Source organism: Micromonospora sp. NPDC005161, assembly GCF_053599855.1.
In genome coordinates this window covers 1-55,762 of the sequence record NZ_JBSFYQ010000036.1, presented here as the reverse complement: position 1 = coordinate 55,762, position 55,762 = coordinate 1, and the positions used below count along the sequence as shown (strand labels likewise).

Here is a 55,762-nt window from a genome sequence, read left to right as displayed (position 1 = left end):
GCGCCGCGTACCCGGACCTGGTGGCCGGGGTGGTCCTGGCCACCGGCATCACCCCCACGGCGGATGTGGCACAGCGGACCGCCGCGTACACCGCCGTCGCCCGTGAACGGTTCGCCGGCGGCGCCGAGAGCAGATTCCCGGAGATCCAGGCGTGGCGGCGGGCGTACGCCGCGATGGGGCTGCGCCCCACCCGGTACCGGTGCGCGGCGGAGGCGCTGCTGCGCCGGTTGCGGCTGGACGGCGACCTGCCCCGGCTGCACCCCCTGGTCGACCTCTGCAACGCCGTCTCGACCGCGTACGCGATCCCGGTCGCGGTGCTCGACCTGGACCGGGTCGACGGCGATCTGGTGGTCCGCCCCGCCCACGGCGACGAGGAGTACCTGAGCTTCGCCGGCGAGACCGAGCACCCCGACCCGGGCGAGGTGACCTTCGTGGACGCCGCCGGTCGGGCGCACGCCCGGCGCTGGACGAACCGGCAGAGCGGCTGGTCGGCCGTGCGGGAGGGCACCTCGTCGGTGCTGATCGTCGCCGAGGCGTTGCACCCCGACGCCGAGGCGGACGTGACCCGGTTGGTCGCCGCACTGGTGGCGGAACTGACCGAGGGGTGGTCGGCACCGACGGGTGCCTCCGTGCTCACCGGCGCCGCACCCCGGTTCGACACGACGGCCGCCGGTAAAGCGGCAGGTCAGGCGGTGTCGCCGGGGACGAGGTGGCGGTAGCCGGGGATCGTCTCGGCGAACCAGCCGGCGACGCTGGCCAGGCCGCGCTCGTTGAGCTGCGCGTCGTGGATCGGGTACGCCCGTTCGGCGCCCACCTCCCGGGCGAACCGGATCGCCTCGTCGAGGCGCAGCCAGGACCCCTGCGCCGGAACCAGCAGCGTGCGGACCGGCTCGTCCGGCACGTGCACCGAGTCGCCCGGGTGGTAGAGCCCGTCGCCGATCAGGTAGCCGAGGTTGGGACAGTCCGGTTGACCGTCGTGGATGGCGGCGTGCCGGCCGCCGTGGGCGGTGACCGGAATGCCGGCCGCGGTGAAGCGTTGCCCGGCGTGGACCCGGGTGACCGGCAGCGGGGCGAGGTCGGGCAGTTGTGCGCCCTCCGGGGCGTAGACCGGGACGCCCAGGCCGGCCAGCCGCAGCACGTCCACGTGGTCGGTGTGCTCGTGGGTGACCAGGACGGCGTCCGCGCCGACCAGGGCGCGCGGTTCGCTCCACGTGCCGGGGTCGACGACCAACACGCCGCCGTCGTGCTCGATCCGGACGCAGGAGTGGGTGAACCGGGTGATCCGCATCCGAGGACGGTACGCCGCCGGCCGGTAGGTCACGGTCCCATGGGACCGGGGCGGATCTGGGGCGGACGTGTCGACGGGCCGGCATGATCGGAGGCATGCAGCGCTCGACGCAGCGGGGGCACCGGAGCGTCCCGCACACCGCCGACGTACGGATCGAGGCGTGGGCGCCGGACCGGGAGGGGTGCCTGGCCGAGGCGGTCGCCGCGCTGGTCGAGACGTTCGCGGACATCAGCGGCGCCCGGGCGGAGGCGGACACCGAGTTCGAGCTGCCGCCCGGTGACGATGAGGACCTGCTGGTCGGCCTGCTGGACGAGGTGATCTTCCGGCTGGACACCGAGGGCACCCTGCCGCTGGACTGCGACGTGCGGTCGACCGGGGCCGGTGGCCTGCTGGCCCGCTGGCGGTCGACCAGCACCGACGCGGTGGAGCTGGTCGGCGCGGTGCCGAAGGCGGTGTCGCTGCACGCGCTGCGCGTCGGCCCGGACGACGCCGGCTGGTCGTGCGCGGTGACCCTGGACGTGTGAGCGTCGGCGGGCGCGCAGCCGCGGGTCAGCCCGGCCCGGTCAGCCCTTGACCACGCCGAGCGGCGTGAGCCGGGCGACAAGCCGGCACAGGCCCGCGCCCCGGGCCGCTTCCACCACCGCCGACACGTCCTTGTACGCCTCCGGCATCTCCTCGGCCAGCCCCTTCCAGGACGCGCCGCGTACGGCCACGCCCCGCGCCGCCAGGTCGCGCCGCACGTCCTGGCCCCGGGCGGCGCGGGTGGCCTCGCCACGGCTGCGGGTACGGCCGGCGCCGTGACAGGTGGACGCGAAGGCCGGGTTGCCGGCGACGCCGGTGAGCACGTACGACGAGGTGCCCATCGAGCCGGGAATCAGCACCGGCTGTCCCGCGTCGCGCAGGTCGGCAGGGAGGTCCGGGTGGCCGGGCGGCAGCGCGCGGGTGGCGCCCTTGCGGTGCACGCAGAGCTGCCGGGTGCCGCCGTCCCGCTCGTGATCCTCGATCTTGGCGAGGTTGTGCGACACGTCGTAGACCAGGTCCAGGTCGGTCCCGGCGACCCGGCTGAAGACCCGGCGGGCCGCCTCGGTGAGCAGTTGCCGGTTGGCCCGCGCGTAGTTCGCCGCGGCGGCCATCGCGCCCAGGTAGGCCCGTCCCTCCGGCGAATCGACCGGCGCGCAGGCCAGCTGCCGGTCCGGCACCTCGATGCCGTGCCGGGGCATCACCCCCTCCATGATCCGTACGTAGTCGGTGCAGATCTGGTGGCCCAGCCCGCGCGAGCCACAGTGGATCATCACGCAGACCTGCCCCTGGCGCAGCCCGAACGCCGCGGCGACCGGCTCGTCGTACACCTCCTCGACGGCCTGCACCTCAAGGAAGTGGTTGCCGGAGCCGAGGCTGCCGACCTGGCCCTGCCCGCGCTGCACGGCCCGCTCGCCGACCTGCGCCGGATCGGCGTCGGTCACCGCGCCGCCGTCCTCACAGCGGGCCAGGTCCCGGGGCACCCCGTGCCCCTGCTCGACGGCGTACCGGGAGCCACCGCGCAGGACCGCGTCCAGCTCGGCGCGGTCCGCGAGCTGCCAGACCGAGCCCCGGCCCATGCCACGCGGGATGGCCGGGTCCAGACCGTTCATCAGCGCGTCGATGATCCGGGGTAGCTCCGCCCGGTCCAGCTCGGCGGTGAGCAGCCGGACCCCGCAGGAGATGTCGAAACCCACCCCGCCGGGCGAGACCACACCGCCCGCGGCGACGTCGGTGGCCGCGACGCCACCGATCGGGAAGCCGTAACCCCAGTGCACGTCCGGCATGGCGTACGACGCGTCGACAATGCCAGGCAGGGTGGCCACGTTCGCCACCTGGTCCAGCGACCGGTCGGCACCGACGTCGGGCAGCAGCTCCGGCATGGCGAACACGACCCCGGGCACCCGCATCGGCGCCTCGCGGTCGATCCGGAACCGGTACGGCGACTCCTGGACCAGCTCCATGCCCGGACGGCTACCCGCCACGCGCACTCGTACACCCGGTTGGCGCCCGTCCGGTCCGGGTAGTGCGGGAGCATGCCCCAGCGGTACGAGAACTACCCGAGAATCGCGGTCGTCACCGGCGCGGACTCCGGCGTCGGCAAGGCCTGCGCGGTCGCCCTGGCCGAGGCCGGCTTCGAGATCGGTATCACCTGGTACGGCGACCCCGACGGCGCCGAGCGGACCGCCACCGAGGTCCGGGCCATCGGGCGGCGCTGCGAGGTCGCCGAGGTCGACCTGACCCGGCTGCCGGAGGCGGCGGCGGTCGTGGACGAGCTGGCCGACCGGCTGGGCGGCATCGGGGTTCTGGTCAACAACGCGGGCACCGGCGCCTCGACCCCGTTCGTCGACACCTCCTGGGAACAGTGGCGGGAGGTGCTGTCGGTCGACCTGGAGGCGCCCTTCCTGTGCGGGCAGCGCGCCGCCCGGCGGATGCGGGCCGCCGGGAACGGCGGGCGGATCATCAACATCACCAGCGTGCACGAGCACGCGCCCCGGGTCGGCTCTGCCGCGTACTGTGCCGCGAAGGGTGGGCTGGGGCTGTTGACCGGGGTGATGGCACAGGAGTTGGCCGCCGATGGAATCACCGTCAACGCGGTCGCCCCGGGTGAGATCGCCACGCCGATGACCGGTCAGGAGGACGTCGACCCGTTCACCCAGGAGCGGCCCGGCGTACCGGTGGGGCGGCCGGGCGACGCCCGGGAGGTCGCCGCAGTGGTCGCACTGCTCGCTTCCCCCGCCGCCAGCTACGTCACCGGGGCGTCCTGGCCGGTCGACGGGGGCATGCTGCTGATGGGCCCGCAGGCCAACAGCCTGACGTCGAACGACTGGCGCTCGGTCTGACCCCCAGCGGAAAACACCGCCGGTCGCGAACGGGACAGCGAGCGGCAAACCGGGCACGTATCCTTCCCCCTTCCGGTGATCAGCGGCGGCGGTGAAGCCGGTCGACGACGGAGGGGGACCGGATGCCCGAGTGGGCTGGTCGGGGCGGCCGGCAACGACGCGCCTTCGTCGTCGGTGGGGCGCTGCTCGGGATCGCCGCCCTGATGCTGCTGGCCGCCTGGCGCAGCACCGGCTTCCTCAGCGACCTCCTGCTCAACCTGGGCGCCAGCGTGGTGCTCGCGGCCATCTCGTATGTCATCTTCGATCCGCTGTTCGAGGAGGCCCGCAAGGCGCGGGTACAGGAGCACCTGAGCTTCGACCAGCAGGCTTTCGTGGCGCGGCTGCACCGCGCCGGCCGCCGGGTACGGATCCTCGACACCTGGACCATCCTGCTGGAGCAGCGGCACCGGGAGGAGACCTTGGCGGCGGTACGCGCGGCGCTGGCCAACGGCTCCCAGGTGCAGCTGCTCCTGCTCGACCCGGACTGCACCGCCGCCCAGCAGCGCTCCGAGGAACTGGAGCGGCAGCGGGTAAACGTGCCGCGGCAGATCCGCACCAACCTGCGCCACCTGGCCGCCTTCTCGGACGCCCTCGAGCCCCGGCTGCGGCACCGGTTACAGGTCCGGCTCTACGACGCCTCCCCGTCGATCCAGCTCTACCAGTGGGACGGTCGCGCGCTGATCTCGTTCTTCCCGATCGGGAAGCTGTCGTTCAACGTGCCCCAGCTCGAGGTGGACATGGACAGCCCGTGGGGCGGCTTCGTGCACGCCCGGTTCGAGGAGCTGTGGGAGCACGAGCAGGCGACCTTGGATTTGGAGCGGTACTGGTCGGTGACGGTCACTCTGCGCCACGACGACTCGGACGTGGTCGAGGTGCAGGTGCCCTACGTGACGGTGGACGGGCAGCACTACGTCGACTGCCACGCGTTCCGGCTGGCCCGGCCGCTGACCGTGCGGGCCGCGCTGCCGCCACGGGCACCCGGGGCGGCGCCGGAGGTGTTCACCCTGGCCGAGCCAGCCGACGGAGACCGTACGCCGGTCGCCACCGTGGTCCGGCAGTTCGACCAGAAGTACGGGCCCGGCAACGGGGAGCGGGCGATCCGCCGGTTGGCGCCGCAGCAGCCGGCCGGTCCGCGCACCCCCGCGCCCCGCTCCGCGGCGACCGGTGACACGCACGGACGGTGACCCCACCCGGCCGGTCGGGACGGCGCGCGGGACAATGGTGGCTGCCGTGCCCGATCGCCAGGAGGACCGTCCGCGTGTCGCCCAGCCCCGCTCCCCCGCCCGGGCCGACGCAGCTGCGCGCCGACTGTGGGCGCTGCTTCGGGCTGTGCTGCGTGGTGCCCGCCTTCGCCGCCTCGGCGGATTTCGCCGTCGACAAGCCGGCCGGTCAACCCTGCGCCAACCTGCGTCCCGACCACCGCTGCGGCATCCACACCGAGCTGCGGGAGCGCGGGTTTCCCGGCTGCACGGTGTTCGACTGCTTCGGCGCCGGCCAGCAGGTCGCCCAGGTGACCTTCGGTGGGCGGGACTGGCGGGACGCGCCGCAGATGCTGCCGGAGATGGCTGCGGCGTTCACCGTGCTGCGTCCGCTGCACGAGCTGCTCTGGTACCTGACCGAGGCGTTGGCGCTGCGCCCGCCGGCCGAGCTGCGCGTCGAGCTGGAGCGCGCCCGCGCCGAGATGTCGGCGCTCATCGGGGGCGAGCCGGCGCAGCTGCGCGCGGTGGATGTGGCCGCGCACCGAGACCGGGTCAACCCGTTGCTCTCGCGGGCCGGGGAAGCGGCCCGATCCCGGGGCGGCGCCCCAGGCCTCGACCGCCGTGGCGCGCAGCTGCTGGGGGCGGATCTGCGCGGAATGGACCTGCGCCGGGCCAACCTGCGCGGGGCGTTGCTGATCGGCGCCGACCTGCGCGGTGTCGACCTGGGCCTGGCCGACGTCACGGGCGCCGACCTGCGCGGCGCCGACCTACGCGGCGCGGACCTGCGGGCCACCCTCTTCCTGCACCAGGCCCAGCTGGACGCCGCTCGCGGTGACGCGCGCACCGGGCTGCCGGCGACGCTCACCCGGCCGGCGCACTGGACGGCGCTGTCGCTGACGCCGGTCCGCCGACCGCACCAGGCCGCGGCGCCCGCCCGCCGCGGCCGGCGCCGATAGGCGACGCCAGCCCGATCGGGTGCGCGTCGCGGTCAGCCTCCGGTCAACTCGCGGAAGCCAGCGTGGACCGGGCACTGCGGGCAGCGGCGCGCTGGCGCTGGCCCTGGTCGTGGCGGTCAGCCGCCGCGGGACGCTGCGGCTGCCGTCCGCCCCGCCGCCGGCCGAGACGATCACACCGGCGGTCAGCGCCAGCGGGCGAGGTTTCGTCGGCGACGACGCCGGGTAGCCACCGCCGACGCGGAACGGCACCGACGGGGGGCACGGCGTGGGTTTCCGAAAGCGCGACGGTGAGCTGCCGAGCGACCCGCAGCACAGCGAGGACGAGGCCGGCCAGGCCCGGTTGGTGCAGGTCGAGGCGGACACCGAGGTCCCGCCGCCGGACGGCACCGACGTACGGCCGGACATCGTGACCGAGGACGACAACTCGGGTGTCGCCGGGGGCTCCTCCGGCAGCAGCGGCGGTGGGTCCAGCATGCCCGGGCACCCGGACGCGACCCGCTGACGCGGGCTCAGCGCGGAGTCAGCGGCTGGCCAGCGCGGCCGCCCGCGCCTCGGTCATGCCCTTGTTGGCCAGCCCGTCGGCCCGCTCGTTCTCCGGGTGACCGTTGTGCCCCTTGACCCACAGCCAGGTGACCTGGTGCCGCTCGCAGGCGGCCTCCAGCCGCTGCCACAGGTCGGCGTTCTTCACCGGCTGCTTCGCGGCGGTCAGCCAGCCGTTGCGCTTCCAGGACGCCAGCCAGCTGGTGATGCCGTTGCGCACGTACGTGCTGTCGGTGTGCAGCTCGACGGTTACCGGCCGGTTCAGGCTCTCCAAAGCCTGGATGGCCGCCATCAGCTCCATCCGGTTGTTGGTGGTCGGACTGGCCTCGCCGCCGCACAGCTCCCGCTCGTGGTCGCCGTAGCGCAGCAGGGCGCCCCAGCCGCCCGGTCCGGGGTTTCCGCTGCACGCCCCGTCGGTCCAGATCTGCACACCTCTGCCGGCCGCCGCGTCCACCATGGCGAGCAACCTACCGGGCTGCGACGCCGCGACCCGCGCTCGGGTGGCCGCCACGCCGGGTGTCGCCGGTCGAAAATCCCGCGCGTCGCCCCGGCCCGGTCTGCCAGAGTCGATCACCATGGGCGGGAACTGGGACGCCGAGCGCTGATCCGCCCGGTCAGCGGGGCGGCGCGCCGGGCTCCGAGCCGGCGCCATCCGGCCCGGCATCGCCGGCTCCGCCGGCGGGCGGGACGCCCACCACGGCCGCCGGGATGGCCGGGGCGGGTCGGGTCGGGCGCAGCCGGTCGCGGACGCGGTTCGCCGCGTCACCGGCGGTGGCCGCGATCATCGGCAGCAGCCGGGTGGAGTTCATCACGGCGACCTCCTCGGCGGGGGTGGTCACGCCGTCGAGGAAGCGCAGCACCCGCTCGGCGGGGTTGCGGTCGAAGAGCCGGTCGAAGAAGTCCGGGCCACCGACCCCGCCCCGGTCCAGCGCGCGCAGGGCGACCGCGTCCATCCAGCGGTGCCGGCGCGGGTACGCCGGCGCGGGCACCGGCGGCCGTCTGGCGGCGAGGGCACGGGCCACCTGGTCGGCCTGGCGGTACATGGCGGAGAACGTGAAGCCGGTGGAGGGGCGGGTCGCGCCGCCGGCCGTGCCGAGGCGGACCACCCGGGGCGAGGGCCGGGCCGGGAACGGCGCGTCGGTCATCGGGATCACCCCGTTCTCCACCTCACGCACCCGCAGCCCGGCCGGATCGAACCCGAGCAGGTCCCGGTAGCCGACCAGCGCCGTGTCGTACCCGGAATCGGTGAGCAGGGCCGGCGAGAACTCGGTGTACTCGACCAGGGCGTAGCGGTCGCTCACCGGGAGCACGTACCCGAACGAGACGCCCCGGGTTGGCTGCGGGGTGCGGAAGTCCATCAGCACCGCCCGCGCCGGGTCGAACACCGGCCGGTCGGCTTCGAGCCACCACCCCCGGAAGTGCTGCAACCAGGTGGTGCGCCCGGGTCGGGCCGGTGGGCGGGGACGGGAGTCGAGCACCCAGCCGGCCCGTACGGTGGGCCCGCCGCCGGTGCGCACCACCACCCGGGTGCCGTCGTCGACGACCGTCCCGGCGGGCGCGACGATCCGGGTGGCGCCGAGGCGGCGCTCGGCCTCGGCAGCCCGGTCGTAGACCGGGCCGGAGCGGAGCATGGCGTACCGCAGCGGGGCCAGGTCGAGCACCCGACGCCGCGCCGGCGTGACCACGTCGACCTGCTGCCAGCTCGCGCTGAGCAGCGGGTCCAGGTCATCGTCCGGGTGGCCCCAGAACGCCCAGGTGCGGTCCTGGCCGCGCCGGCGCACCGGGTCGACGACCGCGATCCGCAGGTCGCGGACGCCGTGCCGGTCCAGCGCGGCGAGCAGCAGCGACGCGGCGCCGCCGCCGCCGAGCAGCGCGAGGTCGACGTCCAGCGGCGCGGATCCGGTCACCCGCCCCACGCTGCCACACCGCTCTGCCCCACCACCCGCCGCCACCGACGCGGCGCGTCCTCAGCCCACCCGGGCGGGATCGGGTACGGCCGGGGGCGGGTCGGCGTAGGCGCGGGCCACCGTCGCGCGGGTGAAGACCCGCCAGGTGGCGGCGGAGACGCCGATCGCCACCGCCAGGCCGACCCAGTAGGGCGCGGTGATGCCGAACCGGGCGGCGAGCAGACCACCGAGCAGGGCGCCCACGCAGTTGCCACCCGCCGCCACGAAGAGCGTGGTGCTGGCCACCCGGCCCTGCAACTCCGGCGGGGTGAGCCGTTGGCGCAGCGAGTTCGCCACGATGTTCCACAGTGCGCTGTGTACGCCGAAGGCGAAGAGCGCGAACCCGACCACGACCGTGCTGCGGGAGGCCGCCAGCGCCAGGTGCAGCCCCGCCTCGATCAGCAGGCCGATCCGGATCGTCCAGGTGGCGCCGGACCAGGCGATGAGCCGATCGCCGAGGAGCGCGCCGAGCACCCCGCCGAAGGCCATGCAGGTGAACAGCAGCCCGTAGCCGACGGACCCGAGCCGCAGTCGCTCGTCGGCGAGCAGCACCAGCACCGCCAGCGCGGCGGTCAGGGTCACGTTGAGCAGGCCGATCAGCACGGCCATCGTCCGGAGCAGCCGCTGATGGGCCAGCCAGCGCAGCCCTTCGACGATCTCCCCCCGCATCGAGCGGGTACGGCGTGCGCTCACGTCGGTGGCGGCGGCCCGGAAATCGCCTCCGATGAGCGCCACCAGCACCGCGCTGAGGGCGTACGTGACGGCGTTGACCAGGAACGGGCTGCTCGCCGCGAGCACGAACAGGAGACCGCCCAGCGGTCCGGCGAGCATGCCGTGCATGAGGGTGGTGCCGCCGCCGAGCCAGCCGTTGGCCCGCTCCAGGCGGTGCCGGGGCACCACGCTCGGCAGCACGGCCTGGCCGGCCGCACGGAACACGATCTCACCGGTGTTGACGACGAACAGCACCACGTACAGCAGCGCCACGCCGGCTGTCCCGGTCATGATCGCCGCGGCCAGCACGGCCAGCGCTACCACTCGCACCAGGTCGATGACGATCATCAGGCGGCGCCGGTCCATCCGGTCCACCAGCACCCCGCCGGGCAGCGCGAAGAGCAACCAGGGCAGCCAGGCCACGGCGGACGCCGCAGCCACCACGAGCGGGTCGGTCGTCCGCGAGGCGACGAAGAGCGGCGCGGCGACGGTGGCCAGGCCGCTGCCCAGGGCGGAGAGGGTGCTGGCCGCCCACAGCCGGGCGAACCGCGTGCCGAGTCCGGCGTCCCTGTCCCTTGCCACGGGCACGGAACCTACCAGCGAGCCGGCCCCGGCGGAGCGGGCCGGCTGAGCCGCCGACCGGGTGGTGCATTACCGCCGTCGCCGGCAATACCTCGCCATCGGCCCACCCGTGACAGCCCGGCCGGACGGACATCGACCGGATCAGCGGTGCCGGTCCGGCCGTGCGGGCCTTTCCGCAGCTCTCCCCGCCTTCGGGTGGACACGTGACGGCAACGAGGATTTCTCATTTTCACCGGATCGAGGTCCCAACGCACCTAGTGTTGGTCACACCGGTGCTAGTCACGGAGTTGGCCACCCGAACGACGTCCCACGCAGTCAGCGGACGAAAAGTGAGGGAAGACGCGTATGAAGGTCTCAACAGCACTCTGTTCGGCAGCGCTCGGCGTGGGCCTCGGCACGCTCCTGCTGCCGGGCGCCGCACTGGCCGACACCACCGTGTCACCAGCCACCACGCCGGTCGGTGGGACCGTCGTGCTCACCGCGACGACCTGCAACCCGAAATCGGGCGACGCCATCTTCCGCGTCACCGGCCCCAACCGCGACCAGAACGTCCGGTCCACCACCGCCGCGGCCGGCGGCGGACTCAGCGCCGAACTCTTCACCGCCGGGTTCACCCTCGGTACGTACACCGTGGCGGCCACCTGCGGCGACGGCAGCTCGGCCGGCAGCGCCACGTTCACCGTGACCCCGATCGGCGGCGCGCCCGCCGGATCCGGCGGCGGCAACCGCGACAACGGTGCCCTCGCCGCCGGCGGCACGCTGCTCGGCACCGCCCTCGCCGGCGCGGTGATCCTGTTCCGCCGGCGCCGTCCGGTGTCCGCCGTCGCCTGATCGGCGACCCGCTCCATCCCTGAGGACGGGTGCCCGCACCGGTGTCACCGGCGCGGGCACCCCGACGATCCCGTACGGAGGTCGGCACGTGTGGAGACGGCGGACCCTACCGGCCGTGGTCGCCCTGCTCGCCGTGAGCGGGCTGGGGCTGATCACCGTCGGCGTCACCGCCGACCCGCCGCGGCCGCCCCGGCCGCCGGCCGACGCGCCGACCCGCACCCACGCCGCACCGGACCTGGCGCCGCTGCCCCGCGCCGCGCCCGTCCGGGTGCAGATCCCGGCCATCGGCGTACGCGCCGAGGTCGTCCCCGTCGGCGCGGACGCCGCCGGGGTGCTGGAGGTGCCGCCACTGGACCGGCCCGCCCTCGCCGGCTGGTACCGGCACGGGGTCAGCCCGGGTGAGACCGGCAACGCCGTCCTGGTGGGACACGTCGACTCCCCGGCCGGGCCGGCGGTCTTCTTCGATCTCGGCCGCCTACGCGCCGGCCAGGAGATCCAGATCACCCGCGCCGACGCGCGCGTCACGACGTACACCGTGGACAGTGTGCGGTCGTACCCCAAGGAGCACTTCCCCACCACGCTGGTCTACGGTCCGGCGGACATCGCCGGGCTGCGCCTGATCACCTGCGGCGGCCGGTTCGACACCGGGACCGGCAACTACGTGGACAACATCGTCGTCTTCGCCACCCGCACGGCCTGAGCCCGGCCGCCCGGCTGTCGGGAGCCGGACCCCGCTCGGCAGAATGCGGTGGCACCGTCCCCTGCGAGCATCGTGGAGCGGTGCGCCGGCGACGGGGAGGCACGCGGTGGATCAGCATTCCGTACGAGACCGGGCCGGCCGAGGCGTACGCGCCCTGACCCATCGGCTCCTCGGTCGGGTCGAGGACCGGTCGCCCGCTCCGCGCCGGTCCAACCCGGACGCCGTGGTCGACTGCGCCGTCTACGCCAACGGCCGGCGCGAGCCCGGCCGCCCGCACTACGCCGACGCCTACGCCCGGCGCGGCCGCGACGCCTTCGTCTGGCTGGGGCTGCACGAGCCCGGGCCGGCGGTGCTCGCCGCGGTGGGCCGGACCTTCGGGCTCGACGAGCTGACCGTCGAGCAGGCGCTCGCCGACGGGCACCGGCCCACCGTGCAGCGCCACGGGCCGGTCACCCTGTTGGTGCTGCGCACCGCCGGGTACGTGGAGCACGACGAGCTGACCGACACCTCCGAGGTGATCGACACCGGGGACGTGATGGTGCTGCTGGGGGACCGGTTCGCCCTCACGGTGCGGCACGGGGCCGCCGGGGCGCTGCGCAGCGTCCGTGCCGACATCGAGCGCCGGCCGGCGCTGCTGGCCGCGGGACCGTGGGCGGTGGCGTACGCGGTCTGCGCTCGGATGGTCGACTCCTACCTGGAGGTGGCCGGGCACGTGGAGCGGGACCTGGAACGCGTCGAGGAGTCGGTGTTCGCCCGTGACCGCTCCGCCAACATCCAGCACATCTACCAGCTCAAGCGGGAGGTGGTGGAGTTCAAGCGGGCGGTGCTGCCGTTGCAGGCACCCCTGCGTTCGCTGCTCGACCCGGGCCCGGACGGGCCGCCGCGCGCCCTGCACCGCTGGTTCGTCGACGTGGACGGCCGGTTGGGCCGGGCGGTGGACCGGGTGGCCGCGTACGACGACCTGCTCACCTCGATCGTCCAGTCCCGGCTGGCGCAGCTCGCCGTGGAGCAGAACAACGACATGCGCAAGATCGCCGCGTGGGCGGCCATCGCGGCCACCCAGACCGGCATCGCCGGCGTGTACGGCATGAACTTCGACCACATGCCGGAGCTGGCCTGGCGCTACGGCTACGCGGGCGCGCTCGCCCTGATGGCGGTGGCCGCCCTCGCCCTGTACCGGCTGTTCCGGCGCTCGGGCTGGCTGTGAACTCCCCGTCCACCGCCGTCGGCTAACCTCGCGCGGTGATGTGGCAGCGGTACGTGGCGATCGGCGACAGCACCACCGAGGGGCTCGACGACCCGGACGGCGCTGGCGGCTACCGGGGCTGGGCCGACCGGTTCGCCCTGGCGGTGGCCCGCGCCCAGGGCGGCCTTGAGTACGCGAACCTGGCGATCCGTGGCCGGACCACCGCGCGGATCCGCGCCGAGCAGCTCCAGCCCGCCCTCGATCTGGCCCCCGACCTGGCCACCGTGGTCGCCGGCATGAACGACGTGCTGCGCCCCTCGTTCGACGCCGACAAGGTCGCTGAGGATGTCGCGGCGATGCAGCGGGCGCTGGTCGGGCAGGGTGCCACCGTGCTGACGTTCACGATGCCGGACCCGGCGCCGGTGATGCCGCTGGCCCGGCCGCTGCGGGGTCGGATGCTGGCCCTCAACGAGGCGCTGCGGGCCGCCACCGCGCGGACCGGCGCCACCCTGCTCGACCTGGGCGCCCACCCGGTCTCCTCCGATCCCCGGCTGTGGAGCGACGACCGGCTGCACGCCAACAGCGCCGGGCATGAACGGATCGCCGCCGCGCTGGCGTACACGGTGGGTCTGCCCGGGTTCGACGACTCCTGGACGCGGCCGTTGCCGCCGCCGCCACGGCGTCGGCGGGGCGAGGTGTTCGGCGCGGAGCTGGCGTGGAGCCGACGGCACCTGCTGCCCTGGCTGGCCCGGCACCTGCGCGGCCGGTCCTCGGGCGACGACCGGGTCGCGAAGCGGCCGGTGCCGCTGCCGGTGTCGCTGGACTGACGACGGGCGGTGCCCGGGGCCGGCAGGTGGTGCGGCAGGATGGCGACGTGGGCAAGGGTGCGGGGCGCCGGCGGGCGGACGCGACGACGGGACGGGCCTGCCCGTGCGGCTCCGGTCAGGCGTACGCCGACTGCTGCGCGCCGCTACACCGGGGTGTGGCGCAGGCGCCGACCGCCGAGGCGTTGATGCGCTCCCGGTTCAGCGCCTTCGCCGTCGGCGACAGCGGCTACCTGCTGCGGAGCTGGCACTCCTCGACCCGCCCGGAGCGGCTGGAGCTGGACCCGGGGCAGCGGTGGACCCGGCTGGAGGTCGTCGAGACCGAGCGGGGCGGCCTGCTCGACACCGCCGGCACGGTGACCTTCCACGCCCACCACCGGGCGGCGGGGCGCCCGGGCACGCTGACCGAACGCAGCCGGTTCGTCCGCGAGGACGGCCGGTGGGTCTACCTCGCCGGCGAACAGTCCTGACGACCGCCCGGACGGCCGGTTCGGTCGTAGGATGATGGTGGCCCTGGTTCTGCGCCGCACCTCACCGTACGAGCAGGTCCGCGCGGTGTACGGGGCCCGGTCAGCGACGTGGCGGCGGCTCCGCTGGAGTCGGACGGAGACCACGGATGACCATGACCTTCATCAATCTGCCGGTGCGTGACCTGACCACCGCCGCCGAGTTCTATCGGTCGCTCGGCTTCACCAGCGAGCAGGCCGAGCTGGATGGGGACAGCCAGGCGTTCACCATCTCCGACGGCACCCGGCTGATGCTGCACCTCCGCTCGGCCTTCGAGGAGTACACGGGGCTCACCGTGACGGACACGGAGAGCAGCCGTGAGGTCATCGTGGGGGTGACGACCGAGAGTCGGGAGCAGGTCGACGAGCTGGTCGACCGGGCGGCGGTGGCAGGCGGGGAGTCGCTCGGGCCGGGGACCACCAATGGCGGGCGGTACATGCGCGGCTTTCGGGACCTCGACGGCCACCAGTGGTCGTTCCTGCACATGCAGGGTTGAACCCGGGTCCGACGGCGATCGGCGCGACCGCCGCCGGGCTCGTGCCGCACGTCGCCCCGGTCACTCCGGGCCGGGTGCGCCGACCGCCGCGACGCCGCCGCGCGCGCCCACGCTGGCCGCGCGACGCCGGCGGTGGGCCACCAGCACCAGCGCCACGATGAGGTACGGCCCGGCCGCCACCGCGAACGCCACCGCGTTGCCCGCCGCCGTGGCGACGAGGCCATAGCCGACGTAGGTCACGATGACCAGCACGTCGGTGGCCATCCCGGCCAGCGAGGTGACGGTGGCGCGGCTGTTCCCGGTGATCCGCGCCTGGAGCCGCGCGTCGGCCAACACGGTGGCCAGTTGCGCGGCCCCGAACGCCACCGCGAGCAGCACGAACCCGGCCGGGTGCGCGATGAGCGCTCCCCCGGCCAGCGCACCGGCGACGACGACCAGCAGTGCGGCGTAGCCGAGCGCGCCCAGCCGCTCCCCCGCCGGAGCGAGCAGTCCGCCGGTGGTCACCCCGGCCCAGAGCAGCAGGAGCAGCAGCGGCACGACCTGCGCCCCGACGCCGGTGTCCAGGGCCAGCAACGGGGTGTACTCGTCGAGGGCGCCCCAGTCGGCGGCCACCACCGCGACCAGCAGCACGGCGGCCCGCACCGGCGGATGCGTACGGACCTGTGTCACCCCCGCCCGCAGCGTGTCCCACCAACTCGGATCGCTGTCGTGCACACCCGACGGCGATTCCGGGTCGGCCTCCCCGGCCACGGCGGGCGCGGTCGGTGGTGTGCGGTGCTCCGGGAAGCGGCCGGCGACGGCGGCGGCGAGCAGACAGGCGAGCACGCTGCCCACACCGACCGCCGGGTAGCCGCCGACGGCGAGCACCGGGCCGGCGAGCACCCCGGAGACCAGCACGCCCAGCACACCCGCCGTCCGGGCACGACCGAGCACCCGGGGATACCGGCCGACCGCGCCGAGCCGGTCCAGTTCGGTCCAGACCAGCGCCTCCAGGGCGCCGGAGACCAGCGCGCCACCGGCGCCCCAGAGCAGGAACCCGACCGCGAACGCCGGGTACGACGGGACCAGGACCCAGAGGGCGTACGCGGCGGCGGTGACCAGCGGAGCGAGGCGCAGCAGCAGCCGGCGGGACACCGTGTCGGCCCAGGCGCCGGAGGGCACCTCGAACAGGATGCCGGCGGCCGACCAGATGACGAAGAGCGAGGAGATCTGCCCCACCGACAGCCCGGTGTCGGCGAAGAGCAGCGCGTACACCGGGTAGAGCAGGACGAGGTCGCTGAGGAACGCGTACCCGTAGAGGGTGGTCGTCAGCCGGCGGACCGGCGGGTCGGGCACGCGTGCGGCGATGCGGGTCATGAGGCCTTCCCGTGGGAGTGGAGACGGACACCGGACGTGCGGTGCCCGTGGTGGCCCACGGGATCGGCCTACAGCGTTGGATCAATGTCGCCAGGTCATGTCGGAGATGCTAGACCCGCCTCGCGGCGCCGGCCAGCGCTTTCGGCACGCCGGACGACGCGAGGCGGGGCGGGACCTCGCGGACCCCGCCCCGCCGTCCGGTACCGCTTCAGCGACGGTTCGGGTCGACCGGCGGAATGACCGTGGTCGCCTCGCTGTCGTCGCTGGCGCGCTGGTCGGGCACCACGCGATCGGCGCCGGCGCTCACCACCTGGGTGGCCTCCGGGTCGGCTGCGGGACGCACCACCTGGGTGGCGTCCGGGTCGACCGGGCGGGCGACCACCTGGGTGGCCTCAGGGTCGGTGCTGGGGGTCGCCTGCCGGGCCAGTTCGGCCTCGGCGTCCCGGCGGCCGGCCCGGTAGGCGCAGGCGTGCGTGGCGATCAGCTGCGACTCCTGCTCCGCGCGGCTCAGCCACGTCTCCCAGCGGCTCTGCATGGGACGGATCAGGCCGCCACCGACCCCGACGACGAGGATGCCGCCGACGGTGGCCAGCACGGCGATCAGCACGGGAGTGGTGACCGCGGTGGCCACGCCGACCTGGTTCAGCGCGGCGATGACACCGAGGCCGAGGATGGACACCGAGGCGATGCCGGCCAGCACCCGACCGTACGACAACCCGCCGAGCGCGCCACTGATGATGTCCTTGACGGCGTTGGCGATGGCGGCGGCGACCACGACGATGACGATCGCGACGAAGGCGCGGGGCAACCAGGACACCACCGCGGCGATCAGGTCGGAGATCGGGTTCGGGCCCCAGATGCCGAAAGCGAGCTGAAGGGTGAGCAGCAGCACCGCGTAGTAGACGAGCTTCGCCACGATGTCGCTGGCGTCGTACCGGGAGCGGCTCAGTGCCCGGCGGACGCCGCCGCGCTCGACGGCGCGGTCGAAGCCCACCCGTTCCAGCACCTTCTCGACGATCTTCAGCACGGCCTTGGCGATCAGCCATCCCGCCACCAGGATCGCCAGGAAGGCGACGGCCTTGGGCAGGAAGAGCATCACCGAGCGGAGGGCGTCGCCCACCGCGTCGCTGACGTTGTCACTCATCGGGTTTTCCTCCACGCGGGGCAGCCGGGACGGTCGGCCCCCGACCTACCCCCGCCGACGCGCGCGGAAACGCCGGCCGCTCAGCGCTGCGGCGTCCCGGGGTGGTCGTCGCCCTCCTCGGCGGCGGCGGCAACCCCCTCCGTCACCGGCCCCAGATCCGGCGTCGCGGGTGTCACCGGCTGGCCCGGCCCCGCTGCGTGTGGTGCCATCTGGTCGAAGAAGCGCAGCAGCTCGACCGGGAACGGCATGACCAGGGTGCTGTTCTTCTCGGCCGCCACGTCCACCACGGTCTGCAACAGGCGTAGCTGGTACGCACCGGGTGTGGCCTCCATCGCCCGGGACGCGTCGGCCAGGCGCCGCGACGCCTGGAACTCGCCGTCCGCGGCGATCACCCGGGCCCGGCGTTCCCGTTCCGCCTCGGCCTGCCGGGACATCGACCGTTTCATCCCTTCGGGCAGCGAGACGTCCTTGACCTCCACCCGCTCGATGAGCAGCCCCCACGGCTTCTCCGTGGGCGCGTCGATGACGGACTTCAGCTCGGCGTTGACCCGCTCCCGGTCGCCCAGCACGGTGTCCAGGTCGGCCCGGCCGATCACCGAACGCAGCGCGGTCTGCGCGACCTGGAGCACCGCCGAGGGATAGTCGTGCACGTTCACCAGCGCCTTCACCGGGTCCACCACCCGGTAGTAGACGACCGCGTCGACGGTGAGCGTGACGTTGTCCCGGGTTATCGCGCCCTGTGCCGGTACGCCGATCACGGTGGTCTGCAGGCTGACCCGCACGATCCGGTCGGCGATCGGGACGATCAGTTGCAGGCCCGGCTGACGGACCCGTTCCAGCACCCGACCGAACCGGAACACGATGCCGCGTTGGTACTGCTGCACCTGACGGAGGCTGAGTGCCAACGCCAGCAGCACGACCACGACGACGATGACCAGGCCAACGACGGCGGCTCCCATGACATCCCGCTCCCTGGAGGCGCCCACCTCCCGGAGCGCCGGGTACCCGTTCCGCTCCCCGCCATGCGGCCCCGATCGCAACACGCGGCGAGCGGGATCGTGGGTGAAGTGCTCGCGAACGCGTGCCGCGCGGAGCGCTGCGTCTCGCCCGCGCGGGGGAGGCGCTCATGCGTGCGAGGGAGGTGCCGGGTGCGGGCAAGATCGCCCGGCGGAGCGATCCCATCGGGGCGGCGAAACGGCAGGCTCGATCGCGTCGAACACACGGCGCAAACACCCCGAGGAGACACCACAATGAAGTTCCCCCGCCCTGCTTTCATCGCCGCGCCGGTCCTGGTCATGGGCTACGGGATCATCCGTCTCGTCGACGGCCTGGACGGCTTTCGTGGTCCCGGCCCGGCCTGGACCATCGGGCACCTCGCATTCATCGGCGCGCTCATCGCGTTCATCTCCGCGTTCTGGCAGATGCGTCGCATGGCTGGTGGCCGGGTCCTGGCGACGGTGAGCGCCACGGCCGGCACCCTCGGCGCGCTGGCGCTGATCACCCAGTTCTCGATCGACATCGCAGCCGGCTTTCTGGCCACCGACAACTACGGCATGAGCATGATCGTCCACCAGGTACGCACTCTGCCGGGTGTCTCGCAGCTGGCCTACGACTTCGGGCCCTACGCCTTCTACCTCGGCCAGCTCGTGCTGGTCGTCCTGCTCGCCGTGCAGCGCCGGGTCAAGCTGTGGACGCCGGGCCTGGTGCTGGCCGACCTCGCTACGCCGTTCATCGACAAGGACCTGATTCCGCTGGGCGCGGTCCTGTTGCTGGTCTCCTTCCTCCCGCTGGCCCGCGGCACCACCGCCGCCACCCCGGCGAACCCGGTGCCCGCTCTCGCCTGAGCGGAGAGTCCGGAGCCGATCCCCCCGGCCGCGGGGGGATCGGTTGCACCTGGGGAGGGGCAGGGGTTATGCATACTGTCGCGATGTCGCTCGCCCGCTTCGTACGCACCACTAATCCGTACGTGGTGGATGCGGCGATCACCGTGTTCGTCCTCGTCGCGGTGTCACTGCCGTTCGTGCTTCCCCGGCCGGGTGGCACACCGGGGCTGCTGGCGTACCTGCTCACCGCGGGTACGGCGATCCCGCTGATCTGGCGCAGACGGGTGCCGTTCACCGTGTTGGTGGTGGTCGCGCTGGCCACGATCGCGGGCAAGGCGGTGGACGCGCCAGGGCAGCCCCTCGCGTACGGCGGGTTGGTCGCGCTCTACACGGTCGCCGCAATCGGCGGTCGCCGGCAGCGCTGGGGCGCACTCGCCGCGACCTTCCCCGGTGTGGCGGCAGGAGTGGCGTTCAACACGAACCGCGTGAGCGAGTACTTCTACACGTTCCTGGTCTTCTTCACCGCGTACGTCCTGGGTCGGCTCAGCCACGCCCGCCAGGAGCGCGCGACCGCCCTGGAGGACCGGGCACTTCGGGCCGAGCGCGAGCGCGAGTTCGAGGCCGATCGGGCCGCCGCGCGCGAGCGGGCCCGAATCGCCCGGGAGATGCACGACGTGCTGTCCCACGCGGTGAGCCTCATGATCGTGCAGGCCGAGGCCGGGCCGGTTGCGGTGCGCACGGCCCCGCACCGGGCCGAGGCCGCGTTCGACGCGATCACCGCCGCCGGCCGCGACGCCATGGTGCAGCTGCGCGGCATGCTCGGCCTGCTGCGCTCGGAGGCCGGACCCCGCGGCCCGCAGCCCACCCTGGCCCAGCTGCCGCCACTGATCGACGGTGTCCCGGTGGCCAGCCTGCGGGTGACCGGCGAGCCGCGCCCGGTGTCGGCCGACGTGGAGCTGGCCGCGTACCGCATCGTGCAGGAGGCCCTGACCAATGCCGTCAAGCACGCGGCGGCCAGCAGGGTCGACGTACACCTCGGCTGGTCGCCCGAAGCCCTCACGATCACCGTGACCGACGACGGTGCCGGAACCGGCGGCCCGGGCGGCGGACACGGCCTCATCGGCATCCGGGAACGCGCGACCGCCTGCGGCGGTACGGCGAGAATCGGGCCGGACGCAGGTGGACGTGGGTTCACCGTCGGGGTTCGGCTACCGTTCCCGGCGTGACGATTCGGGTGGTGATCGCGGACGACCAGGAGCTTGTGCGCAGCGGGTTCGCCATGATCCTTGACGCCCAGCCGGACATTACCGTCGTCGCCGAAGCCGGTGACGGCGAGGCGGCCGTGACCGCCGTTCAGGAGTACCGGCCGGATGTGGCACTCCTGGACATCCGAATGCCGACGATGGACGGTATCGAGGCCGCCCGTCGCATCTGCGCGGACACCGGCAGCCGAGTGATCATGCTGACCACATTCGACCAGGACGATTACATCTACGAAGCGCTCTATGCCGGTGCCAGCGGCTTCCTGCTCAAGGACGTGCGCCGCGACGACCTCGTCCACGCCGTCCGGGTCGTGGCCTCCGGCGATTCGCTGCTGGCCCCCTCGGTGACTCGGCAGATCATCGCCGACATCACCGCCCGCCACCGGCCCGGTGCGACCCGGCTGGCCGACGCGCCCGACGCCTGCCTCAACGTGCTCACCACCCGCGAACGGGAGACCCTGCACCTGCTGGGCCGAGGCCTGTCCAACGCGACGATCGCCCAGACCCTGGTGGTGAGCGAGCACACCGTGAAGACCCACGTCAGCAATGTGCTGACCAAGCTCGGCCTGCGCGACCGTGCCCAGGCGGTGATCTGCGCCTATGAGACCGGCCTGATCACCGCCGGCGAGAACTGAGCCGGACCGGTGTGCGCATCACGAGTGGGTTGGTCCGAGCGATGACGTGGGGTGGTGAACCTCTAGCGCGCGGGCGAGTTTTGGCAATATCCTCCGGAGAACGTGCGGCCATTGGAGCTACTTTTCATTCACCGCCGGCCGCAGGAGGAGACAACATGCACGTCGACCCTTCCGAAGTGGACCGCCGGACGCTGCTGCGGGCCGGTCTCGGCGCGGCCACGGTCGCCGTGGTCGGGAGCGAACTCGCCTTCCCGGGCGCCGCGCAGGCCGCCCCCGGCGCCGACCTGGACTGGATCATCAGCTGCGACGAGTGGGCGGCTCGCCCGCCGAAGGACCCGCTGTCGGTCAGCGCCATCGCCACCAACAAGATCATCGTGCACCACATGGCGTTCCCGAACGTCACCGACTACTCCCAGGAGCAGGCGGTCAAGCTGGCCCACGACTGCCAGGACCTGCACATGGACGGCAACGGCTGGTCCGACACCGGCCAGCACTTCACTGTGAGCCGGGGCGGCTACGTGCTGGAGGGTCGGCGGGGCAGCCTGGAGCGCCTCGAAGCCGGCGACCGGCAGATGATCTCGGCGCACTGCCCGGGCGAGAACGGCCGGGCCATCGGGATCGAGAACGAGGGCACCTACGTCACCGAGACGCCGCCGAAGGCGCTGACCGACTCGCTGGTCAAGCTCTGCGTCGCCGTCTGCCGGCAGTACGGGCTGCACGCGCACGACATCTTCGGCCACTGGGACTTCCGCACCACGCAGTGCCCCGGCGCCGCCTTCTACCGCGAGTTCCCGGAGCTGCGCCGGCGGGTGTTCGCCGCCCTCGGCACCGATCTGGCCGACGTTCCGGCGCGCCGCTGGCCCGACCTGTGGCGCTTCGTCAACTCCCCGTCGGTCCGGGTGGTGCAGTACCTGCTCGCCTTCCGCGGCTACCCGGTGACCGTCAGCGGCACCTTCGATGCCGCGACCGTGACCGCCGTGCAGGACTGGCAGGCCCGCAACGGCATCCCGGTGGACGTGGACGCCACGCTCACCACGCCGACCTGGGAGACCCTCGCGCCCGAACTGGACCAGCACGCCAGCGGCCTGCCGGTGACCGCGGTGCAGGAGATGCTCTTCACCAAGGGGTACGCCGTCACCGTCACCGGCGCGTACGACCACGCGACCCGGGACGCCGTGAAGGACCTGCAGGCGCTGCACGGGCTGCCGCGCAACGGCAAGCTCAGCACGAGCACGTGGTGCACGATCGTCGGCGGAAATGTCCGCCAGTCGTTCCGGCACCGCTGATCCTCTGGGGCACCGGCGGCGGCGCGGGCGCGAACCCGTGCCGCCGCCGGGCCCGGCACCAGCGGAAACGCGGCGCGCCTCGTTGTTCGCCCTCCACCGGTCTGCGACGATGACGGCGACCAGGACCAAGGAGCCGTGAATCTATCGTGCACACCTTCTTAGGCCGCCTGCACGGTCTGCGTCGCTATCAAGAGCAGCTCAAGGCGGCGGACTTGGCCGAGGCGTCGTTGTGAAGGCGACCCGGATCGCCTACTCGCATCGGCTGAATGCGGGGAAGTACTGCGCGCTGGTCGAGCAGGCGCGGCGGTTGGGCCAAGTGCGCTGCGAGGTGTGGCAACGCTACGGGTCGGCGGGCGGGGCTGGGCTGACCGACCGGGAGGTTCGCGACCGATGGTTGTCGGAGGCCATCCACCACCGGTTCGGGGTGTTGGCGAACGCGTGGAAGGAAACCGTTCGCGACGCAATGGCCGACATCGCCGCGACCCGAGAGTCGGCAAAGACGCAGGTGCGCCGAGCCATTCGGCGCCGCACCAGCGATCAGGCAGAGCAGAAGCGGCTGTTCAGCCTACTCAAGGCCGACCGGTGGGTCGACGATCCGTACCTGTCGCGGCAGATCCGCTCACACCGGCGGCGCGGGCACAACCACACCCACAACCAGATCGTGGTGCGCGCCGACCAGCACCACACCCGACCCGACAGCGATAGGCGGCTGTGGCTGGCCGTGCCCGGCCTCGTGCGACGCCAGATGGTCCGCATCCCACTGAACACCACCGTCGCTCCGACGGGCACGCTGCGGCTGATCCTGCGCGGCGACCGCGTGGAGATCCACTACCAAATCGACGCCGCCACCATGAAACCCTCACAGCGTCCGTGTGGCACGGCGACGCTGGGGGTGGACAAGGGTTACACCGAGGCGCTGACCGATTCCGATGGCAACCACCACGGCGATCGCCTCGGTCAGTTGTTGACCGCCGAGTCTGATCGGATCAAGGAACGCAACCGCCGCCGGGCGAAACTGCGTTCGATCGCCAACACCGCCGCCCGGCGCGGCGACCAGGCGAAGGCCGACCGGATCACCACGAACAACCTCGGCACGATCAAGCGAAACCGGCAGGCCGCACGCCACCGCGGGCGGGTACGCACGGAGATCTTCACCGCCGTGCATCAGGTAGTGGACAAGGCCGCCGTCGTGGTCGCCGAAGACCTGACCAAGACGTTCACCGGGCGCAAGCAACTCGGCAGGAACACCAACCGGCGTCTCGCCGCGTGGACCAAGGGGGTCACCGCGCAGGCGCTGAAGAATGTGTCGGAGCGCAGAGGTTCTGCGCTCGTGCACGTCAACGCCGCCTACACCTCACAAGTCTGTCACCGCTGCGGCTGCTTTGGCCGCCGCACCGGGGATCGGCTTCACTGCACCCTGTGCGGGGTGGTGTGGCAGGCCGACGTGAACGCCGCGGTCAACGTCCTGCGACGACATGGTGACCCCGACATCACCCTGCACACCCCGCATCGCGCGGTGAGGCAGATCGTGCAGGCACGGGCCGATCGCCACCGGAGCAGACTGCCGCTCCCGGACTCCAGCCCGGTACACCGGGCGGAGAGCGAACCATCCGACGTGCTCAGCAACGAGCACTAACAAGGAAGCAGGGTGCTGTGCAGACGCGACTCAACCCGTACCTCAATTTCCCCGGCACCGCCCGTGCGGCGATGGAGTTCTACCACCGCGTGTTCGGCGGCGAGATGACGATGAACACCTTCGGCGAGTTCGGCAGCACGGAGCCGGGCCTGTCCGACCAGATCATGCACGCGCGGCTGGAGTCCCCCAACGGGTTCACCCTGATGGCGTCGGACACCGCGCCCGGGATGAACCATGTGCCCGGCACCAACATCGCGATCAGCCTCAGCGGCGACGACGCCGACGAACTGCGCGGCTACTGGGCGCAGCTCTCCTCGAGCGGGTCGGTGACCATCCCGCTGGAGAAGCAGATGTGGGGCGACGAGTACGGCCAGTGCGTCGACCCGTACGGCATCCACTGGATGGTCAACATCACCCAGCCCCAGGCCTGACCAGCGCACCGTCGCCGGTCAGCCGGTTTGGCCGACGGCGCGGGCGGAAAGAGTGCCGGGCATGAGATGGGCCCGTCGAGCCGTACCCGCCGTCGCCGCCGCGCTCGCCGCGCGGGACCTGATCCAGCGCGACCACGCGCTGCTGCGCAACTTCCCGGTGCTCGGGCGCGCCCGATACCTGTTGGAGGCGGTCGGGCCGGAGCTTCGGCAGTACATCGTGGCCGGCAACAACGAGGAGCGGCCGTTCACCCGGGACCAGCGCCGCTGGGTGTACGCGTCGGCGAAGCAGCAGAACAACTACTTCGGCTTCGGCACGGACAACGACATCGAGTACACCCCCGGTTATCCGATCATCAAGCACCGTACCTTCGGCCGGGCCGTGCCGCCGTCGACGCCGGCCGCCGGGCAGGACGTGCGACTGCCCTGCGCCAAGGTGCTCGGCGCGGCCCGGGGGCGGGCCCGCGCGTTCCGACCGGAGTCGGTGGTCAACATCTCCGGGATGAGCTTCGGCTCGCTCTCCGGCAACGCCGTCGCGGCGCTGAACCGGGGTGCCGCGCTCGCCGGCTGCCTCCAGAACACCGGCGAGGGTGGCCTGTCGCCGTACCACCGCCACGGTGGTGAGCTGGTCTTCCAGCTCGGTACGGCGTATTTCGGCTGCCGGGACGAGCACGGCCGGTTCAGCCTGGACCGGTTGAAGGATCTGGTCGCCAGCGCGCCGGTGAAAGCGCTGGAGATCAAGCTGAGCCAGGGCGCAAAGCCCAGCCTCGGCGGGCTGCTGCCCGGCGCGAAGGTGTCCGCCGAGATCGCCGCCACCCGGGGCATTGCGGCCGGTCAGGACTGCGTCAGCCCCTCCCGGCACGCCGAGTTCTCCGACTGCGACAGCCTGCTCGACTGGGTGGAGCTGCTGGCCGCCGAGACGGGCCTGCCGGTCGGCATCAAGTCGGCGGTCGGCGACCTGGGCTTCTGGCAGGAGCTGGCCACCCTGATGCGGGACACCGGCCGGGGCGTCGACTTCGTGACGATCGACGGCGGCGAGGGTGGCACCGGCGCCGCGCCGCTGATCTTCACGGACTCGGTGTCGCTCCCGTTCCAGCAGGGCTTCTCCCGGGTGTACAAGGTCTTCGCCGAGCACGACCTGCACGAGCAGGTGGTCTTCGTCGGCGGCGGCAAGCTCGGCCTGCCGGACAACGCCATCGTGGCGTTCGCGCTCGGCTGCGACCTGGTCAACGTGGGTCGGGAGGCGATGCTGTCGATCGGCTGCATCCAGGCGCAGAAGTGCCACACCGACACCTGTCCCACCGGCGTGGCGACCCAGAACGCCTGGCTGGTCCGGGGGCTGGACCCGACGCTGAAGTCGGTGCGCGCGGCCAACTACCTGCGGACGCTGCGCCGGGACCTGGTGAAGGTTGCCGAGGCGTGCGGCGTGGAGCACCCCGGCCTGATCGGCACCGACACGGTGGAGATCCTGGACGGCCGCACCGGCTCCACTCCCCTGCACGAGGTGTACGGCTACCGGCCGGAGTGGGGCCGGCCCTCGCCGGCCGACCGGGCGGAGATCGTCCGGCTGATGGCACCCGAGGCGCCGCAGGGCGGCAGCGCGACGCCCTCCCCCACCGCCGTCGGCTGACCGGCGCTCGCCGATAACCCCTGGAGGCGGACGCCGGGGGCCCCGTATCGTGGCGCGGTGCTGATCAGACGCGAGACGCCCGCCGATGTCGACGCCATCCGCGCGGTGCACGCCGCCGCCTTCACCGCGCCGGACGGTGGCGTACCGGTCGAGGCGACCCTGGTCGACGCGCTGCGCGCCGACGAGGGCTGGCTGCCCGCGTACTCCCTGGTGGCGACCGACCCGGACGGGCAGGTGGTGGGGCACGTGGTGGCCACCCGCGCCCAGGTGGCCGGTCAGCCGGTCGCCCTCGGCGTGGGGCCGCTCGGCGTGCTTCCCGACCGGCAACGGCGCGGGGTCGGCTCGGCGCTGATGCACGCGGTGCTCGGCGCGGCCGACGCCCGGGACGAGCCGCTGGTGGTGCTGCTCGGCCACCCCGACTACTACCCGCGATTCGGGTTTCGACCGGCCGTCGAGCTGGGCGTCACCCCGCCGCAGCCGTGGGGCCCGCAGTACTTCCAGGCCCGCCCGTTGAGCGCGTGGCGGGGGTCGATCCGGGGCGAGTTCCGGTACGCCGGCCCGTTCGACGAGCTGTGACCGCACCGCAGATCCGGCGGCGGCGCGCCACCGACCTCGACGGATGCGTGGCGGCGCTCGCCCTCGTCCATGGGGCCGACCGGTACCCGCTGAACTGGCCCGCCGACCCGCACCAGTGGCTACGCGAGCCCCGTCCGGCGCGCGCGTGGGTCGCCGTCGACGCCGACTCGGCGATCGTCGGGCACGTGGCGGTGCAACGGCTGCCCGACCCGGCGGACGGGTCGCTCGCCCGGCCGACCGCCGAGGTGACTCGCCTCTTCGTGTCGCCGACCGCCCGCGGGACCGGGCTGGGCGCTGCTCTGCTGACCCGGGCCCGGCGGTGGGCGGCCGAGCGCGGGACGGACCTGCTGCTCGACGTGGCTGTCAGCGACACCGCGGCCACCGCCCTCTACGAGCGCACCGGGTGGCGGTGCACCGGCACCAGCACGGCGCAGTGGACCGCCCCGGACGGCAGCGCCGTGTCACTTCATCACTACACGCTGCCAACGGGCGGGGAAATCAGCGACCGGCGGCCCTGTTAGCGCAGCTCACTGTGGTGATCGCGGACGCCATGCGAACATATGTACGTGTCGCCCGGGGCCAGCATCCTGCACGCCGACCTGGACGCCTTCTACGCGTCGGTCGAGCAGCGCGACGACCCGCGCCTGCGGGGGCGGCCGGTGATCGTCGGCGGCGGCGTGGTGCTGGCGGCCAGCTACGAGGCGAAGGCGCGGGGCGTACGCAGCGCGATGGGCGGCCAGCAGGCGCGCCGGCTCTGCCCGGACGCGATCGTCGTACCGCCCCGGATGTCGGCGTACACGGCGGCCAGCCGGGCGGTGTTCGAGATCTTTCGACAGACCACCCCACTGGTCGAGGGGCTCTCCATCGACGAGGCGTTCCTGGACGTGAGCGGTCTGCGCCGGCTGGTCGGGCCGCCGGCCGACATCGCCGAGCGGCTGCGCCGGGAGGTCCGCGAACGGGTCCACCTGCCGATCACCGTGGGCGTGGCCCGGACGAAGTTCCTGGCGAAGGTGGCCAGCGGGGTGGCGAAGCCGGACGGCCTGCTGGTCGTCGCGCCCGACGCGGAGCTGGCGTTCCTGCACCCGCTGCCGGTGGAGCGGCTGTGGGGCGTCGGCCCGGTCACCGCGGCCAAGCTGCGGGAACGGAGGATTCGTACCGTCGGCGAGGTGGCCCGGCTCGGCGAGGCGGCGCTGGTGTCAATACTCGGCGCGGGCGCCGGCCGGCACCTGCACGCCCTGGCGCACAACCGCGACCCCCGGGCCGTGCTGGTCGGCCGCCGACGCGGCTCGATGGGCGCGCAGCACGCGCTGAGCCGTACGCCACACGCGCCGGCGGAACTGGACGCCGTCCTGGCCGGCCTGGTCGACCGGGTCACCCGGCGGATGCGGGCGGCCGGACGGTCCGGGCGCACGGTGATGCTGCGGCTGCGCTTCGGCGACTACACCCGGGCCACCCGCTCGCACACCGTCCGCAAGGCGACCGCGGACACCACGCCGCTGCTCGCCGCCGCGCGGGCGCTGCTGGGGGCCGCCCTGCCCGAGATCGACCGGCGGGGCGTCACGCTGATCGGCGTCTCGGTCGGCAACCTGGACGACAACCCGGTCCAGCCGGAGCTGCCGTTCCACCACGATCCGGGAGCCGAGCTGGACGCCGCGGTGGACGCGGTCCGCGACCGGTTCGGATCGGCGGCGCTCACCCGCGCGGTGCTGCTCGGCCGTGATCCGGGCGTCGAGATGCCGCTGCTGCCGGACTGACCGCACCAGGTGGCGGGGCGAAAGCGCCGAACATCACAGCGGCGAGGGGTTTGGCGACGGCCGCAGCGGTCACGTAGTGAAGATCAGTCTGACCAGGGGGGACCACCATGTCCGACGACACCAGCAACCGTCCGAGCCGGCGCGAGCAGCGTCCCGGCGACGTGACCGACCCGCTGCTCTGGCAGCTCGCGATCGACGTGCTCAGTGCACATGAGCCGGACGAGGACGGCGCCTGCCGCAACCTGCTCTGCGCCGGCCAGCCGTGGCCGTGCGCGGCCCGCAGCTCCGCTGAACAGTCGCTCCGGCTGGCCCGTGGTGCGGCCGGCACACCGTCCACAGTCGCTCCGACGCGGGGCGAGGAAACAACCGCATCCGCTGACCGGCCCGCTGAGGGCGTTCCGACCGCGCGCCGGGCCTGGTCGGCGCGTCCCGAAGCCGCCGTGTCGGCCGCCTGACGCCCACCCCTTCTCGACACGCCCGCGGGCGCCCGGCCGGAGTCCGGTCGAGCGCCCGCGCGTCGTGTGTCAGAGGGCGAGCCGCTGACCCGGGAAGATCAGACCGGGGTCGCCGCCGACCACATGACGGTTGCGCTCGTACAGGGCCTGCCAGCCGCCGGCCACCTGATGGGCCTGGGCGATCTCGGACAGGGTGTCGCCCGGCTTGACCAGGTACGTCCTGCCGTCCGTGGAAGGCGCGGTGCGCTCGTGGTTGCGGGTCGCCGGCTGCTCGCCGCGCGACGACCGCTCCCGGGGCTTGGACGTCGACTCGGACTTCCTCGTCGCGGACTTCGCGGCGGAGCCGCCCGACGAGCCGCCCTTCTTGCCGCAGGTCGGCCAGGCGCCGATGCCCTGCCCGTCGAGCACCTTCTCGGCGATCGCGATCTGCTCGCCGCGGCTGGCCAGGTCGGCGCGGGCGGCGTACTTCTTGCCGCCGTAGCCGGCCCAGGTGCTCTGCGAGAACTGCAACCCGCCGTAGTAGCCGTTGCCGGTGTTGATGTGCCAGTTGCCGCTGGACTCGCACTGGGCGATCGCGTCCCAGTTGACCCCGGCCTGCGCCGGGGCGGCCGGGCCGAAGAGGGCGACGGCGCCGGTGACAGCGCCGACGGCCAGGGTGCCGACGGCGACGCGGCGGGTGGTGACCCGTCGATGACGGGGCGTGTGTGCAGATGACATGTGAGGCTTCCTCCACGCCGGCGAGGTGAGCTGTCGGGTTCGGGCCGAGGAGCCCGGCCGCGCGGTGGCGGCTTCACCCCGAGGTGACGTGCACCGAGGAACGTTGGGTCCCCCGCTCCTGCCCGGGTGACTGGGTTCCGACGACCGGGGGCAGGATTTGGCGTTGCCGGTCGCGGTGTCCGCATTGGCGAACCCGACCGACGTTAGGCACGGTCGGTGACGGTCGCCCACCCCCTGTGAACTTCTTCACCGGGCCGCGCGGGGCGAGTCGCGCAGCGGTTGCGGGCGATCGAAGTGTGTGCAGTGACCACCATGGACCGTTTCCGATCAGGCCGGCGTTTCAGGTCTCGTGCTGGAGCCAGGCCACGATCCGGCGAGCAGTTCGACGTGTCCCGGCGACTCGTACGACCGGACGTCGTGACCGAGGGCGCTGTAGACGATCCGGCTGGTCCCGACGGTTCGTGCCCAGACGAGCGGTGGGTGGTCGCGGCGACCAGGCGACTTCGCACCGCTCGCCGCATCCCCTGGTACGCCGACTGTCCCGCCCGGTGCGGTCAACGGCCGCCGGGCGGCGTGGCACGGCGAATCCGGGCGGCCGTCATCTGACACGCCTGCGCCTCGTCGACCAGGCAGCCGGCGAGCAGCTCGCGGCCCCGGGCGAGAACCGCGAGGGCGTCGGGGTGGCCCGGCAGCCACTGCTCGGCGTCCCCGACAGTCAACTCGGCCCGATGGCCGGGCAGCGGCGTCGCCCCGGGTGGCAGGCCGCCGAGCCGGTCGAGGTGCCCGGCGGAGAGGATCTGGTACCACATGGCGTCGGGGATGAGCGCGTCGGCGAGCATCTCCACCCCGGGCCGCCGGGTCACCGGCTTTCCGTCGCTCGGGAGCCGCTGCGACCACTGTGGCGTGCTCACCCGACGGCTGTCCGGCTCGGCGTCCACTCCGGCCCAGGCCAGCAATCCGCTGTGCGCGTGCAGCTTGTCGCGCAACCGGTGCATCGGCCCGGCCAGGTCGCCAGCGTCGGCAGGGTCGGCGCGCGGCTGCGCGACGGAGAGCGCCGCTGCCGGTAGCACGTCGTGGTAGCCGCCGACGGTCGCGGCCACCAGCCGGTTGGTGAGGTCGCCGGCGAGCAGGGTCACCGTGATGGCTGTGGGCAGAGTAGACAGTACGGTGGCGGTGGCTGAGCCGGCCGCCTCGGCGGTGAGCGGAACCCGCACGCCGAGCACGACCGCGCTCAGCTCGTCCGCGGGTCCGCGCTCGGCGTGCAACCAGTCGAGCGCCACGTTCAGCAGGGGCGGGGGCAGTTGGCACGGGGCGTCGCCGAACGGCGCGCCGAGTGGCCCGCGCAGGTAGGCCCGGGCGGACACGCCGAACTCCTCGATGTCGTGGCTCGGGCCGCGCCGGGCCACCGAGACCAGAGCGTCGCGCACACCGGCATCGCGCAGTTGCCGGGCCAGCAGCTCCGGTATGGCGAGGACATGCTCGGCGGGGATCGGGCCGAAGTCGATCACGAGGAGCTGCGCGCCGGGCAAGGCGATCGGTGACGAGACGACGGCCGGGCCCACCCGCTCCCCGCCGGCTCCCGTCGCTTCGAGTCGGAGCAGAGCCTGCCGGAGCGCGGCCACCGCGACGGGCACACCGGCGTCGTCCGAGCGGACTTCGATCGTCAGGCTGTGCTGCTCGCGCAGAGTTTCATCGATATCTAGCACTACGACGACGGCCATGTGTCCCCCAATAGTGGCGCATCCGCACTCCTGCGGCAGCCCATTCCTGAACCCCGCTTCGCACGTCGATCGGAATGGAGGAAGAGATATTTGCTTATGTCTATTGACAGTGGAAGGGGCCCGTCGGGGAGCATATTGCCGTCGCAATTTTCCGGGAGCCCTGCCGGGTGCGGAGCGCTCCAAACTGGCCAATCTGTCCCGTTAGCGCGAATACGCGCAGCATGAAATAGCGCTGCCCGGATTCCACGATGTAACACAATCGAGGAGGTCAGCGCTATTTGCGAATCCCAACGACTATCGCCGCACTTTTCCCAGCCCTTCCGTAACGGCCGAGGCCTGTAATCGCCGTACGGGGTGCCGGCTGCCTCGGTAACGTCACCCGCAGCCGGGTGGCGGCCCGCCGGTCCGGTGCGAGGGGGTGAGCGTCGTGGCCGGCTCGGGCGGATCCCGGGGCGTGGTGGTCGGCGTCGCCATCGGCACCACCAGCACCAAGGCGGTCGCCTACGACACACGGGGCCGCCAGATCGCCACCCACTCCGTCGCGCCGCCCAAGCGTCACTGACGCCGCACGCGAACGGAGCGTTGGATGAATGCCATGGCCGCGTCAGTTGCCGACCCGGCCACCGCCGGATGCGCGTACTCCGCCGACCTCGACGCGTCGTAGACGTTGTCCGTCTGCTCCTCGGGCAGCGCCGTGATCTGGATCAGCGGCGTCGGGTGGGCTCGGCGCGGCCATCGGAGTAGTGAAGCTTGTGGCTACCTGCAGACGCTGCATGATCCAGAAAGCGATGCCGCCCCATCCGACGAAAGGATCAGTCCCCCTCCGGCTACAGGGTGCGGGCCAGCCGGTCAGCGAGGGCCCGGGTGAATCGGGCCGGGTCGGCCAGCTCGCCACCCTCGGCGAGCACCGCCAGCCCGTACAGCAGCTCGGCCGTCTCGGTCAGCGCCTCGGAGCTCCCGCTCTGCTCGTGGGCCTTGCGCAGCCCGGCAACGAGCGGGTGCCCGGGATTGATCTCCAGGATCCGCTTCGTCGACGGGACCTCGTGCCCCATCGCCCGGTACATCTTCTCCAGGGTCGGGGTGAGATCGTGCGCGTCGCCGACGACGCAGGCCGGTGAGGTGGTCAGCCGCGACGACAGGCGGACCTCCCGGACGCTGTCCGCAAGGGTGGTGCCGAGCCAGTCGAGCAGCCCGGCGAACTCCTGTCGCTGCTGCTCGCGCTCGGCCTCGGCCTGCTGCTTCTCCTCGTCGGTGTCCAGGTCGACCTCACCCTTGGCGATCGACCGCAGCGGACGGCCGTCGTACTCGCCGACCCGCTCGACCCACACCTCGTCGACCGGGTCGGTGAGCAGCAGCACCTCGTGGCCCTTGGCCTGGAACGCCTCCAGGTGCGGGGAGTTCTCGATGGTGGCTCGGGAGTCGCCGGTGGCGCACCAGATGTCGCTCTGGCCGTCCTTCATCCGTGCCACGTAGCCGGCCAGGTCGGTGGGCTCGGCCGGGTCGTGGGTGGAGGCCACCGACAGGATCTCCAGCAGGGTGTCGCGGTTGTCGGTGTCGTCGATCAACCCTTCCTTGACCACCGCGCCGAACTCGGTCCAGAACGTGCGGTAGCGCTCGGGGTGGTTGGCCTTGAGGTCCCGGACCGTGGCGAGGACCTTACGGACCAGCCGACGGCGAACGATCTGGATCTGCCGGTCCTGCTGGAGGATCTCCCGGGAGATGTTCAGCGACAGGTCGTGCGCGTCGACCACGCCCTTGACGAAGCGCAGGTAGGTGGGGATCAGCGCCTCGCAGTCGTCCATGATGAACACACGCTTGACGTAGAGCTGGACGCCGCGGCGGCCCTGTGGGGCGAACATGTCCAGCGGGGCGTGGCTGGGCAGGAACAGCAGCGCCTCGTACTCGAAGGTGCCCTCGCCCTTCATGTGCACGACCTCGAGCGGGTCGGCCCAGTCGTGGCTGACGTGCTTGTAGAACTCGTGGTACTCGGTGGCGTCGACCTCGTCGCGGGGCCGCGCCCAGAGCGCCTTCATCGAGTTGAGCGTCTGCACCTCGCTGGTGGGTGCCTCGCCGTCGACGCCCGGGCGCTCGACGAGCATCCGGATCGGCCAGGCGATGAAGTCGGAGTATCGCTTGATGATCTCCCGGATGGTCCACTGGGCGGTGTAGTCGTGCAGGTTGTCCTCGGTGTCGGCCGGCTTGAGGTGCAGGGTCACCGTGGTGCCCTGTGGCGCCTCGTCGACGGTCTCGATCGAGTACGTGCCCTCGCCGGCGGACTCCCAGCGGGTGCCGCCGGCCTCGCCGGCCTTTCGGGTCAGCAGGGTGACCCGGTCGGCGACCATGAACGTGGCGTAGAAGCCGACGCCGAACTGGCCGATCAGGTCCTGCGAGGCGCGGGCGTCGGCGGACTCGCGCAGCTGGCGCAGCAGCTCGGCGGTGCCCGACTTGGCGATCGTGCCGATCAGCCCGACGACCTCGTCGCGGGTCATTCCGATGCCGTTGTCCCGCACGGTCAGGGTGCGGGCGTCCCGGTCGACCTCGATGGCGACGTGCAGGTCGTCGGTGTCGGCGACGAGGTCCTTGTCGACAAGTGTCGCCAGCCGCAGCTTGTCCAGCGCGTCGGACGCGTTCGAGATGAGTTCCCGCAGGAAGACGTCCTTGTTCGAATAGATCGAGTGGACGACCAACTGGAGGAGCTGACGCGCCTCGGCCTGGAACTCCAACGTCTCGGCCTGGTTGCTCACACCGTCTCCCATGTCGGCTCGTGCGGAGGTTCGCGGACAGGATACGAGCCTTCACCGGCTGGGTCGTGCCCGCGTCCGGGTCGTATTCCCGATCCGGCGATGCGGCTTCATGAGATAGCTGACTTTGCCTAACGTAAGTCAGCCCGATAACGTCTCGGTGAGCAAGAGGCCGCACGAGCCTGACGACCCACCGTTCCGCCCGAGCAGCGGCGCGCGACCCCTGGAGCAGACCATGAAGATCGCTGGAAGCACCGCCCTCGTCACCGGCGCCAACCGCGGCTTCGGCCGGCACCTGGCCGCCGAACTCCTCTCCCGGGGCGCGACGGTCTACGCCGGCGCCCGCAACCCGGACAGCGTCGACCTGCCCGGCGTGACGCCGGTCCGGCTGGACATCACCGACCCCGCCTCGGTGGCCGCCGCCGCCGCGCTGGCCGGCGACGTGAACCTTTTGATCAACAACGCCGGCATCTCGACCGGGACGAACCTCCTCGATGGCGACCTGGACCTCGTCCGCCTGGAGCTGGACACCCACTTCCTCGGCAACCTGTCGATGGCCCGGGCGTTCGCGCCGGTCATCGCGGGCAACGGCGGCGGGACGATCCTCAACGTGCTCTCCGTGCTGTCCTGGGTTCACTTCCCCACCGCCGGCGCGTACAGCGCCGCGAAGGCGGCCGAGTGGGCGATGACCAACGCGTTGCGCGCCCAGCTCGCCGACCGGGGAATCCGGGTCGCCGGCCTGCACGTCGGCTATATGGACACCGACCTGACCGCCGGGGTCACCGCCCCGAAGTCCGACCCGGCGGTCATCGCGCGGATCGGCGTGGACGGCATCGAGGCCGACGCCTACGAGATCGTGGCCGACGACATCAGCCGGCAGGTCCAGGCCGGGCTCGCCGGCGGCGTCGCCGCGCTCTACCCGCAGCTGCCCTGAGCTGCGACACCACGGCCGTGATCGGGCCGCCGCCGGCTTCCCGGCGGCGGCCCGTCCTCGGGTACGCGGTCAGCTCCGTCCGCGCACCCGCCTCAGCTGCCGGTCAGCAACCGCCACAGCTGTAGAAGAGGATGTCCCAGTGGCTGCCCTCCTTGGTGTAGAGGTTGCCGGAGGGGGCCCGGTACTGGTAGCCGAAGCCGGCGATGTAGCCGACGTACGTGTAGTTCGCGGAGATGTAGCTCTGGATGCAGGTGCTCAGCGCGATGTCCAGCTTGTAGCCGTTCCAGTGGCTGTACGTCCCGCCGGCATGCCCGACCTCGGTGCCGGCGGTGATGGTGACCGCGCAGCCGCTGGCCCGCTTGAAGGTGATGATGCCGCTGATCGTCGCCTGTCGGACCCCGTCGAACGAGGTGCAGGTGGCGACGTTGCGGTTGCTGCAGTTACCGCTGGAGGTCCAGGAGACGTTGGCGGCGCTCAGCTGCGAGGTGGCGCTGGAGTGGCTGATGGCGAAGGCCGGGGCGGCGAGACCGAGCGCGGCGCCGACCGCGGCGAGGGTGGCCACCAGCAGTGTGAGCACGCGGCGGCGCAGGGTGGATCGGGTGGTGGACATGGCACTCCCGTTCGCGTGAGGGGTGGAATTTTTGCGAACCAGGGGCCGGCCTTGAAGGATTTCTACCAGAGATAGACAAGCATGACTAGGTGCCGGGTAGAGGCGGTCTCCCGCCTCCACCCGGCGACCCACGTCAGCTCGCCTGTAGCGTCACGTCGTCGATCACGAAGCTGGTCTGCAACGAGGAGTCCTCGGTGCCGGTGAACCTCAGCGTCACCGTCTGCCCGGCGTACGCGGCGACGTTGAAGGTGCGCTGGACGTAGCCCGCGGCGGCGTTGAGATTCGAGTACGTCGCCAGCGTGGTCGAGCCCACCTGCACGGTGAGCCTGTCGTACGCCGTGGAACCGGTGGTCTCCGCGGTGTCGATGTGCAGCCAGAACGACAGCGTGTAGCTGGCGCAGCCGGCCGGCACGGTCACCGACTGGGTCAGGGTGTCGGTGTGGGTGCTGCCGTACCCGTCGAGCCACGCCTTGTACGACCCGGTCCGCGCCGGCTGACCGCTGGAGCTGGTGATCACACCGGAGGACGCGGTCCACGGCGTGCTGCCGCTCTCGAAGCCACCGTTGCCGATCACCTGGCCGCCCGCGCAGCCTCCGGTGCCGGTCACCGTGAGCGTGAGGCTGGCGCTGCGGGTGACCGAGCCGGTGCCGGTGACCGTGATGGTGAAGGTGCCGGTCGCCGCGCTGGCCGACGCGGTCAGCGTCATCGTGGCCGAGCCCCCCGAGGTCACCGAGGACGGGCTGAAGGAGACGCTCACGCCGCTGGGCGCGCCGGAGGCGGAGAGGCTGACCGACTGCGCCGAGCCGGCGGTGGTGGCGGTGATGACCGTGGCGGTGGTGCTGGCACCCCGTGCGACCGAGCGCGCGGTGGGGTTGACGGCCACGGAGAAGTCGTTGGTCGGGGTGCCACCGCCCACGGCGAGCTGCCACAGCGCGTACGCGACGCCGTCCGCGGCCCGGTTCAGCACCGTGGCGCTGACGTTGGCGGTGGTGTCGCAGGCCCGGTGGTAGCAAGGGTCGTAGGCGGAGTTGGCGGTGCCGCCCCACTTGGCCGCCTGCGCACTGGTCTTGCGGGCGCTGGCGCCCGCGGCGTAGCCGGAGGTGGGGATGCCGGCCTGCTGGAAGTAGTAGTCGTCGGAGCGGCCCTGACCCTCGACGTTCTCCTCCGGTTGCAGGCCCAACGAGTCCCAGTACGCCTTCAGCGGCGCCGCCGTGGTGGAGGTGACCCGGTTGATGAAGTACCCACCGTTGGTCGAGCCGACCATGTCGAAGTTGTAGTAGCCCTTGATGTAGCCGCGCTGGGTGGCGTTGAGCGAGTTGACGTAGAAGCGGGAGCCGTTGAGCCCCTGCTCCTCGTCGGTCCACCAGGCGAACCGGACCCGCTTGGTCATGGTCGGGTTCTGCGCGGCCAGGACCAGCGCGTTCTCCAGCAGGGTCGCCGAACCGGTGGCGTTGTCGTTGATGCCCGGCCCGGCCGAGACGCCGTCGAGGTGGGCGCCGAACATGACCACCTGGTCGGCCGGACCGCCCGGCCACTCCGCGATCAGGTTGTCCGAGGGGTACGTGCAGCTTGAGCAGTACTGCTCGCTGACCGTGTAGCCGGCCGACTGGAGCCTGGTCTTGACGTAGGTGAGCGAGGCGGTGTAGCCGGCCGAGCCGGCCCGTCGGTTGCCGCCGTTGCTGCTGGCGATGGAGTTGAACTGGGTCAGGTGCGCCTGGACGTTGCTGACGGAGATGTCCGGCGCCGCCAGGACGGCGGCGGGTGCGGCGATCGGCCGGGCCACTGCCGTTCCGACGATGGGTGACGCGGTCACCGGCTGGGCGGCCAGCGTCACCGTCATCCCGGTGAACACGGCGAGCGCGATGCCCGCGCTCAGCGTTCTGCCTCTCATGGGGGCTCCTCGGGGGTTGGAGAGATAACCGAGACACTTACAGATATCAATGTCTTGGGCATCGGTCGTTCGTCCGGAACGCCCACCGGTTCGGTGGCCACCACCGCACTGCCCAGCGAGTAGCCCAAACTGGCACGACGGGGACGAAATGACTTGTTTCGCCGCCGCCGCTCCGGACGCCGAGCGCACGTCGACCCGGGCGGCCGGATCAGCGGGTGCCGGCGTCGGCACAGGTGAGTGAAGGTGCCAGGATGGGTAGGTAACGCCAGCAGGGGTCATCGGGCCCGGAACGGGGGCTTGCGATGGGGCCGGGTCGAGCGTGATACGACCCAGCACGGACCTGTTCACCGACGGCGGTGACACCGGCCGGTTGATGGCGGAGCTGGACTGGACCGCCAGCCCGCTCGGCCCGGTGACCGGCTGGCCGCAGAGCCTGCGCGCCGCCGTACGGATGGTGCTCAGCTCCCGCTACCCCATGCTGCTGCTGTGGGGTGACCGCTTCTCCCAGCTCTACAACGACGCCTACTCCGCGCTGATCGGTGACAAGCACCCGGGCGCGCTCGGCGATGACGTGCGGGTGACCCTCGCCGAAGGCTGGGACGTGCTCGCCCCGCTGATCCAGCAGGCCATGGCGACCGGGGTGGCCAGCTGGGCGCCCGCCCTGCGACTGCTGCTGGAGCGGGCCGGCTACCGCGAGGAGGCGTACTTCAGCGTCTCGCACGCCCCGGCCCGCGACGACGAGGGCCGCACCGTCGGCGTACTGACCGTGTGCAGCGAGGTCACCCAGCAGGTGGTCGGCGAACGGCGGCTACGACTGCTGCGTGACCTGGCGGTACGCGGCGACGGACGCACCGTCGACGTGGACGCCACCGGCGCGCGGCTGATCGACGCGATCGAGGCCCACCCACTGGACGTGCCGTTCGCCGCGATCTACCTGCGCGACGGCACCCTGCTGCGCCGGGTCGCCTGGGCCGGCGGCGCCCCGGGTGACGCCAACGTGGCGAGGGCGCTGCCGGAGGTCACCGAGCTGACCGACCCGAGCACGGCCGCCCGCGCCTGGGGTCTGCCGGCCGCCGCCGAGGGCCGACCGACCGAGGTGACCGACGTCGGCGATCGGCTGCCACTGCCGGCCGGCCCGTGGAAGGACCCGGTCGACACCGCGCTGGCGCTGCCGCTGCCCTCGGCCGCCGAGGCCCAGCCGCTCGGCGTCCTGCTGGTCGGGGTCAGCCCCAGCCGCGGGCTGGACGAGGCGTACCGCTCCTTCTACCACCTACTGACCCAGCAGGTCTCGGTGGCGCTGCGCAACGCGCGGGCGTACGAGGAGGAGCGACGCCGGGCCGAGGCGCTGGCCGAACTGGACCGGGTGAAGACCGGCTTCTTCACCAACGTCAGCCACGAGTTCCGCACCCCCCTCACCCTCATGCTCGGTCCGTTGGCCGACGCGCTCACCGACGCCACCGCGCCACTGGCACCGGTGCAGCGAGAGCGGGTGGAGACCGCCTGGCGCAACGCCACCCGCCTGCTGACCCTGGTCAACAGCCTGCTCACCTTCTCCAGCCTGGAGGCCGGACAGGCCCGCAGCGATGCCCACCCGGTCGATCTCGCCACCCTCACCGCCGAGCTGGCCGGCGTCTTCCGGGCCGCCATCGAGCGGGCCGGTCTGACCCTGGAGGTCGACTGCCCGCCATTGCCCCGGCCGGTCACGGTGGACCCGGTCAACTGGGAACGCATCGTCACCAACCTGCTGTCCAACGCCCTGAAGTACACGTTCATCGGCCGGATCCGGGTCGCCCTGGAGGCCGACGGCGAGGAGGTGCGGCTCACCGTCACGGACACCGGCATCGGCATCGCCGAGCAGGAACTGCCGAAGCTCTTCGAACGCTTCCACCGGGTGCGCAGCGCCCTCTCGCGCAGTCACGAGGGCACCGGCATCGGCCTGGCCCTGGTGCACGAGCTGGCCCGCCTCGAGGGTGGCGAGGTCCGGGTGACCAGCCGGGTCGGCGTCGGCAGCACCTTCACCGTCGCGCTGCCGTGGACGTCGGCGCGCCCCGCCGTGCCGACCGGATCACCGCCCAACGGGCGGGGCGACGCGGCCCGTGCCGCCGTCCAGGAGGCGGTGACCTGGCTGGCCGACCCGGGCGGTGGCGTCGCGGAGCCCGATCCGGCGTCCGGCTCCACCGGGGACGAGCTGACCGGGGCCCGGATCCTGGTGGTTGACGACAACAGCGACATGCGGGCGTACCTGAGCCGGCTGCTCACCGGGCAGGGCTGGCGGGTGCGGACCGTCACCGACGGTCGGCAGGCCCTCGACGCGGTCCACCGCGACCCACCGGACCTGGTCCTCACCGACGTGATGATGCCGGTGCTGGACGGCTTCGAGCTGGTCCGCCGGCTGCGCGCGGACCCGGCGACCCGGGCGTTGCCGGTGCTGGTGCTCTCCGCCCGCGCCGGAGGCGACGCCAGCGTGGCGGGCCTGAGCCTGGGCGCCGACGACTACCTGGTGAAGCCGTTCGCCGCAGCCGAGCTGATCGCGCGGATCCGGGCCGTCATCCGCCGGTCCCGCGCCAGCGCGGCGCCCCGGCCCGACGCGGCGCCGGCCTGGTCCGACGACATCCCACCGGCATTCGACGCCAATCCGGCGGCGGCGCGACCTGCCCCGGCCACCACCGTCGCGCCGATTCCGACGGCCGCGGACCCGCCGGGCCACCCGGCCGACACTCCCACCCGGAGCGCCATCGCGGAAGCGGTCGGCGACGCTCTCGACATCGGATGGACGTACCCCTCCGCGCCCACGTCGGCGGCGGCGATGCGCCGCGACGTCCGGCTGGCGCTGAGCGGCCTGGACGTCGACCCGGACGTGCAGGACCTGCTGCTCGCCGCGTCCGAGGCGGTGAACAACGCCGTCGAGCACGCCCAGCGACCCAGCCGTCCGGAGGTGCGGGTCCGGCTCCAGGCTGGCGGCGGCCTGGTCCGGATCTCGGTACGCGACTTCGGCACCTGGCGGGACCGCCGGCCGGCGATGGACCGGGGACGGGGCGCGCTGCTGATGAACGCCTACGGCGACGTGCGGCTGGTCTCCACCAGCGAGGGGACGACGGTGACCATCGAGGGTCGGCTGGCCTGAGCCGTCGGCCGTCCGCGCGACGGCCGGCGCGTCACAGCCGACGGTTGCCAGTGTCGCGGGCGATGATGCCGTCCAGCCGATCCCCCGGCACCAGCTCGGCCGGGTCGAACCAGAAGATCACCACCTGCTTGTCGGCGCTCCACCGGGCCAGCCGGGCGGCGACCTGGCGGCCGTCCACAGTGCCGGTGATCCGGTGCGCCGGGCCGACGAAGTAGCCGAACGTGGGCACCGGCGCCGCGGCTCCCCCGCTGTCGTAGCCGATCTGATGGAACCCGGGGCTGCGGTCCGCCCCCTCGACGTCGTTGACCAGCAGATCCGTGGTCAGTGTGCCGTCCGGGGCGCGGCGGCCGGCGGCCAGCCCGATCTTCACCCGGGGCTGACTGGGCACCGACACCGGCACGACGTAGTACACCCGCTGGTCGCCGCCGTGCCGGACCCCGCTGTCGACGACCTGGCCCAGTGGCGAGGGCGGCGGCTCCGCACGGCCGATCGTGGTCGCCGCCGTGGGTCCGGGCGTACCCGGCGGCGTCGGGGAGACGCCGACCGGCGGCGTGGGGGCGACGGCGACCTGCGGCGGACGCTCGACCGTACGCGGATCGCCCGGTAGCGCGCCGACCACCACCGCGACGACGGCGGCGACCAGCCCGACGGCCAGCGTCGTCGCCCCGGCTCCGGCGACCCGGCGGCGACTCCGCAACCGCCGCCCGTCGCGCATGACGGCCGCCAGGTCGAGGGTGGCCTCGGGTCGCTCGGTGGCCCGCATGGCGTGGCGGAGCCGGTCCAGCTCGCTCATCGGCACGCCTCCTGCCTGTCGACCGCGCTCGCTCCGGTGGCGCGCAGCTTCTCCAACGCCCGTGAACTGGTGCTCTTGACCGTGCCCACCGAGATGGTGAGTTCCCGGGCCACCTGCGCCTCCGGGAGGTCGAAGTAGTAGCGCAGCACGACGATGGCCCGCTCGCGAGGGCTGAGCGCGCCGAGGATCGCGGTCAACCAGCGCCGGGTGGCCACCTCGTCGGCCACGTCGGCCCGCCGTTGCTCCGGGACCTCCTCGGTCGGATACTCCCGGATCGGGCGCCGCCATCCGTCCACCAGGTGGTTGACCAGGATGCGGCGGGCGTAGCCGTAGGCGTCGTCGTCGCGGATCCGGGACCAGGACGCGTAGGTGCGGGCCAGCGAGGTCTGCGCGGCATCCTCGGCCGCGTGATGATCCCCGGTCAGCAGGAACGCGGCGTGGACCAGCCGCGCGGACGCCGCCCGCGCGAACTCGACGAACTCCGCGTCACCCCGCGCCACGCCGAACCCTCCCCCGTGCCACACAGTTACGGACGGGCGAGGACCACGAAAGGTTGAGTCTCCCTGAGATCAACTTTTTGGCGAGGTCACCCGTCTCCTCCCCTGCGGCGCCGCAGACCGGCGCGCGAGGGGAGAGACATGTCGACGAAGGCTACCCGTCGAGGACAGGGCGCCTCTGCGACCTTGCTACTGGTGGCGGCGCTGCTCACCGGCTGCTCACCGGCTGCGGCCGGGCAGCCGGCCGCCGGTTCGCCCACCACCGGGCCGAACCGCAGTGGGCAACCCGCGGCGGGGCGGGCCACGACCGGCCGACCGCCGGGAGCCGCCGGTGTCACGCCCTCCCCGGCCGCCCCGATCAGCTACCCCGCGACCGGCGGCGACCGCTGGTCGACGGCCGCCGCCGAGAAGTCGTCCGGGCACGGCGACAGCGGGCGGCTGCTGCGGTACCGGGTCTCCGTGGAGCGCGACATCCGCGGCCTGCCGGTGGCCGACGTCGCCGCGGCGGTCTCCGCGACACTCAACGACCCGCGCGGGTGGACAGCCGGCGTCACCTGGCGGCTGCGCAGGGTGGGCGCCGGCACACCGACCGACTTCACCATCTACCTGGCGACCCCCGGCACCCGTGACGAACTGTGCCAGGACGTTCCGGACGGCTACACCTCGTGCCGCAACGACCAGCGGGTGGTGCTGAACGTGGCCCGCTGGGTCAAGGCGGTGCCGGGATACGGCGCCGGCCTGGCCACGTACCGGCATTACATGGTCAACCACGAGGTCGGGCACCGGCTCGGCCTGGGTCACGAGCGGTGCCCGGGGCGGGGCCGGCCGGCGCCGGTGATGCAGCAGCAGACGCTGGGCCTGCACGGGTGCACCGCGAACGCCTGGCCGTACCCGGACGGGGTTCGCTACCGCGGGCCGATCGGGGCGTACCACGACGAGATCCCACCGCGCGAGGGCGCTCGGCCGGCTCGCTGAGGCCGGCGGCCGGACGCCACCCGTCAGGACCGGTGGCGACGCTCCTGTTCGAGCCGCTCGTCCAGCCGGCCCAGCTCGTAGATGGCGTTGAGGTTGGTCGGAAGTCGGCTGACATTGCCCGGCGTCGGGTCGGGATCCGGCGCAGGGGTCGGCGCCCGCACGGGGGCACCGGCAGCGCTGGCGGCGCGGGCCGCCCGGCGAGGAGGACGCAGGAGCAGCAACGCCAGCAGCGCGAGGGCACCGGTGACCAGCAGGTAGTACGCCGGCAGCAGCGGCCAGCCGCCCCGGTCCGGGGCCGCGAGCGTCGGCGGGGCGACCGGGTCGCCACCGTTCGGCAGCGGCACGGCCGCCTCACGGGGGGCCCGACCGCCGGCCGTGCGGTCGGGCGCGGCGGGCGCCGCCGGTTGCCGGGGACCGGTCGAAGATCCGGCGGGCGTGGGGGTCGGTGCCGGCAGCATCGGCGCAGGCGTCACCGGGGCCGACGGCCCGGCGGACGGCGGCGAAGTCTGGCTCGGGGTCGCGGCCGGGGTCGGGTCCGGGTTCGGGGAAACACTCGGGGTGCCACCGCCACCGAGCAGATCGTCGACGATCTGGCCGACGCCGCCGAGCAGGCCGCCGACCGGGCCCGAGGGGGCCGACGGCGACGGCGCGGGCGACAGTGCGAGGGTCAGCACGAGTGCGACGACGGCAGACATGAGACCACCTCGGATGGGACGATGTGCCAGGCACGCTACCCCAGCGAGCGACGCCTGGGCGACCCGGCCGCGCGAGGCGGGCACGCGTGCCCGCGTGCCCGCCACGGGTGTCCGAAGTGATCAGACGGGCAGACCACCGACCTGGGTGGAGATCCAGGACCGGATGGACGGCAGATCGACGTAGATCGACGGTCCGGTGGCGCAGGTGGAGTTGTTGTTGCCGGCCCGGCTTGTCGCGCCGATCAGGTTCCACAATCCGTTGACCCGGCGCACCTGCGGGCCACCCGAGTCGCCGTAGCAGGCGCCGGCGGTGCCGTTGGTGTTGTTGGTGCAGATCTCGTACGGGCCGTTGATGCCGGAGCACCGGCTGTCGGCCACGATGGACGTGTCCAGCTCGTTGGCCACCGCGGGGGCCGAGCCGCAGCCCGGGCGGGGGCAGGTCTGGCCCCAGCCGATGATCCGCGTGGCGGTGCCGACCGCGCCGGAGGTCGTCGGGATCGGGGCCGGGGCGTAGCTGACCGAACTGGCCAGTTGCAGCAGCTTGACGTCGACGCTCGGGTGGTTGACCGCGCGGGTCACCCGGACCACGGTGCCGCCGCTGGTGCGGTTGACGCTGCCTACCCGGACCGAGGACGGCGTGGAGCAGTGCTTGGCGGTGACCGCCCAGTTGGCCTTGATCAGCGTGCCGGTGCAGCCGGAGACGTACAGCATGAACGGGTAGTTCTCGGAGGCCGGCCGGCCGCCGACCACCGTCGGCCCGATGTCCCCGGCGCCGTCCCAGGTGTACGTGGCGCCGGTGACCGGCGCGGCGAGCGTGCCGGCGAACAGCGAGTTCACCCGGGACGCCTCGGCTGAGCTGGGGTTCGCGTTGCGGCAGGTGACCGGGGCGCTGCTGCCGGACATCAGGTCGGAGCAGAGGCCGGTGCGCCGGTCGGGCAGGCCCAGGATGTGGCCGAGCTCGTGGGCGGCGATCCGGTTGCGGTCGTAGCCCTGGTTGACGGCCGTGCGGCCCATCCAGATGCGGCCCGAGCCGCGCCCGGTCGGTTGCGCCCGGGGCCAGCCGTCGTCGACGTAGATGGTGATGCTGGCCGGGGTGCCGGGTTGCAGGCGGACGGTGCTGACCCGGCTGTTCCAGATCTGCGCCGCCTGGTCGAAGTTGGTGCGGAACTCGCCGGTCCGGCTCGCGTCGTAGTAGACGGTCCGTACGGCGGCGGCCGGAGCGCCGGTGGCGAGCTGCACCCCGGCCGCCGCCAGCACGGCCACCAGTACGGCCTGCGCCGCACGCAGCACTTGTCGTCGGAACATCACGCACTCCCCTGCGGTCGTCCGGCGACCACCGGCCGCCGGTCATCGATGTAGGTGAATGTTAATGTGACGGCGGTCGATGACCGGCATAGCGGAACCGTCATACCGGCGACCGTGCCAACGCCCGACGGTGCAGGGCCCGTTGACCGGAGTCAGGGAGTGGCCGCGCCACTCGCGGTGATCAGCGCCTCGCCCGCGGTCGTGCGGGCGTACAGGACGAAGCGTCCGGCACGGTGGGCGCCCACCAGGCCGGCGTCGCGCAACGCGCCGAGGTGCTGTGACACCGTGCCCGGGGTGAGCCCGCAGCGCTCGGCCAGCTCCATGGTCGAGGTCGGCACCGCCAGCTCGTGCAACAGGGTGGCGCGGGTTCGACCCAACACCCGGGCCAGACCCTGCCCATGGGGCGCCGGATCTCGCTCCCACAGCGTCGCCACCGCCCGGGCCGGGTAGCGCAGCACCGGCTGCCCGGGGGAGCCGAAGTTGGACCAGACCCGGGGGCCGCCGAAGACCGACGGGACGAGCAGCAGGCCCCGCCCGTCGAGTCGCACCGTACCGGCCAGGACGACGTGATCCACCCGAAGCGTGTCGGCCTCCAGCCCGACGTACGGGTCGAGGTGGTTGAGCAGGCCGTGCACCCCCTCGGTGGCCATTCGCTGCGCGCCGAGGAGCACCTCCCGCTCCAAGAGCGTGCGCATCCGGGGCCAGTAGGGCCCGATGGCCGCGTCGGCGTACGCCCGGATCGTCTCCACCAGCCGGGTCAGCCCGGTGACCGGCTCGGTGTGCAGCGCGGACAACCGTGCCGAACGGGGGCCGGACAGGGTGTCGAGACTTGCCCGCACCGCCTCGGGTGGGGTGGTGACGAGGGCCGCCAACTCCACATCGAGGTTGGGTTGAGACGTGGCCGGTGGCATGCAGACGAAGGTCGGAATGACCAGGGTCGGTATCTGCACCAGGTCGGCGAGCAGCCGCCAATCCACGCCGGCCAGGCGGGGACGGACACGCCCGTACCAGGCCAGGTGCTCCGGGAACAGATGCGGCTGCTTGACGATCCGAACGCTCGCGATCACCTCCCACAGTGGTGAGATGGCGAACCGGGTCATCGCCAGATCGCCCGCTTCCAGCCCGACCAGCATCATTGGCGCCCCCGATGGATTTGACCAGGGCCAAATCTATCGGTCGCGCGTGGCGTGTCCGGCACCGTGGGCGGCATGACCACCGCACCGACCGCGACCGTTCCCGGCCACCGGCCGGGCCCCTGGCCTCGCTCCTTCCGGCTGCTCTACGCCGCCGCCCTCGTCGACGGCATCGGCTTTTACGTCAGCCAGCTCGCCGTACCGGTGCTCGCCGTGTCCCTGCTGGCGGCCACTCCCGGCCAGGTGGGGCTGCTCGGCGCACTGAGCACGGCCGCCTTCCTGTTGATCGGCCTGCCGGCCGGAGTCTGGGTCGACCGGTTGCCGCACCGTGCGGTGCTGATCACCGCGGACCTGACCCGGGCAGCACTGGTCGCGTCCGTGCCGGTGGCGTGGTGGGCCGGTTGGCTGAGCATCCCGCAGCTCTACCTCGTGGTGCTGCTGACCGGCGTCGGCACCGTCTTCGCCGACGTCGCCGCACAGAGCTACCTGCCGGAACTGGTCGGCCGGAGCCGCCTGGTCGCGGCGAACTCCCTGATGATGAGCACGAACGCGACCATGCAGATCGCCGGGCGAAGCCTCGGCGGGCTGGTCGTACAGGCGCTCACCGCGCCCGTCGCGATCGTCCTGGACGCGGTCACCTTCGCGGTCTCCGGGGCGATCCTCGCTCGGATCCGCGCCGACGCACCCCGCCGGCTCCCCACTCCGGCGGCGGGCGGGTTCGCCCGGCAACTCGGCGCCGGCGTCCGGCACGTGCTCGACAACCCGCTGCTCCGTCCGCTCGCCCTCTCCACCGCGAGCATCAACCTGACCATGCAGCTCACCACCACGATGCTGCCGGTGGTCTTCCTGCGCGAGCTGGGGCTGGGCGCCGCCGCCCTCGGCCTCTTCCTGGGCGCGGGTGGACTCGGCGCCCTGCTCGGTGCGCTGAGCGCGCGCCCACTCGCCGAGAGGATCGGTCATGGCCGTGCGCTCTGGCTGCCCGGTCTGCTCGTCGCCCCGCTCGGTGGGCTGGTCGCGCTGATCCACACCGGACCGATGCTCTGGTTGGCCGCGTTCGGCTGGCTGGCACTGGCATGGCGGACCGGGATCGGCAACGTCATCGGGGTGAGCCTGCGTCAGGGCGCCACCCCGGACGCGCTGCTCGGCCGGATGAACGCCACCTTCCGGTTCCTGCTCACCGGGGCGCTCACCATCGGCGCGGTGGCCGCCGGCCTGCTCGGCCAGTACGCGGACGTGCGTACCGCGCTGGTGGTCGGCGCGTCCGCCAACGCGCTGACCTGGCTTCCGGTGTTCTGCTCGCCGCTGCGCACGCTGCGCCGGCCACCCGTGACCGACTGACCGGCACCGACCACGGCACGCTCGTCGACCGCCGTTACGCGGCTGTTACGCCACGGCGAAGTGGCCGTGCCGGGGCGGGACGACCGTCGCGGCAGAGGGTCACCGGCAACGCCGCCGCGGCGTGGCCCCGAGCATCGGACGGAGGCACCACGATGAGGATCAGAAGCGCACTGACGGCGCTGGCGGTCGTACTCGCCGGGCTGGTCGCCAGCGCGGGCAACGGCGCCGCGGCCGGCACCACCACGGCGACGACCATGGCCCCGTACTGCGGTATCACCTGGGGCAGCGCGGAGAAGTCGGCCGGTGCGCTGAGCACCGCCCCGCTGGTCGACGTGCGGACCGGTCGGCACGACTGCTACGACCGGGTGGTGTTCGAGTTCGCCGGGTCGGTGGACGGGTACGCGGTCGGCTACGGCGAGACGTGGACCGAGGGCGAGGGGTTGGCGCTGTCGCCGTACACCGCCGGGGGCGCGCTGCTGCGGGTCTCCCTGCGGGCCCCCGCGTACGACGACTCCCGCCTGGGCACCGTGCCGTACCGGGTCGGTGAGCACGCCGCGAACCTGCTGCGTTACCAGACGCTGCGCGACGTCGTCTTCGGCGGCAGCTTCGAGGGCTACACCACCTTCGCGGTCGGCGTGCGGGCCCGGCTGCCGTTCCGCACGTTCGTGCTGGCCGGCCCCGGCGGGCACAGCCGGATCGTCCTCGACGTAGCGCACCAGTGGTGACCGAAGGAAGGGCCCCTTCCTATCGCCTGGCGATAAAAAGGGGCCCTTCCTTCCGGGTCCGGGCGGGCCACCGACACCGACCGTTTCGCCAGGGCTGCGCACCGCCGCGGCGGGTCTACCCTCAGGTCATGGAGGGCCGCCTGCTGGTGGTCGAGGACGATGCCTCCATCCGGGAGGTCACCGCCCTCGGTCTGCGCCGCGCCGGCTTCCGGGTCGACACCGCCGTCGACGGGCGGCAGGCCCTGGCGGCGTGGCGGACCCGTCCGGTCGATCTGATCGTGCTCGACGTCATGCTGCCCGGTCTGGACGGCCTGGAGGTCTGCCGGGAGATCCGGCGCAGCAGCCAGGTGCCGATTTTGATGCTGACCGCGCGCACCGACACGCTCGACGTGGTGGTCGGGCTGGAGTGCGGAGCGGACGACTACCTGCGCAAGCCGTTCGACCTGCCCGAACTGGTGGCCCGGGTTCGCTCGGTGCTGCGCCGGGCGAGCGCGCCGGTCACGTCGAGCACCATCGAGGTCGGCGGCCTGGAGATCGACCCGGGTAGCTTCGTGGTCCGCCGGGACGGCCGGGAGGTGGCGCTGACCGCCACCGAGTTCCGCCTGCTGCTAGAGCTGGCCCGCCGACCCGGGCAGGTCTTCACCCGGGAGCTGCTGCTGGACCTGGTCTGGAACCACAGATTTCTGGGCGACTCGCGGCTGGTCGACGTGGCGGTGCAACGGCTGCGCGCCAAGGTCGAGGACGACCCGGCGCACCCTCGGCTGGTACGCACCGTACGCGGCGCCGGCTACAAGCTGTCCACGGGCTGACAGGAGGTCGGCGATGGCCGGACGCGCGGTGCCCCCGGGCCGCTTGCGGCGCCGGCTGACGATCGCGTTCGTGCTGGTCGCCGGGGTTTCCGCCGGCCTGCTCGCCGGGGGCACCGGGCTGCTGCTGCGGCAGTCCTGGTTGGACGCCTCACTGCACCAGGCCGCCGCCGACGCCCGCTACCAACTCGTCCTCGCCGGACAGTTCCTGCCGTTGACCGACCAGCGCAGCACCGAACTGCTCACCAGTTTCGAGGGCAGCGGCCGGCACGTGGTGCTCGTCGACGGTCCGGCCCGCCCCTCGCACCCGTCGTACGCCCCGACGCTCGGCTCCCAACTGCGGGCCACGGTCGCGGACGGGCAGCTCGGCTACCAGCGGTCCGCGCCGGCGGAGCGCCCACGGCTGCTGGTGGTCGGTGGCCGCATCCCCGGCTCGACCGCCGAGCTGTACGTGATCACCGTCGAGGACGACATCGCCGCCGACCTGGGTCAGCTGCGCACCGCGCTGCTGGCCGGCTGGGTGCTGGTGGTGCTGCTCGCCGCCGGGGTGGGACACCTGCTGGCCCGCCGCACGCTGGAGCCGGTGGGCCGGGCCAGCCGGGCCGCCCGGGCGCTCACCGAGGGCCTGCTCGCCACCCGCCTGCCGGTACGCGGGCGGGACGAGTTCAGCGTCTGGGCGGCGTCGTTCAACGAAATGGCCGAGGCGCTGGAGTCGAAGATCGCGGCGCTCTCCGCGGCGCAGGCGCGGGAGCGGCGGTTCACCGCCGACGTCGCGCACGAGCTGCGTACCCCGGTCACCGCCCTGGTGGCCGCGGCCTCGTTGCTGCGCGAGCACCTGGACCAGCTGCCCGGCGACGCCCGACCGGCCGCGCGGCTGCTGGTCGGTGACGTGGTCCGGCTTCGCCGGCTGGTCGAGGACCTGATGGAAATCTCCCGGCTGGACGCCGGCCGGGAGCGGCTCAGCGTCGAGCCGGTCGACGCGCCGGCACTCCTGCGCGGGATCGTCGCGGCGCGCGGCTGGTCGGAGCGGGTGCTGGTCACCGGTGAACCGCTCGCGCTGCGCACCGACCCGCGCCGGCTGGAACGGGTGCTGGCCAACCTGGTCGCGAACGCGGTCGAGCACGGCGGCGGCGAGATCCGGGCCACCGTGGCCGGGGACGGCCCGCTGGTCGTCTTCGAGGTCACCGACCAGGGGCCGGGCATCCCGCCCGAGCACCTGCCGCGCCTGTTCGACCGGTTCCACAAGGTCGACCCGTCCCGTTCGGCGCCGGGCAGCGGGCTCGGGCTCGCCATCGCCCGGGAACACGCCGCCCTGCTCGGTGGGGTGCTGACCGCGCACAGCGAGCCGGGCGCGGGCAGCCGGTTCCGCTTGGAGCTGCCCGCCCCCGGCCCCGCCCAGCCGCACGACGGCATGCCGCGCCCGGTCGAACATCCCGACGACCGCGCCCCGGCACGGCCGCCCGGAGGCCGGCGCACGGCCCGCACGGCGCCGTCGGGTGGTGCGGGGTGAGCCCGCGCGGTGCGGCCCGGCTGGCCGCGCCGGTGCTCAGCGCCGCGCTGCTCGTCGGCGGGTGCGGCACCCCACGCTCCGGCGTACTCGGCCCGGCGCCCACCGCCGCGCCGTCGAGCGCATCCGCGTCCACCGGGCGCCCCGAACCGACCCCCACCCCGTCCGCGGAACCGCCACCGTCGCTCACCGGCACCCCGGCCCGGACGCCGGCACCGTCCGCCACCGGTACGCGCCCCCGGCCGGACACGGTGACCATCGAGCTGTGGTACGTCCGTTCCGGCCGGCTCGTCCCGACCCACCGGACCCGGCCGGCCACCGTGGCGACGTCCCGGCTGGCGTTGACCGAGCTGGCCGCCGGGCCCACGTCGGCGGAGGCCGCGACCGGGCTGGCCACTCTGCTGCCGGCCGGCGTCGAGGTCACCCGGATCGCCGACGGCGTGGCGACGCTCGGGGCGGTCCCCTCCGCCGACGACCCGGCGGAGCGCCGGCGGCTGCGCGAGGCACAGGTGGTGTGGACGCTCACCCAGTTCTCCACCGTCCGGCAGGTCCGCTTCGGCGGTGGCGCCCCGGTCGGCCGGGCCGACTACGCGGACCTGCTGCCGCCAATCGTGGTCACCGGCCCCGGTGTCGGCGAACGCGTCACCGCCCCGCTCACCGTCACCGGCACCGCCGACGTGTTCGAGGCCACGGTGAGCGTCCGGGTCCTGGACGCCGCCGGTCGGGAGGTGGCCACCGGCTTCGGCACGGCGAGCTGCGGGAGCGGCTGCCGGGGCGGGTACCGGGTGGTGGTCGGCTGGCGCACCGTCCGCGAGCAGCGCGGGACCATCGAGGTGTACGAGGTGTCCGCCCGTGACGGTTCCCGGATCAACACGGTGGCCGTCCCGGTGCTCCTCGCCCCCTCCGCGGGAGGCTGAGTACCCGGTTCACCTGCCGGACACCGGCCAGAAACGTAATCGTTTCGTCCACCCGGTGCGACGCAACTCATAAAACCCTGCACGATCTCCAGATCGCGAACTAGGTTCAGTACGACATCGTTTCGGGGGGTCGGGATGCTGGGTGGTCAGCAGGTGGGCACGGGTGCCGCGGTGCCGGCTGCCCGGGGTGCCCGGTGCACCGACAACGACCTGTTCGCCGTGGTCATCGACCTGCTGCGCGAGGTCGGCTACGACCGGACGACGATCGACGCCATCGCCGCCCGGGCGCACGTCAGCAAGGCCACCATCTACCGGCGCTGGGACGGAAAGGCCGAGCTGGTCGTCGCCGCGCTGCGCGACCGGCACGTGGACGTGCACAACCCGCGGGACACCGGCTCCCTGCGCGGCGACCTGATCGAGTTGCTGCGTGCCACGGCCGCCATCTGCAGGGCAGACGGTGACCTGATGCAGGCGTTGACCTTCGCCATGCGGACCAACCCCGAGCTGGAACGACTGGTGCGCCACCAGGTGCTGCCAGCCGGGCGGGTGGCCAGCACGGCCATCCTGGTCCGCGCCGCCGCCCGAGGCGAGATCCCGCCCGAGGCCGGCGAACGGGACCTGTTCCACGACCTGGCGCCCGCCCTCACCATGTCCCGCATCGTCGCGCACGGCCTACCGGCCGATGACGCGTTCCTCACCCAGGTCGTCGACCAGGTGCTGATTCCGGTGCTCCGCTACCAGCCCGACCGCCCGTCTCAGCCCTGACTCGACCGGCTCCGCTCCTGATCTACAGACACACGGAAGGCTTCACCATGCCCGGAACTACCTCGACCGCTCCCGGCGCGCCCGGCGCCGGGACGTCGACGAACGCGCCGCACCCGCGGCGCTGGATCGCGCTGGCGGTCATCGCGGTCTCACAGCTCATGGTGGTCCTGGACGCCACGATCGTGAACATCGCCCTCCCCCAGGCCCAGTCCGACCTGGGAATCACCGACGCGAACCGGCAGTGGGTGATCACCGCCTACACGCTGGCCTTCGGTGGCCTGCTGCTGCTCGGCGGCCGGATCGCCGACTACTGGGGCCGCAAGCGCACCTTCCTGGTCGGCATGACCGGCTTCGCGCTGGCCTCCGCGCTCGGCGGTCTGGCCACCACCGGCGGGATGCTCTTCGCCGCCCGCGCGTTGCAGGGCGCCTTCGGCGCGCTGCTCGCCCCGGCCGCGCTGGCGCTGCTCACCGTCCTGTTCACCGAGGCCACCGAGCGGGCCAAGGCGTTCGCCGTCTACGGCGCGATCGCCGGCGGCGGGTCCGCGGTCGGTCTGCTGCTCGGCGGGGTGCTCACCGAGTACGCCGACTGGCGCTGGTGCCTGCTGGTCAACATCCCGGTCGCCGCGGTCGCGATCGCCTTCGCCCTGCCGCTGGTGCCGGAGAGCCGGGCGCACGGCAACACCCGCTACGACGTCCCCGGCGCGGTCGTCGTCACCGCCGGTCTGGTCTCCCTGGTGTACGGCTTCACCAAGGCCGCCGAGGACGGCTGGGACGCCGCCGCGACCCTCGGTTTCATCGCCGCCGGTGTGGTGCTGCTCGCCGCCTTCGTGGTGATCGAACTGCGCTCCAACCACCCGCTGCTGCCGATGCGGATCATCCTGGACCGCAACCGGGGCGGGGCGTACCTCGCCTCGACGCTGATCGGCGCCGGCCTGTTCGGCGCGTTCCTCTTCCTGACCTTCTACTTCCAGGTGGTGCTGCAGTACAAGCCGCTGGAGGCCGGTCTCGCCTCGCTGCCGGTCACCGCCGGCGTGCTGATCGCGGCGGGCGGCGCCAGCCAGTTGATGCCACGGTTGGGCGCCAAGCCGCTGATGGTCGGCGGCGCCGTGCTCGCCGCCGTGGCCATGCTGCTGCTGACCCAGATCGACGTGGACACGTCGTTCCTCACCCACCTGCTGCCGGCCCAGGTCATCCTCGGCATGGGTCTCGGCTTCACCTTCGTGCCGCTGTCCAGTCTCGCCCTGGTCGGGGTGCCGGAGCACGACGCGGGCGCGGCCAGCGCGACGCTGAACGCCACCCAGCAGATCGGCGGCTCGTTGGGCACCGCACTGCTCAACACCATGTACACCAGCGCGGTCGCCACCTACCTGGTCTCGCACGTGCCGAGCCCGGCCAACCAGATCGAGGCGCTGGTGCACGGCTACAGCGTGGCATTCGCCTGGGGCGCGGCCCTGATCGTGCTCGCCGGGCTGGCCACCCTGCTCCTGATCAAGGTGCGCAAGGAGGACATCCCGGCCGGTAACGCCGTGCACATGGGCTGAGCCGACCGACGCGTCCGCCGGCCGGTCCGCTCCCCACGCGGGCGTGGGCCGACCGGCGGCCGCGTCCGGTAACGTCCCGACCACCGTCGAAAATCCCGTTGAGGAGACATATGTCCACGGCTGCCGACCAGATCATCAGCGCACTGCGCGCGAGCCACGAGGAGCTCGCCGCGCTCGTCCGGGACCTCAAGGAGGACGACCTCCTTCTGCCGTCGGGGGCCAGTGAGTGGCAGGTGTCCCAGGTGCTCAGCCACCTGGGCAGCGGCGCGGAGATCAACCTCGCGACGCTGACCGCCGCCCGCACCGGCGCGCCCGGCCCGGACGGCGACTTCAACCGCGGCGTCTGGCAGCGCTGGGACGCGATGCCCCCGGCCGAGCACGCCGCCGGGTTCCTCGAGGCCAACCAGCGGCTCATCGAGACGTACGAGGCGTTGGACGCCGAGAGCCGGGCCTCGATGCGGATCGACCTCGGCTTCCTGCCGGACCCGGTCGACGTGGCCACCGCGGGCCGGTTCCGGCTCAGCGAGTTCGCGCTGCACCAGTGGGACGTCGAGGTCGCGTTCAACCCGTTCGCGGCGGTGACGCCGGGGGCGGTGCCGCTGCTGCTCGACCAGATCGGCGGCATGCTGGCGTGGACCAGCCGGCCGCAGGAGCTGGCCGGCCGGGAAACCACCCTGCTGGTGCGGCTGCACGAGCCCGAGCAGACGTACGGGCTGCGGCTGGGCGAGCACATCGAGCTGACCGACACGCCGGAGCAGCCGGACGGCGAGCTGACCGCCCCGGCCGAGGCGTGGCTGCGCCTGGCCACCGGGCGGCTCGGCCCCCAGCACACCCCGGACGGTGTACGGGTGACCGGCCCGGTGAGCCTGGACGACCTGCGCCGCGTCTTCGCCGGCTTCTGATCCCTACCAAGGCGCCGGGTCCTCCACCATCAGCGGTCCCGACCCGGCGTGGGATACATCGAGCGCTCCGCAACGCAGCCGCTCGACCACCGCGCGGCCGGTGACGGCACCGTCCCGGCCGCGCGGCGCATCGATCACGTTTGCTCCTCAGAAACACCACTTGGCGAAGGTGCACGACCACCTTCGCTAGGATCCGAGGTTTACAACAGCCCTCGACCATACCGCTCACGGGAAGGGGCCGCCGTGAGGATGTTCCCTTCCAAGGCGAAGGAATGGCCTCCTTCCACGACGGCGCAGTAAACCTCTTCGATCGCTTGGGTCCTCCGGACCTCCCGCACAGTCCATCCTCGCCGCTCGACAGCTTTTCGGTTTGCCGACCAACGTTTGCGATGCTCGTGCAGGAGAAAGAATTCTGGGCCGAGGTCCGCTCGAGAGATTCCCATGACATAGATCGCAGTGGCAACTGACCCGTACCCGCGACGCATCCGACTTCTGATGGGGAGAGTCCAAATTCCGATCGCGTCGCATGCAGTCTTGACAAACTCCAAGTTCTGCCGATCCGCAGACCAGATCGATGGCCGGCCCGTACTTCCGACATCGCCATCCGCGGCGAAATATCCGGCGAGCCACCCATAAATCCCGTCCGCATTTCCCTCTATTGGCGGGTACTCCCGCTTCCATTCTCGCGGAAGCCCGCCCAACCTCCGGTAACGCTTCACCTCGCCACCGGCTAAACGCTCTTCGGTCACCTCGCGCGACGGTACATGGAGCTTCCGACTCGGCAGATCGGGGCGATACACGTAGTAGTAGGTGGCCAACCGGTCGACGTTGTCGAAGTAGGGGAGGACGGCGTCATCCTTGTCGCCATAGAAGGAAGCATGAGCAAAACCATCGCCGGAGATAGAGCCATCTCCGAAGACGAAGCCACGAGCAACTCCCATCCGCGATAACGCAACTCCTCGCAACGGCGGCGGAAACGCATAGTCGAGACGATCTCCAACCCTAAGACCTAACGTGGTTGACCCGGTCCTCCGATGGGCAACCTTTGGCCGCAGCAACCACCGATGCTCTGCGACGGCTCGAATGACGATCGTCTGCCCATAGCGACCCACCTTGACCACGCATAGCCACTGTTGCCCAAACGGGTAAACACGGGCCTTCGACCACTGACCGCCGGAGGTGAGCAGATCGCTCTCACCCCCTGGCAGGTTCCGTATCGTCGCGCAACCAGCTTTTGTGATCACGCTGGTTTCAGCAGCGAGACCAGCGATTGAAGGACTCACGCGGAGGCGGGCGATCGTCATAGTTAGATCGTGGCGTAGTGCCGGCGTTATGCCAATACATTGGCGAACCTTAGTCACCCGTTCTGGTGACCAGATTGAGCCATTTTCATCGTGACGGTGCAGGTCACGGGCAGTGCGGGAGGCCGGTGTCGACATAGGACGAGGCTCCCGGTAAGACAGCAATCGACCAA

The 55,762-nt window shown here is 72.6% G+C and carries 54 protein-coding genes, 2 pseudogenes and 1 riboswitch (1 of these 57 cut by a window edge); of the genes and pseudogenes, 36 read left to right on the top strand and 20 right to left on the bottom strand.

Going from position 1 to position 55,762, the window contains the following annotated elements:
• A protein-coding gene (locus tag ACWD5O_RS28005) for a B3/B4 domain-containing protein (RefSeq protein ID WP_450087097.1) crosses the window boundary here: on the top strand, positions 1-719 show its 3' portion. Its footprint begins 28 nt before the window's first position; 719 of the gene's 747 nt are visible here — the last part of the coding sequence; the start codon falls outside the window, past its left edge; its stop codon occupies positions 717-719.
• On the opposite strand, the gene ACWD5O_RS28000 is transcribed toward ACWD5O_RS28005, so the two are convergent.
• A complete protein-coding gene (locus ACWD5O_RS28000) occupies positions 686-1,288 on the bottom strand; it encodes an MBL fold metallo-hydrolase (RefSeq protein WP_354966605.1) in 603 nt (200 codons plus the stop codon). The two genes, ACWD5O_RS28005 and ACWD5O_RS28000, sit on opposite strands and share 34 nt — an antisense overlap.
• Positions 1,289-1,383: 95 nt before the next feature.
• Between ACWD5O_RS28000 and ACWD5O_RS27995 the strand changes: the two genes are divergently transcribed.
• Positions 1,384-1,812 carry an archease gene (locus ACWD5O_RS27995; RefSeq protein ID WP_354966606.1) on the top strand — a complete coding sequence of 143 codons (429 nt, stop codon included), beginning with the start codon at positions 1,384-1,386 and terminating at the stop codon, positions 1,810-1,812.
• A 39-nt stretch (positions 1,813-1,851) separates the two neighbouring features.
• Here the strand turns inward: ACWD5O_RS27995 and ACWD5O_RS27990 are convergent, their stop codons facing one another.
• Positions 1,852-3,270 (bottom strand): RtcB family protein, encoded by a 1,419-nt coding sequence (locus tag ACWD5O_RS27990; protein ID WP_354966607.1) that lies wholly within the window; start codon positions 3,268-3,270, stop codon positions 1,852-1,854.
• 72 nt (positions 3,271-3,342) lie between these two features.
• Here ACWD5O_RS27990 and ACWD5O_RS27985 point away from each other — a divergent pair, with 72 nt between their 5' ends.
• From ACWD5O_RS27985 to ACWD5O_RS27965, 5 genes are all read left to right on the top strand, one after another.
• Entirely contained in the window at positions 3,343-4,149 is an 807-nt protein-coding gene (locus ACWD5O_RS27985; RefSeq protein ID WP_450087096.1) for an SDR family oxidoreductase, read from the top strand.
• Positions 4,150-4,271: 122 nt separating this feature from the next.
• Positions 4,272-5,372 (top strand): DUF5919 domain-containing protein, encoded by a 1,101-nt coding sequence (locus ACWD5O_RS27980; RefSeq protein WP_354966609.1) that lies wholly within the window; start codon positions 4,272-4,274, stop codon positions 5,370-5,372.
• A gap of 74 nt (positions 5,373-5,446) precedes the next feature.
• Positions 5,447-6,343, top strand: coding sequence for a pentapeptide repeat-containing protein (locus tag ACWD5O_RS27975; protein ID WP_354966610.1), 897 nt, complete (start codon positions 5,447-5,449; stop codon positions 6,341-6,343).
• Between the two features lie 19 nt (positions 6,344-6,362).
• Entirely contained in the window at positions 6,363-6,569 is a 207-nt protein-coding gene (locus ACWD5O_RS27970; protein ID WP_387327891.1) for a hypothetical protein, read from the top strand.
• A gap of 39 nt (positions 6,570-6,608) precedes the next feature.
• Positions 6,609-6,845, top strand: coding sequence for a preprotein translocase YidC (locus tag ACWD5O_RS27965; RefSeq protein ID WP_354966612.1), 237 nt, complete (start codon positions 6,609-6,611; stop codon positions 6,843-6,845).
• Between the two features lie 18 nt (positions 6,846-6,863).
• On the opposite strand, the gene rnhA is transcribed toward ACWD5O_RS27965, so the two are convergent.
• The 3 genes from rnhA to ACWD5O_RS27950 form a co-directional block, all read right to left on the bottom strand.
• Complete coding sequence (gene rnhA / locus ACWD5O_RS27960; protein ID WP_354966613.1) at positions 6,864-7,340, bottom strand: ribonuclease HI; 477 nt, start codon at positions 7,338-7,340, stop codon at positions 6,864-6,866.
• Between the two features lie 157 nt (positions 7,341-7,497).
• Positions 7,498-8,790 carry a lycopene cyclase family protein gene (locus ACWD5O_RS27955; RefSeq protein WP_450087095.1) on the bottom strand — a complete coding sequence of 431 codons (1,293 nt, stop codon included), beginning with the start codon at positions 8,788-8,790 and terminating at the stop codon, positions 7,498-7,500.
• A 60-nt stretch (positions 8,791-8,850) separates the two neighbouring features.
• Entirely contained in the window at positions 8,851-10,122 is a 1,272-nt protein-coding gene (locus ACWD5O_RS27950; RefSeq protein ID WP_354966616.1) for an MFS transporter, read from the bottom strand.
• Positions 10,123-10,467: 345 nt separating this feature from the next.
• Here ACWD5O_RS27950 and ACWD5O_RS27945 point away from each other — a divergent pair, with 345 nt between their 5' ends.
• The 6 genes from ACWD5O_RS27945 (at position 10,468) to ACWD5O_RS27920 (ending at position 14,666) form a co-directional block, all read left to right on the top strand.
• A complete protein-coding gene (locus ACWD5O_RS27945; RefSeq protein ID WP_089021271.1) occupies positions 10,468-10,953 on the top strand; it encodes a hypothetical protein in 486 nt (161 codons plus the stop codon).
• A gap of 115 nt (positions 10,954-11,068) precedes the next feature.
• Positions 11,069-11,653, top strand: coding sequence for a class F sortase (locus ACWD5O_RS27940; RefSeq protein ID WP_450087094.1), 585 nt, complete (start codon positions 11,069-11,071; stop codon positions 11,651-11,653).
• 106 nt (positions 11,654-11,759) lie between these two features.
• On the top strand, positions 11,760-12,860 hold the full coding sequence (locus ACWD5O_RS27935; RefSeq protein ID WP_450087093.1) for a magnesium and cobalt transport protein CorA: 1,101 nt from the start codon (positions 11,760-11,762) through the stop codon (positions 12,858-12,860).
• Positions 12,861-12,898: 38 nt separating this feature from the next.
• Positions 12,899-13,666, top strand: a complete 768-nt coding sequence (locus ACWD5O_RS27930; protein ID WP_450087117.1) for an SGNH/GDSL hydrolase family protein — start codon at positions 12,899-12,901, stop codon at positions 13,664-13,666.
• A 47-nt stretch (positions 13,667-13,713) separates the two neighbouring features.
• Entirely contained in the window at positions 13,714-14,133 is a 420-nt protein-coding gene (locus tag ACWD5O_RS27925) for a YchJ family protein (RefSeq protein WP_387327877.1), read from the top strand.
• 146 nt (positions 14,134-14,279) lie between these two features.
• The gene (locus ACWD5O_RS27920; RefSeq protein ID WP_387327874.1) at positions 14,280-14,666 is read left to right on the top strand and encodes a VOC family protein; all 387 of its coding nucleotides are present in this window, start codon (positions 14,280-14,282) and stop codon (positions 14,664-14,666) included.
• A gap of 60 nt (positions 14,667-14,726) precedes the next feature.
• On the opposite strand, the gene ACWD5O_RS27915 is transcribed toward ACWD5O_RS27920, so the two are convergent.
• The 3 genes and pseudogenes from ACWD5O_RS27915 to ACWD5O_RS27905 form a co-directional block, all read right to left on the bottom strand.
• On the bottom strand, positions 14,727-16,022 hold the full coding sequence (locus tag ACWD5O_RS27915) for an MFS transporter (RefSeq protein WP_450087092.1): 1,296 nt from the start codon (positions 16,020-16,022) through the stop codon (positions 14,727-14,729).
• 208 nt (positions 16,023-16,230) lie between these two features.
• Positions 16,231-17,166: a membrane protein gene (locus ACWD5O_RS27910; RefSeq protein ID WP_450087091.1), complete on the bottom strand. Its 936-nt coding sequence runs from the start codon at positions 17,164-17,166 to the stop codon at positions 16,231-16,233.
• Between the two features lie 45 nt (positions 17,167-17,211).
• Positions 17,212-18,125 (bottom strand): annotated as a pseudogene (locus tag ACWD5O_RS27905) (SPFH domain-containing protein).
• A gap of 291 nt (positions 18,126-18,416) precedes the next feature.
• Between ACWD5O_RS27905 and ACWD5O_RS27900 the strand changes: the two are divergent.
• The 11 genes from ACWD5O_RS27900 to ACWD5O_RS27850 all read left to right on the top strand — a co-directional run bounded on the left by ACWD5O_RS27900 (position 18,417) and on the right by ACWD5O_RS27850 (position 28,651).
• On the top strand, positions 18,417-19,010 hold the full coding sequence (locus ACWD5O_RS27900) for a hypothetical protein (protein WP_450087090.1): 594 nt from the start codon (positions 18,417-18,419) through the stop codon (positions 19,008-19,010).
• An 83-nt stretch (positions 19,011-19,093) separates the two neighbouring features.
• Positions 19,094-20,215 carry a sensor histidine kinase gene (locus ACWD5O_RS27895; RefSeq protein WP_450087089.1) on the top strand — a complete coding sequence of 374 codons (1,122 nt, stop codon included), beginning with the start codon at positions 19,094-19,096 and terminating at the stop codon, positions 20,213-20,215.
• A gap of 53 nt (positions 20,216-20,268) precedes the next feature.
• Positions 20,269-20,886 (top strand): response regulator, encoded by a 618-nt coding sequence (locus ACWD5O_RS27890; RefSeq protein WP_450087116.1) that lies wholly within the window; start codon positions 20,269-20,271, stop codon positions 20,884-20,886.
• Positions 20,887-21,041: 155 nt separating this feature from the next.
• Complete coding sequence (locus ACWD5O_RS27885; protein ID WP_450087088.1) at positions 21,042-22,172, top strand: peptidoglycan recognition protein family protein; 1,131 nt, start codon at positions 21,042-21,044, stop codon at positions 22,170-22,172.
• A 229-nt stretch (positions 22,173-22,401) separates the two neighbouring features.
• Positions 22,402-23,808 (top strand): RNA-guided endonuclease TnpB family protein, encoded by a 1,407-nt coding sequence (locus ACWD5O_RS27880; RefSeq protein WP_450087087.1) that lies wholly within the window; start codon positions 22,402-22,404, stop codon positions 23,806-23,808.
• A 17-nt stretch (positions 23,809-23,825) separates the two neighbouring features.
• A complete protein-coding gene (locus ACWD5O_RS27875) occupies positions 23,826-24,239 on the top strand; it encodes a VOC family protein (protein ID WP_450087086.1) in 414 nt (137 codons plus the stop codon).
• 61 nt (positions 24,240-24,300) lie between these two features.
• Positions 24,301-25,866 carry a glutamate synthase-related protein gene (locus tag ACWD5O_RS27870; RefSeq protein WP_450087085.1) on the top strand — a complete coding sequence of 522 codons (1,566 nt, stop codon included), beginning with the start codon at positions 24,301-24,303 and terminating at the stop codon, positions 25,864-25,866.
• Between the two features lie 57 nt (positions 25,867-25,923).
• Positions 25,924-26,442 (top strand): GNAT family N-acetyltransferase, encoded by a 519-nt coding sequence (locus tag ACWD5O_RS27865; protein ID WP_450087084.1) that lies wholly within the window; start codon positions 25,924-25,926, stop codon positions 26,440-26,442.
• The gene (locus ACWD5O_RS27860) at positions 26,439-26,963 is read left to right on the top strand and encodes a GNAT family N-acetyltransferase (RefSeq protein ID WP_354966631.1); all 525 of its coding nucleotides are present in this window, start codon (positions 26,439-26,441) and stop codon (positions 26,961-26,963) included. The genes ACWD5O_RS27865 and ACWD5O_RS27860 overlap by 4 nt, the downstream gene beginning before the upstream one ends.
• A gap of 45 nt (positions 26,964-27,008) precedes the next feature.
• Positions 27,009-28,196 carry a DNA polymerase IV gene (gene dinB, locus ACWD5O_RS27855; protein ID WP_450087083.1) on the top strand — a complete coding sequence of 396 codons (1,188 nt, stop codon included), beginning with the start codon at positions 27,009-27,011 and terminating at the stop codon, positions 28,194-28,196.
• Between the two features lie 107 nt (positions 28,197-28,303).
• Positions 28,304-28,651, top strand: coding sequence for a hypothetical protein (locus ACWD5O_RS27850; protein WP_450087082.1), 348 nt, complete (start codon positions 28,304-28,306; stop codon positions 28,649-28,651).
• A 69-nt stretch (positions 28,652-28,720) separates the two neighbouring features.
• On the opposite strand, the gene ACWD5O_RS27845 is transcribed toward ACWD5O_RS27850, so the two are convergent.
• Complete coding sequence (locus ACWD5O_RS27845; protein ID WP_450087081.1) at positions 28,721-29,368, bottom strand: LysM peptidoglycan-binding domain-containing protein; 648 nt, start codon at positions 29,366-29,368, stop codon at positions 28,721-28,723.
• 1 nt (position 29,369) lies between these two features.
• Positions 29,370-29,541: riboswitch (cyclic di-AMP (ydaO/yuaA leader) on the bottom strand.
• 381 nt (positions 29,542-29,922) lie between these two features.
• Positions 29,923-31,089, bottom strand: a complete 1,167-nt coding sequence (locus ACWD5O_RS27840) for a hypothetical protein (RefSeq protein ID WP_450087080.1) — start codon at positions 31,087-31,089, stop codon at positions 29,923-29,925.
• A gap of 418 nt (positions 31,090-31,507) precedes the next feature.
• On the opposite strand from ACWD5O_RS27840, the gene ACWD5O_RS27835 reads away from it, so the two are divergent.
• A complete protein-coding gene (locus tag ACWD5O_RS27835) occupies positions 31,508-31,651 on the top strand; it encodes a hypothetical protein (protein ID WP_450087079.1) in 144 nt (47 codons plus the stop codon).
• Positions 31,652-31,916: 265 nt separating this feature from the next.
• Here ACWD5O_RS27835 and htpG read toward each other — a convergent pair whose 3' ends face one another.
• The gene (htpG, locus tag ACWD5O_RS27830; protein ID WP_450087078.1) at positions 31,917-33,845 is read right to left on the bottom strand and encodes a molecular chaperone HtpG; all 1,929 of its coding nucleotides are present in this window, start codon (positions 33,843-33,845) and stop codon (positions 31,917-31,919) included.
• Positions 33,846-34,065: 220 nt separating this feature from the next.
• Between htpG and ACWD5O_RS27825 the strand changes: the two genes are divergently transcribed.
• Positions 34,066-34,764 (top strand): SDR family oxidoreductase, encoded by a 699-nt coding sequence (locus ACWD5O_RS27825; RefSeq protein ID WP_450087077.1) that lies wholly within the window; start codon positions 34,066-34,068, stop codon positions 34,762-34,764.
• Positions 34,765-34,867: 103 nt separating this feature from the next.
• Here ACWD5O_RS27825 and ACWD5O_RS27820 read toward each other — a convergent pair whose 3' ends face one another.
• Both ACWD5O_RS27820 and ACWD5O_RS27815 read right to left on the bottom strand, forming a co-directional pair.
• Positions 34,868-35,374 carry a hypothetical protein gene (locus ACWD5O_RS27820; RefSeq protein WP_450087076.1) on the bottom strand — a complete coding sequence of 169 codons (507 nt, stop codon included), beginning with the start codon at positions 35,372-35,374 and terminating at the stop codon, positions 34,868-34,870.
• A 133-nt stretch (positions 35,375-35,507) separates the two neighbouring features.
• Positions 35,508-37,265: a M28 family peptidase gene (locus tag ACWD5O_RS27815; RefSeq protein ID WP_450087075.1), complete on the bottom strand. Its 1,758-nt coding sequence runs from the start codon at positions 37,263-37,265 to the stop codon at positions 35,508-35,510.
• Positions 37,266-37,584: 319 nt separating this feature from the next.
• Between ACWD5O_RS27815 and ACWD5O_RS27810 the strand changes: the two genes are divergently transcribed.
• Positions 37,585-40,389 (top strand): ATP-binding protein, encoded by a 2,805-nt coding sequence (locus ACWD5O_RS27810; protein WP_450087074.1) that lies wholly within the window; start codon positions 37,585-37,587, stop codon positions 40,387-40,389.
• 31 nt (positions 40,390-40,420) lie between these two features.
• Here ACWD5O_RS27810 and ACWD5O_RS27805 read toward each other — a convergent pair whose 3' ends face one another.
• Both ACWD5O_RS27805 and ACWD5O_RS27800 read right to left on the bottom strand, forming a co-directional pair.
• Positions 40,421-41,182, bottom strand: a complete 762-nt coding sequence (locus ACWD5O_RS27805; RefSeq protein WP_450087073.1) for a hypothetical protein — start codon at positions 41,180-41,182, stop codon at positions 40,421-40,423.
• Entirely contained in the window at positions 41,179-41,682 is a 504-nt protein-coding gene (locus ACWD5O_RS27800) for a SigE family RNA polymerase sigma factor (RefSeq protein WP_450087072.1), read from the bottom strand. The genes ACWD5O_RS27805 and ACWD5O_RS27800 overlap by 4 nt, the downstream gene beginning before the upstream one ends.
• Before the next feature lie 138 nt (positions 41,683-41,820).
• On the opposite strand from ACWD5O_RS27800, the gene ACWD5O_RS27795 reads away from it, so the two are divergent.
• Positions 41,821-42,654 carry a DUF3152 domain-containing protein gene (locus ACWD5O_RS27795; protein ID WP_450087071.1) on the top strand — a complete coding sequence of 278 codons (834 nt, stop codon included), beginning with the start codon at positions 41,821-41,823 and terminating at the stop codon, positions 42,652-42,654.
• Positions 42,655-42,677: 23 nt separating this feature from the next.
• On the opposite strand, the gene ACWD5O_RS27790 is transcribed toward ACWD5O_RS27795, so the two are convergent.
• The 4 genes and pseudogenes from ACWD5O_RS27790 to ACWD5O_RS27775 form a co-directional block, all read right to left on the bottom strand.
• Positions 42,678-43,349 carry a hypothetical protein gene (locus ACWD5O_RS27790; RefSeq protein ID WP_450087070.1) on the bottom strand — a complete coding sequence of 224 codons (672 nt, stop codon included), beginning with the start codon at positions 43,347-43,349 and terminating at the stop codon, positions 42,678-42,680.
• Positions 43,350-43,469: 120 nt separating this feature from the next.
• On the bottom strand, positions 43,470-44,186 hold the full coding sequence (locus ACWD5O_RS27785; protein WP_450087115.1) for a S1 family peptidase: 717 nt from the start codon (positions 44,184-44,186) through the stop codon (positions 43,470-43,472).
• Positions 44,181-44,588 (bottom strand): annotated as a pseudogene (locus ACWD5O_RS27780) (snapalysin family zinc-dependent metalloprotease); the annotation flags it as partial. The gene ACWD5O_RS27785 and the pseudogene ACWD5O_RS27780, both read right to left, overlap by 6 nt.
• A 218-nt stretch (positions 44,589-44,806) precedes the next feature.
• Entirely contained in the window at positions 44,807-45,787 is a 981-nt protein-coding gene (locus ACWD5O_RS27775; RefSeq protein ID WP_450087069.1) for a DUF5937 family protein, read from the bottom strand.
• Between the two features lie 75 nt (positions 45,788-45,862).
• Between ACWD5O_RS27775 and ACWD5O_RS27770 the strand changes: the two genes are divergently transcribed.
• From ACWD5O_RS27770 to ACWD5O_RS27735, 8 genes are all read left to right on the top strand, one after another.
• Complete coding sequence (locus ACWD5O_RS27770) at positions 45,863-47,125, top strand: MFS transporter (RefSeq protein WP_450087068.1); 1,263 nt, start codon at positions 45,863-45,865, stop codon at positions 47,123-47,125.
• 152 nt (positions 47,126-47,277) lie between these two features.
• The gene (locus tag ACWD5O_RS27765) at positions 47,278-47,850 is read left to right on the top strand and encodes an AMIN-like domain-containing (lipo)protein (protein WP_354966646.1); all 573 of its coding nucleotides are present in this window, start codon (positions 47,278-47,280) and stop codon (positions 47,848-47,850) included.
• Between the two features lie 128 nt (positions 47,851-47,978).
• A complete protein-coding gene (locus tag ACWD5O_RS27760; protein ID WP_450087067.1) occupies positions 47,979-48,659 on the top strand; it encodes a response regulator in 681 nt (226 codons plus the stop codon).
• A 13-nt stretch (positions 48,660-48,672) separates the two neighbouring features.
• A complete protein-coding gene (locus tag ACWD5O_RS27755) occupies positions 48,673-50,166 on the top strand; it encodes an ATP-binding protein (protein WP_450087066.1) in 1,494 nt (497 codons plus the stop codon).
• Positions 50,163-51,080, top strand: coding sequence for a Gmad2 immunoglobulin-like domain-containing protein (locus ACWD5O_RS27750; protein ID WP_450087065.1), 918 nt, complete (start codon positions 50,163-50,165; stop codon positions 51,078-51,080). The genes ACWD5O_RS27755 and ACWD5O_RS27750 overlap by 4 nt, the downstream gene beginning before the upstream one ends.
• A 135-nt stretch (positions 51,081-51,215) precedes the next feature.
• The gene (locus ACWD5O_RS27745; RefSeq protein ID WP_450087064.1) at positions 51,216-51,845 is read left to right on the top strand and encodes a TetR/AcrR family transcriptional regulator; all 630 of its coding nucleotides are present in this window, start codon (positions 51,216-51,218) and stop codon (positions 51,843-51,845) included.
• 47 nt (positions 51,846-51,892) lie between these two features.
• Positions 51,893-53,386 carry an MFS transporter gene (locus tag ACWD5O_RS27740; protein ID WP_354966651.1) on the top strand — a complete coding sequence of 498 codons (1,494 nt, stop codon included), beginning with the start codon at positions 51,893-51,895 and terminating at the stop codon, positions 53,384-53,386.
• A 110-nt stretch (positions 53,387-53,496) separates the two neighbouring features.
• On the top strand, positions 53,497-54,288 hold the full coding sequence (locus ACWD5O_RS27735) for a maleylpyruvate isomerase family mycothiol-dependent enzyme (RefSeq protein WP_450087063.1): 792 nt from the start codon (positions 53,497-53,499) through the stop codon (positions 54,286-54,288).
• 200 nt (positions 54,289-54,488) lie between these two features.
• On the opposite strand, the gene ACWD5O_RS27730 is transcribed toward ACWD5O_RS27735, so the two are convergent.
• On the bottom strand, positions 54,489-55,592 hold the full coding sequence (locus tag ACWD5O_RS27730) for an LAGLIDADG family homing endonuclease (RefSeq protein WP_450087062.1): 1,104 nt from the start codon (positions 55,590-55,592) through the stop codon (positions 54,489-54,491).
• Positions 55,593-55,762 lie beyond the last annotated feature (170 nt).

What these genes read in the sequence shown, in the direction of transcription:
- ACWD5O_RS28000 (WP_354966605.1), bottom strand. Translation starts at nt 1,288, where the DNA reads ATGCGGATCACCCGGTTCACCCACTCCTGCGTCCGGATCGAGCACGAC.
- ACWD5O_RS27995 (WP_354966606.1), top strand. Translation starts at nt 1,384, where the DNA reads ATGCAGCGCTCGACGCAGCGGGGGCACCGGAGCGTCCCGCACACCGCC.
- ACWD5O_RS27990 (WP_354966607.1), bottom strand. Translation starts at nt 3,270, where the DNA reads ATGGAGCTGGTCCAGGAGTCGCCGTACCGGTTCCGGATCGACCGCGAG.
- ACWD5O_RS27985 (WP_450087096.1), top strand. Translation starts at nt 3,343, where the DNA reads ATGCCCCAGCGGTACGAGAACTACCCGAGAATCGCGGTCGTCACCGGC.
- ACWD5O_RS27980 (WP_354966609.1), top strand. Translation starts at nt 4,272, where the DNA reads ATGCCCGAGTGGGCTGGTCGGGGCGGCCGGCAACGACGCGCCTTCGTC.
- rnhA (WP_354966613.1), bottom strand. Translation starts at nt 7,340, where the DNA reads ATGGTGGACGCGGCGGCCGGCAGAGGTGTGCAGATCTGGACCGACGGG.
- ACWD5O_RS27945 (WP_089021271.1), top strand. Translation starts at nt 10,468, where the DNA reads ATGAAGGTCTCAACAGCACTCTGTTCGGCAGCGCTCGGCGTGGGCCTC.
- ACWD5O_RS27930 (WP_450087117.1), top strand. Translation starts at nt 12,899, where the DNA reads ATGTGGCAGCGGTACGTGGCGATCGGCGACAGCACCACCGAGGGGCTC.
- ACWD5O_RS27920 (WP_387327874.1), top strand. Translation starts at nt 14,280, where the DNA reads ATGACCATGACCTTCATCAATCTGCCGGTGCGTGACCTGACCACCGCC.
- ACWD5O_RS27915 (WP_450087092.1), bottom strand. Translation starts at nt 16,022, where the DNA reads ATGACCCGCATCGCCGCACGCGTGCCCGACCCGCCGGTCCGCCGGCTG.
- ACWD5O_RS27910 (WP_450087091.1), bottom strand. Translation starts at nt 17,166, where the DNA reads ATGAGTGACAACGTCAGCGACGCGGTGGGCGACGCCCTCCGCTCGGTG.
- ACWD5O_RS27900 (WP_450087090.1), top strand. Translation starts at nt 18,417, where the DNA reads ATGAAGTTCCCCCGCCCTGCTTTCATCGCCGCGCCGGTCCTGGTCATG.
- ACWD5O_RS27895 (WP_450087089.1), top strand. Translation starts at nt 19,094, where the DNA reads ATGTCGCTCGCCCGCTTCGTACGCACCACTAATCCGTACGTGGTGGAT.
- ACWD5O_RS27890 (WP_450087116.1), top strand. Translation starts at nt 20,269, where the DNA reads ATGATCCTTGACGCCCAGCCGGACATTACCGTCGTCGCCGAAGCCGGT.
- ACWD5O_RS27885 (WP_450087088.1), top strand. Translation starts at nt 21,042, where the DNA reads ATGCACGTCGACCCTTCCGAAGTGGACCGCCGGACGCTGCTGCGGGCC.
- ACWD5O_RS27870 (WP_450087085.1), top strand. Translation starts at nt 24,301, where the DNA reads ATGAGATGGGCCCGTCGAGCCGTACCCGCCGTCGCCGCCGCGCTCGCC.
- ACWD5O_RS27850 (WP_450087082.1), top strand. Translation starts at nt 28,304, where the DNA reads ATGTCCGACGACACCAGCAACCGTCCGAGCCGGCGCGAGCAGCGTCCC.
- ACWD5O_RS27845 (WP_450087081.1), bottom strand. Translation starts at nt 29,368, where the DNA reads ATGTCATCTGCACACACGCCCCGTCATCGACGGGTCACCACCCGCCGC.
- ACWD5O_RS27840 (WP_450087080.1), bottom strand. Translation starts at nt 31,089, where the DNA reads ATGGCCGTCGTCGTAGTGCTAGATATCGATGAAACTCTGCGCGAGCAG.
- htpG (WP_450087078.1), bottom strand. Translation starts at nt 33,845, where the DNA reads ATGGGAGACGGTGTGAGCAACCAGGCCGAGACGTTGGAGTTCCAGGCC.
- ACWD5O_RS27825 (WP_450087077.1), top strand. Translation starts at nt 34,066, where the DNA reads ATGAAGATCGCTGGAAGCACCGCCCTCGTCACCGGCGCCAACCGCGGC.
- ACWD5O_RS27820 (WP_450087076.1), bottom strand. Translation starts at nt 35,374, where the DNA reads ATGTCCACCACCCGATCCACCCTGCGCCGCCGCGTGCTCACACTGCTG.
- ACWD5O_RS27815 (WP_450087075.1), bottom strand. Translation starts at nt 37,265, where the DNA reads ATGAGAGGCAGAACGCTGAGCGCGGGCATCGCGCTCGCCGTGTTCACC.
- ACWD5O_RS27805 (WP_450087073.1), bottom strand. Translation starts at nt 41,182, where the DNA reads ATGAGCGAGCTGGACCGGCTCCGCCACGCCATGCGGGCCACCGAGCGA.
- ACWD5O_RS27795 (WP_450087071.1), top strand. Translation starts at nt 41,821, where the DNA reads ATGTCGACGAAGGCTACCCGTCGAGGACAGGGCGCCTCTGCGACCTTG.
- ACWD5O_RS27790 (WP_450087070.1), bottom strand. Translation starts at nt 43,349, where the DNA reads ATGTCTGCCGTCGTCGCACTCGTGCTGACCCTCGCACTGTCGCCCGCG.
- ACWD5O_RS27775 (WP_450087069.1), bottom strand. Translation starts at nt 45,787, where the DNA reads ATGCTGGTCGGGCTGGAAGCGGGCGATCTGGCGATGACCCGGTTCGCC.
- ACWD5O_RS27770 (WP_450087068.1), top strand. Translation starts at nt 45,863, where the DNA reads ATGACCACCGCACCGACCGCGACCGTTCCCGGCCACCGGCCGGGCCCC.
- ACWD5O_RS27765 (WP_354966646.1), top strand. Translation starts at nt 47,278, where the DNA reads ATGAGGATCAGAAGCGCACTGACGGCGCTGGCGGTCGTACTCGCCGGG.
- ACWD5O_RS27760 (WP_450087067.1), top strand. Translation starts at nt 47,979, where the DNA reads ATGGAGGGCCGCCTGCTGGTGGTCGAGGACGATGCCTCCATCCGGGAG.
- ACWD5O_RS27755 (WP_450087066.1), top strand. Translation starts at nt 48,673, where the DNA reads ATGGCCGGACGCGCGGTGCCCCCGGGCCGCTTGCGGCGCCGGCTGACG.
- ACWD5O_RS27745 (WP_450087064.1), top strand. Translation starts at nt 51,216, where the DNA reads ATGCTGGGTGGTCAGCAGGTGGGCACGGGTGCCGCGGTGCCGGCTGCC.
- ACWD5O_RS27740 (WP_354966651.1), top strand. Translation starts at nt 51,893, where the DNA reads ATGCCCGGAACTACCTCGACCGCTCCCGGCGCGCCCGGCGCCGGGACG.
- ACWD5O_RS27735 (WP_450087063.1), top strand. Translation starts at nt 53,497, where the DNA reads ATGTCCACGGCTGCCGACCAGATCATCAGCGCACTGCGCGCGAGCCAC.
- ACWD5O_RS27730 (WP_450087062.1), bottom strand. Translation starts at nt 55,592, where the DNA reads ATGACGATCGCCCGCCTCCGCGTGAGTCCTTCAATCGCTGGTCTCGCT.